Raw genomic sequence first — 57,671 nt, forward strand, 5'->3', positions numbered from 1 at the left:
GATAAAACCAAGAGGACGTGAGCTGCCGCTCGTGGTATGTGCGAATATGCTTGATAGCCGTTTGGATAATCTGAACCACCTCTTTGTCCAAGCGGTCACAGGCTTTTGCCATTTCATCCTCTGTGACAAGCGGATCCTCAATCAACACACCGTCAAATTGCTTTGTAAAAGACCGTACAGCTTCATCACCATTTGTTCTCACTTCTTGTATAATGCGCTGAACAGCCTGACGCTGCTCTTCTGTTCCTATATCTAAGGACCGTTTGAGTGAGAGAATATCTGTCTCACCTTCTTGTATGCAGGTGATGTTCATGATGTTTCCTCCCCTTCTCCAATGATTCTTGCAAGACGCTGCGCCATTTCATCAATCACCGTATCCTTCATCCTGTAGCTCACAGGATTGACAATAAAACGTGACGTGATATCACAAATATGTTCCGTTTCCACAAGTCCATTTTCTTTTAGTGTTTGACCTGTAGAGACAATGTCTACAATGCGATCGGCAAGCCCAATGAGCGGTGCTAATTCTATGGAACCATTCAGCTTAATGATCTCCACCTGCTCTCCTTGCTCTCTAAAATAGGACGATGCGACATTTGGGTACTTTGTTGCCACACGCGGTGCGACACCACCCCAGCTCGCTCCTGGCAATCCAGCAACAGCTAAATGACATTTACTGATGTTTAAATCGAGCACTTCGTACACATCACGAGCTTCTTCAAGCATGACATCCTTCCCTGCAATGCCAACATCCGCCACACCATGCTCTACGTAGGTGGTCACATCCATTGGCTTGGCTAAAATAAAGCGGAGGTTTTCTTCTGGTACATCAATGATTAATTTTCTTGAATCCTCGAATTCCTCTGGCAGCTGGTACCCCGCCTGTCTTAACAGCCCTACTGCTTCTTCAAATATCCGGCCCTTTGGCATCGCCATCGTCAACACCTTACCCATTTCGCTCTTCCTTTCTAGCACCGATAAAATAAGTCACCTGTTCAAATGCCTTGGTCATCGCGTCAATATTTTCAATCCCCGCTAAGTCTTGCAGGACAATCTTTTTCCCTTTTGACCGCTCCTTTTCTGCAAAAGCAAAGGCTTCCAGTCTTTGTTCTTTACTAAAAATCACAGCCTCCTGCGGCTCAATGATTTCTTTTGCATCGAGCGCTTCAAGAAGACGGTCTAGTCGAAGTCCGAACCCTGTAGCTGGTGCAGGTGCATCAAAGTGAGCAAGCAATTGATCATATCTCCCGCCGCTTCCGATGACCGACCCAACATGATCTGCAAATACTTCAAACAAAATACCCGTATAGTAGCTCATATGACTCACCATGCTTAAATCTAAACGGATATATTCTGTACAGCCGTAATCTTCAAGTGTCTCCCAAAGCGACTTTAACTGTGCGAGCACCTCTTTTCCTTCTTGTGAAACAACGATTTCCTCTGCCCGCTCTATAACCTCATGGCCGCCTCTTAACTCTAAAAGCTGTAACAGCCTCGTTTTATCGATGGAGGAGAGCGGTAATTGTTTCACATGCTGACGGTATCCCACATAATTCTTTTCATATAAGAAGCGCCGAAGGACATTTGCACGCTCTGTATTTCCAAGTACATCAACAAATAACGTCTCTGCTAAAGCGACATGCCCGATCGCAATTTTGAAGGACCTTAGCCCGGCATTTTTTAATGCAAATACGGCAAGCGCGATGACTTCAGCATCTGCGCTAATTGAACCATCACCAATCAATTCAATTCCGACCTGCTCAAATTCTGACGGCCTTCCGCCTTCTCTTTCCTGGGCTCGGAACACACTCGCTGCATACCCAACACGAAGCGGATACGCCTGCTGGTGAAGCTTAGAAGCCGCCACCCTTGCAATCGGACCTGTCATATCAGGTCTCAGCACTAGAGTTTGCCCGTTTTGATCAAGAAGCTTAAAAAGCTGTGTATCAGTAATCGCCGATTGCACACCGACCGTATCGTAAAATTCAAGTGTTGGTGTCTCCATCAAACGGAAACCCCAACCGTTCATGACCTCTGTTAAAGAATGTCTCACTTTCTTCTTCGTCTCATACAATCCAGGTAATGAATCCCGCATACCATATGGTTTCTCAAACATAAACATGTTCTTCCGCACCTCCAACACATTAAAACAAAAAATTCCGAATCCTTTAGTTCGCTAATATGATAATATGCTAACAAAATAAAGTGATTAAATCAATCATTTTTATTTCTCCCTATTTTCATCAACATATTCTGGAATTATTACATTCAAGTGACACCTGTGCCTTTTCTGTATGTTCGATGAAGGAACGTGCTATAATACTTAAAAATATTGAATAACACAGGAGATTAACAGTGAAGTTCATCCAGACATTCATCTTAACTTTGTTGTGCGCATGTCTTGTTTATTTCGGCTTTATATACGTTTCACAAATCGATCAAGTCAAGAAAACAGCTTCGCCGCAAAAAGCAGCAAAAGAAAACGATACGGCACTTGCAGCTGAAGAAACTCGTTCAACGAAAAAAGCAGAAACCACACATCATTCATTAAAAGGAAGCAAAAAAGCCATGGACGTCATTCTCTACAATCAAATGGATGCGCCAAAGCTTTATAACGGATGCGAAGTCACGAGCTTAGCGATGCTGCTTCATTACAGCGGCTATGAGCAAGTAACGAAAAACGCATTGGCAAATGAAATCAAACGTGTTCCGCTCAATTATGAAAATGGCTTAAAAGGAGACCCTCATGACGGGTTTGTAGGCGATATGGAGAATGGGCCGGGTCTTGGGGTTTACCACGAACCGATTTATCAGCTTGCGAAAAAATACGCGGGCGATCAAGTAGTCGACTTAACCGGAAAGCCTGTTAAAAAGGCCATCTATCAGTCACTTGAAAAGGGTTATCCTGTCTGGGTGATTACGACATCCACCTTTGACAAAACAGATAACATCGAAACATGGAATACACCAAATGGCAAAATAGATATAAGCTTTAATGTGCATAGCGTGGTTATCACAGGCTATGACAAGGAGCATGTCTACTTGAATAATCCATACGGAGAAAAGAATCAAAAAGTCGACCGTGATCAATTTGAAGATTCTTGGGAACAGATGGGCAGTCAGGCGATTATCATTAAAGCGTAAAAAAACAACCTCTATTCACGTAGAGGTTGTTTTTATTGCTTCATTTTCTAGTAATTCCTTCAGGCGGCCTTCAAGCTTTTCAGCCGTCATTGCACCTCCGCCCAAGCTGAAGTATTCATCCCCTCTTTTTAACAAAAGTGTAGGATAGCCGTTCACCTGAAGTTGATGAACCTTCGCAAAGTCGGCATACGCATCATTCATCGCTTCTTTTGTTTTCATGCGTTCAATGACTGCGTCAGGATCAAGATGATGCGCCAAAGCGATCTCCCGATACGTTTCTTCATCACTCAGGCTTTTTCCGTCTTGATAAAAAGCCTTTTGCATCGATGAAGCCAAGTACAATGCGCGCTCAGGTGCGATGGATCTTAATGCAGAAAAACCAATGGCCGCAGCCTCAGAGTCTAAAAGAAACGTTCCGTTTGCTAACAGCTCCTGATAACGTTCACCAAACTCGACACCCGTCAGCTGACTAATACGCTGATTTGCTTCTGGAATGTGTGGATAATCCTTTATTGGAAGACTTCTTTCTCCTACAAATAAACCACCCGACACAAGTGTTAATGATATCTCCGGATGATTTTCATGCAAAGTGCGGATACTGTTTGAAAATCCATAACACCAGCCACAATACGCATCCCAAACATAGATGAAAGACAATTCTTGCTCATTCATACGTTAGACTCCCCATTTATCATTTTTAGGCGGTCATGAAACTGCTTATTCAGCTTCAGATACAACGGTAAAACGTTCTCCAACATGGGCTGCCTGCTCCACTTCATCAACCAGCGCAATGGCGTAGTCAGCATAGCTCACATAGCTGTCACCTTTAGAATTGACAATCAGATGGTCTTTCCCTTTCACGTAAGAACCTGTACGTTTGCCAGCTGGATGAAAGAATGCAGCTGGGCTGAGGAAGGTCCATTTTAATCCCTCTGTTTGTTGAAGATCTTTTAGGTTTTCTCCTTGCTGTGTAGCCGTAGCAGCATATTCTTTAGGAAACTCTGGTGTGTCCACTAGTCTTGTTGTTTTCGCCTCATCTACAAATAGACTTCCTGCTCCGCCCACAACGATCAAACGAGTCTCAGGTGCCTTTTTTAAAATATCGATCAGCTTTTTCCCAGCTTCTACGTGAAGATGCTCTTTTCCAGCAGGTGCGCCAAATGCATTTACAATCACATCAAAGCCTTTGATGTCTTCTGCTTGCAAGTGAAACACATCCTTCTCAAGAACAGCTAGGGATGAATCTGTCACCTTTTGTGCATCACGGACGATTGCCGTTACTTCATGTCCTCTTGATTGAGCCTCTTTCACAATTTCTTGTCCTGCTTTACCTGTTGCGCCAATAATTCCAATTTTCATGTTAACTCCTCCTGCAATATGGTTTTATATTGATAAAGAAAGGTGTAACCAATACAGTTACAACAGAGGTAAAAAAAATTGAATTGATCATCCAATTTTTTTGATTAGCACATGCGTTAGTTCACTTAATTTGATCTCAGCAAGTACTTGCTCCATCGCACTTTGAGCGCGGCATAAAATTAATTCAAGCACCGCTTGAATATTTGCACCGATCGGACAGTCAGGATTTGGGCTTTCATGAATTTGAAACAATTCTCCCTCATCCACGACTTCAACCGCTTTATACACATCGAGCAGTGTGATGTCGTCTTCACTGCGGTTCAGCTGAGAACCACCTTTGCCAAGACTCGTTGAGATTAGGCCTGCTTTTTTTAATTTACTCATAATGCGGCGGATGACCACTGGGTTTGTATTCACACTTCCCGCGATATCCTCCGATGTCTGTAATGATCCTTTTTCAAGTGATAGCAAGGCCAGAATATGGACAGCGACAGTAAATCTGCTGCTGATTTTCATGTTTTCTCACCTCTGTTGTAATCATTATAGTTACACCATGTCACATTGTCAACAAAAAAGTCTGCCGAGCTACTCAGCAGACGTAGATTGACGTGCTTCCATTTCTTCTTTCGTATAAATCATGCGCATTGGATTTCCTCCAACAAATGAGCCTGCTGGCACATCCTTATGAACAAGTGTACCAGCCGATACGATCGCTCCATCCCCAATGGTCACACCAGGTAAAATAGTTGAATTAGCTCCAATTAAGACTTCATCACCAATATAGACTTCCCCAAGTCTGTACTCTTTAATCAAATACTCATGGGACAAAATGGTCGTGTTATAGCCGATCACACTATTTCGACCGACAGTGATTTTCTCAGGAAACATCAGGTCAACCATCACCATTAAGGCGAACGCCGTATCCTCGCCGACCTTCATACGAAGAAAGGTTCGGTATATCCAATTTTTCATTCCCATAAAAGGCGTGTACCTTGCCATTTGAATAAAAATGAAGTTTTTCACCACTTTGAAAAAGGGAACTGTCCGATAGACTTGCCGCAGCGAATTGACCCCTTTTACAGGATAACGATCTGTTTTTCTCAACTTAATCAGCTCCAACAATCGCCAGGAGATCACTCATTTTCTTCAGCATGAAATCAGGGCGATGCTTTAAAAGGGCCTCTTCTCCCTTAATCGACCAAGCAACACCTGCCGTTTTTGTCCCTGCCGCTTGACCAGACAAAATGTCGTGATAATTATCACCGACCATCACCGCTTCATGCGGATCACTGCCAAGCTTTGATAATGCCAGCTGAACAGGCTCCGGATGCGGCTTCTCATTTTGCACATCATCAAGCGTCACAATGACCTCAAAGAACGGCTCTAAACCGGTCAGCTTCAATCCCATTAAAACCGTATCCCGTATCTTCGTTGTGACAATACCGAGCTTAAATCCTCGATCCTGCAGAACTTTCAATGTGTCGATAACGGTCTCATATTCAGTCACAAGCAGATCATGCTGCTTATGATTAAACGTGCGGTACATCTGAATCATATCATTCGTCAAATCAGGGTCCATCGCAGAGAATGTATCAAACAAGGACGGACCAATGAAATGAAGAATATCCTCACGGCTGTACTGACCAGGGTAATAATGATCCAGCGTATGCTGAAATGAAGCAATAATTAATTCATTTGTATTGATTAATGTGCCATCTAAATCAAATAGCACTGTGTTGATCGTCGATTCGTTCATATGGCTTCCTTTCTAACAGCTGCAAGTTCCCGCTTCCGCCAAATATAGCTAATAGCAGCTGTCAATAAAATTGCAGAAAACAGGCGGATCACAAGAAGCGGCCATACTGGAATACCAAGTGGAATAAAAACCAGCGTATCTTCGACCACCGCATGGCAGGCAACAAGGAAAATAAAGGCGAGGGTTAAGTCCTTTTTACTCACACCGTCCTCTTCCACTGCCTTCATCATCACACCGGCTCCATAAGCGAGACCAATCGTTAATCCAGCCACCATCGTCATAGACGTATTTTCTTTCATTCCAAGCATTCTAGTAAAAGGTGACAGCCACTTAGACAGTGTATGGAGCCACCCTAAATCTCTCATGAATTGAATGATGATCATGAGCGGGATAACAATACATGCGAGCTGGAGCACACCGAGTACAGCTTTTTGTAAAGCAAGAAGGACGATCATGTACCAGCTAGAAGGCACATCAGCCGCCTGAGCTGCACTAAGCAGTCCATATTGCGCCGGCTCCTCGCCTCCCTGCCAAACGAGATGAATGACAATAGCAGAAATAACAGCAAGACTGATTCTGACCAACAAAATCACAGATACCCTCAGTCCAACCTTTGCTGCCACTGTTGATTCGATGATCAAGTTATGGCAAAAGGACAGCATCACTGCCAAAATAAACACTTCCTTCACAGGAAGCTCTAATGTCAAAATGGCAGCAATCCCCGCATACAAATTCAGCATATTTCCTAATACAAGCGGAATAGCCGCTTCCCCCGAAAGACCAAACAGCCCCATAAATGGCTGAATGAATCGGATGATCCAATCCATGACAGGCGTATGCTGCAAGATACTGACGAGAATGGTCACTGGAAAGATGACTTTACCAAGTGTCCAAGTTGTCGATAGCCCTGCTTTCAAGCCGTTTTTCCATGTCTCTCCCATCTTCTTCTGATCCCCCCTGCTTAATTCGATGAGTTGTTCTCTTTATACGGAATCGATGCGTATCCTTTCATTCTTCTAAAGAAAATCAGTAGAATAGCCACTGCGAATATCGCAATCGAAATCATCTGTGCGATTCGAAGATGCTCTGTCAGCATTAAGCTGTCTGTTCTCATCCCTTCAATGAAAAAACGGCCGATTGAATACCAAATTAAATAAGACAAGAAGATTTCGCCTCTGCGCAGCGAAGTTCTGCGTAATAAAATCAAGATGACAACACCAACAAGATTCCATAATGATTCGTATAAGAACGTCGGGTGATAATAGGTACCATCAATATACATTTGATTAATGATAAACTCAGGCAGATGCAAATTTTCTAAAAAGGTTCTTGAAACCGCCTCACCGTGCGCTTCTTGGTTAATAAAGTTCCCCCAGCGTCCAATTGCCTGCCCTAGTAAAATACTAGGTGCTGCGACGTCAGCTATTTTCCAAAAGGATACCTTTCTCACTTTTGTAAAAATGATGGCTGTCAGCACGGCACCGATCAGCCCGCCGTGAATCGCAATTCCACCATTCCAAATCTTAATGATTTCGTTTGGGTGCTGCTGATAGTAATCCCATTCGAAGGATACATAATAAATTCGGGCACAAATAATCGCTATTGGAATGGCAAATAAGATTAAGTCAATGAACGTATCTTTATTGATTCCTCTTTTTTCACATTCTCTCAGGGCGAGCCAAAGTCCAAGCAAGGCCCCGACCCCAATAATCACACCATACCAATGAACCGAAATAGGTCCGAGGTGAAAAGCAATCGGATCAATTGGCTGAATTGCTTCGTTCATATAGTCAACTCCTATTCATCTTGGCCATTGTCTTCAATGACATCGGCAAGTTTACTTGTAAATTGTTCTGCTGCATTATGTCCCATACGTTTCAGCCTGAAGTTCATCGCAGCCACCTCAATGATGACCGCTAAGTTTCGACCTGGCCGCACAGGGATCGTCAGCTTCGGCACATCAGTATCGATGATTCGCATTTTCTCTTCTTCAAGTCCTAAACGATCATACTGTTTGCCTTGTTCCCAAAGCTCAAGGTTCATTACAATCGTAATTCTCTTATAGCTTCTGACAGCGCCTGCTCCAAATAAGGTCATCACATTAATAATGCCTAACCCGCGGATTTCTAAAAGATGTTCAATCAGCTCTGGTGCACTTCCGACTAACGTATCCTGATCCTCTTGACGGATTTCAACGCAATCGTCTGCGACCAGCCGATGTCCCCTCTTCACTAATTCTAAGGCTGTTTCACTTTTTCCTACTCCGCTTTTCCCAATTAACAACACACCTACACCATATACATCTACGAGCACACCATGAATGGCAGTCGTTGGTGCAAGCTTACTTTCTAAAAAGTTGGTCAATCGACTCGAAAGTCTTGTCGTTTTTAGGCTAGATCGTAAAACGGGCACGCCATTTTCATTTGATGCTTCGATTAATTCCTTCGGGACATCACGATCGCGTGACAAAATAATGGCAGGGGTAATATCTGTACAAAGAGACATCATTCTCTGCTTTCGTTCGCGTTCTGGGAGCTGTTCAAAAAAAGAAAGCTCTGTTTTCCCTAAAAGTTGAACTCTTTCTTTTGGGTAATATGTAAAATAACCAGCCATTTCAATACCTGGTCTGGAAAGATCACTGATTGTAATGGGACGATTAATCCCTTCTTCCCCACTTACCAGTTCAAGATGAAATTGTTCCATTATGTCCTTCGTACGAACTTTCGGCACGTTTCTTCCTCCTTTTATCACAGGCGATTCAGAAATACAGCTCTATTTTATCACTTTCAATGATGAACCCAAAACAGTATTTTATCCTGTTCCTGTTTCACCACCCTAACTGGTATAGACAACTATACTTAAAAAGAGTAAACTTAAATGAAAGATAACGAATAAGGGGGCTCAAACATGAGCGGTTCTTTATTGCTCTCCAATATTCATATTGTGACAAAGACAAAGATCATTGAAAACGGTTTTGTCGGTTTACGCGATGGCAAGATTGACTATATTTCAACATCACCACCGACAGGAAATTATGAAAAAGTATATATTTCCCGGGAAAACTTTTATTTACTCCCTGGAATGATTGATATTCACATCCATGGCGGATATGGTGCAGACATGATGGATGCGACAGCAGAAGCAATGAATACACTCGCTGACAACCTTCCGTCCGAAGGAACGACAAGTTTTTTAGCGACAACCATCACACAAAACCATCATGAGATTGAGCGGGCACTTAAAAATGTCGCTCAGTGGAAACAAAGTAATGAAGAACAAGCAGGAAGTCAGGCACAATGTATAGGAATCCACCTAGAAGGTCCATTTATTTCTAAAGATAAGGCAGGGGCACAGCCTGTTCAATGGATTAAACAGCCGGACATCCCGCTTTTTAAAAAATGGCTGGATGCTTCTGATCAACTCATTCGAATTGTCACGTTTGCGCCTGAGGAAGACAGAGATTTTGCATTTCTTTCTCTATTACAGGAAAAGAACATCATCCCTTCTATTGGACATACGAATGCCCATCATGACATGATCAATTTAGCAGCTAAGCATGGTGCACGCCATGTAACGCACCTTTATAACGCAATAAGTTCGTTTCAGCACCGTGAACCGAACGCTGTAGGTGCTGCTCTTACGAACGAGAATCTTCATACTGAGCTGATCACAGATGGGATTCACTCTCATCCTCTTTCCATCAAGCTTGCGTATTTGGCAAAAGGAAGTGATCGTTTAATCATGATCACAGACTCGATGCGTGCAAAAGGGCTTGGGAATGGAACATACGAATTTGGCGGTCAGACGGTCACAGTCAGCGGCGAAAAAGCATTGCTGGACGATGGTACACTTGCGGGATCGATTTTGCGAATGAAAGACGGCGTCAAAAGGATAAAACAGCTCACAAATTGTGAGTGGACAGAGATTGCGAAGATGACCTCAACCAATGCAGCCGCTCAACTGGAACTTGATCAACAGCTCGGTTCCATCGAAGTTGGAAAACTAGCAGATTTGGTGATATGGGATGAATCTGGTGAACTGATGATGACGATCTGCCGTGGACAAATCGTCTTTGAAAAAAAGGAGGCCAACCACTAATGAACATCATCGAATTTGAAAGCAAAGATCAATTAGGAAAAGAAGCAGCTGCCGTTATTTCAAGGACAATAGCTGCTAAACCCGATGCCGTACTCGGCCTAGCAACGGGCGGTACACCTATTGAAACTTACAAAGAGTTAATTCAACTTCATCAAGCGAATCAACTGTCTTTCAAGCAAACAAAAACAATCAATTTAGATGAATATGCAGGACTCAATCCAGAACACGAAAATAGTTATATGACCTACATGAAACGTCATTTATTTGACCATATTGATCTCCCTCACGATCAATATTTTCTTCCAAATGGCAATGCAGCTCATTTAGAAAAGGAATGCTTAAGATATGACCAGCTCATTGAGGATGTAGGCGGCATCGATCTTCAGCTCCTTGGAATCGGTCAAAATGGGCATATCGGTTTTAACGAACCAGGTACCCCTTTCAACTCAAAGACTCATGTCGTGCAGTTAGATGAAAACACGAGACAGGCTAACGCAAGATACTTTTCTTCTATTGATGAGGTACCTACACATGCCATCACAATGGGAATCGCGAGCATTCTTTCAAGTAAAAAGATTCTCCTTCTTGCTTCGGGAAAATCAAAAGCGAAAGTGATACAATATTTAGAACAGGCAGAGATTCATCCGGACTTCCCAGCGTCTGCATTGAAACTTCATGAAGATGTAACGGTTTTGATTGATCGAGAAGCTGGATCACTACGCTAAAAACGAGAGGATTTTCACATGTTTATTGATAAGCAGTCACCTATTCCGATGTACCATCAGATTATGGAGCACTTGAAAAAGCAGATTGAGGATGGAACATTAGCACCTGATACACTCATTCCTTCTGAAAGAGAATATGCCGAACGCTTTGGTATTAGTCGAATGACTGTCAGACAAGCCTTATCGAATCTTGTGAACGAAGGATATTTGTATCGACAAAAAGGAAAAGGCACCTTTGTTAGCCGAAAAAAATTTGAACAGCCGCTTCAAGGCTTAACAAGCTTTTCAGAGGATATGCGCCAGCGAGGGCTCAAAGCATCAAGCCAGCTGATTGACTTTAAAAAAACCGCATGTCCAGAGCACTTGCTGCCAGTCTTACAGCTGTCTAATAGTGATGCTGTATTTGAACTAAAACGCATACGCCTTGCAAATGATGAACCGATGGCGATTGAAACGAGCTATATACCGGAAAGATTTGCAGGAGATTTAACAAAGGAACATTTAACTGGCTCTTTATATGAATATATAGAAACTCACACTGGCCATGTCATTGCTCATGCCAAACAGGAGCTTGAAGCCAATGTTGCCTCAAAGGAAGAAGCACACTTGCTCTCTATTCTAGCAGGAGACCCTGTGCTGTCCATAACAAGAACGACTTTTTTTCAACAAGACATTCCATTTGAGTATGTTGTTTCCGTTTATAGAGGGGATCGTTACAAGCTCATTCATACAATGGAAAGATAAACAGTGCCCCTGAAACGGAGCACTGTTTTTTTATTTCCTAAGAAATTTTGTTTCGTCATCATCTTTTGTATGAATTTTCCATATTGGTGAAATGGCTTTTCCTTGAAAACGATCTTTTGCTACAGTGTACCAATAATAATCTTCATTTGGCTTTAAGCCCTTCCACTCAAAGCTTGCTTTTTTGCCGCTTTTTACGCCGCGCGCTTCTCCTAGAAGAACATTCGTATACACATTGAGTTCAAAATAATTGGTTTTGACAGATTTCATTTTCGGTGTCAAATCTACATCGATTGAAAATTCATCCTGATCTCCATACGTTTTAGGATCATAAAAATGCTCTTGATTCAAGTAAGGAGAGTATGTCGTAAAATGAAGTTGATTTTTTTCTTGATCGGCTGTTATGACCCTCATAAACCCTTGACCACCTTCAGGTCCTGACTGATAATCGGCGAGTATTTGATATACTTTCCTGTCGACTTTTCCATCATGGTCATCATCAAGCTCATCTACTTTCCTGCTTGCTCCATGGTAATGGCCGCTAAATACGGCCACAATATTAGGATGGCGTTTCACCACTTGGTGGAAGATGAGGTCGCCAATCGGGCTCCGGTTGCCGCTCACTAACAAATACTCATGGAAATTTAAAATGACAATACGATCTGGATGCTCAGAAATTACACGGTTTAACCAATCAATTTCATCTTGCTTAATCCCCCAGCCCATGTACACCATCATATAATCATTGCCGCCGGCAGAGATGAGATCATAATGACCTTTATTGTTTCGATAGGATTCACCATAGTAAGGCTTATCCGCAAAGCGTTTTTCCCCGAAATATTTCCCATATTCCGCATATAAACCGTCCTTGTGCCTAACATCATGATTTCCTGCTAAAACCCCATAGGGAATGTGATTCTGATCCAATACACGCATAAATGTATCAGCACGGTGCCATTGCTTATCCTTTGAATCATCCACAATATCGCCTGTATGGAACACATATTGAATGTTTAATTTTTCCCTTTGATCTCTGATCCATTCGACCATTTGTTTAAAGATATGAGGATAGCTCTTTGCATAATATTGAGTGTCAGACATCCATACCATCTTATATGGCTTTTGCGATTTGCTGATTTCATCCTGTACTAGCAAATCAAACGTTTGATTCTTCATGTACTGTCTCACTGACAGCAGCCCTTTCAGGTAAAATTCCTTTTGATCCTTGGCAAAGTGATGAGTGATTTTATCCCACTTTTCCTGCTGGTGATTCCACGCGTACATTGTCACCTTTCTCCCTGACAATGAACTCCCTTTCCATACAGCTTCGACGACATCCTTTTCACGTACATCATGATGAACCTTAATTTGAAAACGATGATAAGGAAAACGCTGTAAATCCTTCGTTTCAACTGACTTCCCATCAACAAATGCAATACGGTTCCTTTCTTGATCAGAAAAAATCATTTCTCCTTTTTGGAGATAACTCTTAGGCGGTTCTGTCTCTGCTGCATACTTAAAAATCTTCATTGAAGGATGCAGCGATGTATATTGATAGGCACGATAAAAAGAGTAATCTAACTTATCATTCGTTGGATCCTTGGTTAGCACAGTTTGTTTTGATGATTTCATTTTTGTCTTATCTGCCACCCGCTCTGGTGTTTCAGGATGCTCATGTACCGTCTTGAACTCTTTTTTTAACGTCGACATGTTACCAGCTACGTCTTTTGCTTTGATCGTAAACGTGTGCTTCCCAGGCTTTAATTCACTAGAGGACGTCTGATATGGCAAAGAAACTGGTTTGCCATCTACATATGCCTTCAACTCCTCTATGTCACTCCAGCGATCCGTTACTTTTGCTTTTAATGTAAAGGCGCCTTTATATTGATCCTTTGCTTGTACGTTGGTCTTAATTCTCGGCCCAGTGTTATCAACTTTTACACGTACTGAAGCGTGCTCGTCTGAGGTTTTGGCCTCAATCAGGTGCGGCCCTTCTTTCAGCCTTTTTGTGTCCCACTTTATATAGGTTGAGACATACGCCTCTTTTGGAATCTCAAATTGAAACGTTCTCACCTTTTTTGCGTTCCCGCTGTCTCCCATTCTCCATTCTTTTAGCGGCTTCGCATTGATTGGCGGAATTTGTGTTCCATTTGATAAGATCATCCTGACGTTTTTCAATTCAAAATCATCATGATTCTCTCCAGGCAGCCGGTCCATCGGAGAAGACTTTGTGCCAGCGTGGAAAGAGATCGTTTGGAGACCTGCCTTTTTTATCTCTTCTTCGGGTATTGGCATTGTATAGGTACGGTACACTTTTGTCGAATCATCAAAAATAGAAAGTAAACGCCTACCTATAGACACACCATTTTTAAAATATAAATTTGTTCCTTTGACATCAAATGCGATATATGGATCTGCTTCAAGGGCAGAGGATACTTGCTGATTCCGTTTTCCATCTATCCGCAATTCGATGCTTTTTTTCTGATCAGACGTTGCCTTTAATGAAAATAAACCTGATACCGTATCTCCCTCTTCTACATTGAATCGTAGACCGTGGGCTTTGCTGACCTGCTCCACATCAATCGTTTTTTTCAACGTCTTGGCTTCATTTTCGCCGTCTGACGCTTCAAGCTGATATTCCAATTGTTCTTTCCCAATCAACTCAGGTGAATAAATAATATGATGAAATAACCGGTCATTATGGTCTTTTTGCAGCAGTATTTCCTTAAACGGATCTTTTCGATTCGTTCGATAGCGCAGCTTGACGGTTTTTACGGCCTGATCATCTTGGACATCTGCTTTAATCTCTACACTTTCAGTTGGTTTCACCGGTTTTCTTACCGTCATATCTTCAATCACAGGTTTATGGATATCTTGAGAAATTTCCTTTTTTTCAGATGGAATTTGTGCTTTTAGCACTTTACCTGGAGTGGGTTCTTCCTCAATTTTCGAAATCAGCTTCGTCTGCGTCGTACCATCCATTGGATACTTAAACAGCAAGGATTTATGCTCGCTAAACCATGATGGCTTCAAACGAAATGCAGCAGAAGAAATCTCTTCACCTATATTTGTTGTGATCGAAACAAGACGAGATTTAGAGTTGGACAGCCCTTTACTCTCGATAATGGATAGATGCTCGCCCTCTTTTAATTGGCTTTTGTACATGGCATTAAAGTCCGCTGTCGTTAAATGCTCCTGCCCTTTTTTTCTCAGCCAGAATACATAAGGTTTTCCAGGTGAAATGATGACTGGATTTGTGTGAAAGGAATATACATCATCCATTTCAATGCCCTGTGCAGGATTGCGGTAGCGGAGCTGATAATGTTTAAGAGAGATAGGCGCATGTGTCGTGTTATACACTTCGATAAACTCAAAAGCATCTTTGCCTTTTCGGTTTTTTGAATTGACGACAATTTCTGTGATGAATAAGTCCGGAATATGTGAAAGATCTTCTTCAAATCCATTTAAATGAACCGATTTCTCTGCCGTTTTGATGACTGATTTTTGCGTAAGGAACTCTGTATAGTAACGAACGGTTGGATTCCATAATTGATCTGGCGGAATTTTCGCTGTAAATTCTGGCTTCATCCCTGGCAGCCGTTCCATTGGAATCAAGCGGTACCCCAGTTCATCACTTTGTTTATAATACAAGTTCGCAGACAAAATCTGTTCTTGGTCACTAATGGACGCACGAAACTGTAGATCATGGCTTTTTCCTAGAACCGGGCGGACGTCCACATGAAATTGGTCAAAGATAAAAGGCGAAAAAGGCTTGTCCGGTACATTCACTTCTGTTTGAAGAAAAGGTCCTGCTGAAGCAGGCTGACTGAAACAAAAAAGAATGATAAAAACAAATAAAAGCATGATTTGTCTGCTCACGTTCACCATCTTGCACCGCCTCCCTTCGGATATTGTGTCTCCTGAAGGTCGTTTTTATGTCAGATGGAACGGAGAAACGATGAAAATTTGCACAAAAAAACCGTTAGCTTTTTTTCGCTAACGGCTCTACAATTCCTTTTTGTATCAACAGATGGAAAATGGATAAAATGACAGCCATCCAAATGGCCGTTCCGAATCCATCAATGTTAAAGCTATCTCCCATAAAGCTCGATGTCATCATGAGTGTAATCGCATTGATGACAAATAAGAACAATCCTAGTGAAAGAACGGTCACTGGAAGCGTTAAAATGATCAAAAACGGCTTCACTAAAATATTGAGCAAGGACAAAATGATACTTGCCACAATGGCTGCGCCAAAACCTTCAATATACACGCTCCCGAGCCCAGGCAGAATGCCCGAATCAAAATATCCAGCAATGACGATTAAAAGTAATGCATTTACTAATATACTGACGATCCATCTAAGCATTTATTTAGTGCCTTCTTCCGGAACAACAAAATACCAGATGAAGTAGATCAGGAAGATCGGCATAAATGCTGTCAAAAATCCGATGATGACGGTTAAAATGCGAAGCAGGGATGCATCCACACTTAAATATTCCGCAAGTCCACCAACAACACCCGCTATTTTTTTATCTGTTGCTGAACGATAAAGTTTCTTCATGTAGAATCACTCCTTGTCTGATTGGTGCTTTACTTGTATTGAGCCTGTTTTTGTTTCTGCAAAAATGGATATACTGTGCACCGCTTGTTGATTGGCTTTGATCATTTTCTCTTTTTGTAATGTTTCATTTTTTTCTTTAATCATCTCTGCATCAAGTAAATCATGAGAGATAGACCCAAGATTGCTTTTCAGCTCAGCGGTCACTGCACATGCACGCGGAACCTGAACGTCCACACTGCCTGTTGTCGTTTTCGCATAGATGGAACGGCACTTTTCATCTGACAGCTGAACAGCAATATTTCCATTAAAGCTTTGAGCATCAATTGATTCACTTTTCCCGCGCAGGTCTATGAGCCCATTGATGGTTTCTACTTCAATCATACCACACTCGTGATCTGCCAGTTTGATTTGTCCGTTTGCTGTTTCTATTCCGACTTTTTCTGCTTGTAACGAAGCAAAAGAGACAACACCATTTGTCGTTTTTGCGGCAAGTTCTTTTGTCTTTAGCTTTTCCCCGCGAATCGGTCCATTAAACAGCTTGACCTTGATCTTATCGTATTGGATACGCGGTACGTATAATGTAACATTGACTTTCATCGTCTTCTTTTCGGTTCGAATAAAAAATTTATCTCCTTCAAGCCCGCAGTCCAATTGATTGAGAAATTGCTGTCTTGCCTGCTCTCCATCCTCTGCACGGTAAATTTTCGCATGACACTCTGCTCGAATATCTCGATCGTCCCAAGGCATCACGTTGAGGCTGCCGTTCGCCAATTGAATATCTAAATGGGAAAGCGATGCGTCCTTGAACTGAAAAATATGCTCAACATCAACGGACTGTCCAAAGTTCAAATCAAGATCCACGTCTTTTACCTTTTTCACCGCAGAGTCTAACCAGCCAAACAGCTTTGCCCCAAGATTCTCGGTGCCGTTTCCTTTGCTCTCTGCTCCAGCTTTTTCTTCATGAAAGCTGTGATCAGCCGTAGACTTTTCTAATGAGACTGACTGACCTTCTTCTAGTTTTTCCAGCAGCGTAATTGCTTCTTTTGCTGATAATACTCCGTCTTCTACTAATTTTAAAATTCGTTCTTTTTCATTCATACAAAGCCCCCCTAAGATTTGATGGATTGAAGTACTTTAATCCCTTGAATGATATTCCAAATGACAGAGATCAAAAAGCCAATGACTACTAAAAAAGACAAGATGAACACCGTCATGACTGGAATGAGCGAGTCACCTGCCTGTGTCTTCAATAAAAATGGGATAGACCCAAAAATCAACAGAATGCACGCTGCGACCGGCAAAAGATGTGACCATAATGCCCGCAATGCGTGCCGCTTCGTTTCCTTTTGATCTACTACAAAAAACGCCACGATCGGTACGATAAACGGCATAAATAATACACTAAAATAACAAATAGAAGCAATAATCGACTGATCTCTATTCATATATATTCGCTCCTTCATAACGAAAATCCCTTTCTAACTCATACGTTTATTGCGTATAAAAAGTTTCAAAATCATTCGATTTACATATGACCTTAGACACAAATTATTTCTTTTTGCACCTAAGAGTAGATTCTTCACAGATTACCCTTTAAAATATGTTGAAAAGATGGTGATTATCATTATAGGGGGTAATTATTTTGACAGATCATCATAATTCAAAACATACGGCTCAAACGCTTTTAGACCTTATACAGAAACAGAAAAGCATGAACAGCGATATGATCAAGGAGCTTGAGACCATTCATCCGTCTCATCCAAAGTATGGTGATATCCGTTATTTAAAGGTACTGCTCGACAGCAGCAGCACCCATATTTTAAAGGATTTAACGCACCTCAGTAATTTAATGCCGAAGGAAGATGTGCAGTAAAAGAAAAACCCCTCTTATCGAGGGGTTTTCTTTATGAAGAAGTCACACTTTCCGTTTCTTTAACCAGTTGTTTCATGCGTTTACGGTCACGCTCTAAAATAGGCTTCAAGTATTGGCCTGTATAAGATGCTTCTTCTTTTGCAATGTGCTCAGGAGTGCCAGAGGCAATGATCGTTCCGCCGCCTGCACCACCTTCTGGTCCAAGATCAACGAGATAATCAGCAGCCTTGATAATATCAAGGTTGTGCTCAATGACCAACACCGTATCTCCGTTTTCAACCAAACGCTGAAGCACCTTTAATAAACGGGCAATATCATCCACATGCAGTCCTGTTGTCGGCTCGTCCAAAATATAAAGGGACCTTCCGTTTGAACGGCGGTGAAGCTCAGATGCCAATTTCACGCGCTGCGCCTCTCCTCCGGACAATGTCGTTGCAGGTTGTCCAAGTGTAATGTATCCAAGCCCCACATCATAAATCGTTTGAAGCTTCCGCTTAATTTTTGGGATATTCTCGAAAAATTGGAGTGCGTCCTCCACAGTCATTTCAAGCACATCAGCAATGTTTTTCCCTTTATATGTGACCTCGAGTGTTTCGCGGTTATAACGTTTCCCGTGACACACTTCACAAGGCACATACACATCTGGCAAAAAGTGCATTTCAATTTTAATGATGCCATCCCCGCGGCACGCCTCACAGCGGCCGCCTTTGACGTTAAAGCTGAATCTGCCTTTTTTATAGCCTCGTACCTTTGCTTCGTTGGTTTGTGCAAACACATCCCGCACATCATCAAAGACACCTGTATACGTGGCAGGGTTGGATCTTGGTGTACGGCCAATTGGAGATTGATCAATATCAATGACCTTATCCAAATGATCCATTCCTTTGATTTCTTTGTGCTGCCCTGGCTTCGCCTTCGCTCTGTGCAATTTTTGTGAAAGTGATTTTAATAGAATTTCATTCACAAGCGTACTTTTTCCTGAGCCGGATACTCCGGTCACAGCTGTAAAGACGCCCAGAGGAAACTTCGCATTCACGTTTTTCAAGTTGTTTTCTTTTGCACCTTTTATCTCAATATAGCGGCCATCAGGCTTTCTTCTCTCAATTGGCAACGGAATAAATTTCTCGCCAGATAAATATTGTCCTGTTAAGGATTTCGGGTCCTTCATGACTTCTTCTGGCGTTCCAGCTGAAATCACTTCTCCCCCATGAACTCCTGCTCCAGGTCCAATATCTATTAAATAATCAGCGGCTAGCATGGTATCTTCATCATGCTCGACGACAATTAGTGTGTTCCCGATGTCACGCATGTTTTTCAACGTCCCGATCAACCGGTCATTATCGCGCTGATGCAGACCAATAGATGGTTCATCTAATATATAAAGAACACCTGTCAACCTTGACCCGATTTGAGTCGCCAGGCGAATCCGCTGCGCCTCTCCGCCTGATAGTGTCCCGGCCGACCGGCTCAAATTCAGATAATCTAATCCCACATTATTTAAGAAAGACAAGCGCTCTTTGATTTCACGCAAAATGAGCTGGGCAATCTGCAAATCTTTCTCAGACAACTCGATTTTTTCATAGAAATCAAGGGCATCAGAGACAGACAAATCGGTGATTTCTCCGATATGCTTGCCATTGATGAGAACCGCCAGCGTTTCTTTTTTGAGACGATATCCTTTACATGTCGGACATGGCTGATTGGCCATATATTTTTCCATTTGTTCACGAATATAATCAGAGCTGGTTTCTTTATAACGCCGTTCAATATTACGAAGAACACCTTCAAACTCAATTTCATTTTCACGTACCTGACCAAAATCATTTTCATATTTAAAATAAATCCGTTCAGATCCGCTTCCATATAAAATTTTATCAAATAAATGCGATGGGATATCTTTCACTGGAATGTCCATGTCAATGCCGTAATGTGTACAAACAGCCTCAAGAAGCTGCGGATAGTATTGCGAGCTTTGCGGCTCCCATGGTGCAATGGCATGCTGCCGTAAAGTCAGATCCTTATTAGGAATGACAAGCTCAGGGTCCACTTCCAGTTTTGAACCGAGCCCATCACAGCTCGGGCAGGCACCAAAAGGACTATTAAATGAAAACATTCTCGGCTCAAGTTCACCAATAGAGAACCCGCAGTGCGGACAAGCATGATGTTCGCTGAATAACAGCTCTTCTTGTCCAATCACATCAATCATCACTCGGCCTTCGCCCAGCCGCAGCGCCGTTTCAAGGGAGTCAGACAGCCGAGCAGCAACGCCTTCCTTCACGACAATTCGATCAATGACTACTTCAATGGAATGCTTCTTGTTCTTTTCAAGCTCGATATCTTCTGAAAGATCCTCCATCTCTCCATCGACTCTCACTCGTACATAGCCCTGCTTCCGAATTTGATCAAGCACTTTCACATGTGTTCCTTTGCGGCCGGATACAACTGGTGCAAGCACTTGTAATTTCGTTCTTTCAGGATATTCTAAAATACGATCTGTCATCTGCTCAATCGTTTGTGACGTAATTTCAATTCCATGTATAGGACAAATAGGTTTTCCGACACGAGCATACAAGAGACGCAAGTAATCATAAATTTCAGTGACAGTACCAACTGTTGATCTAGGGTTTCGGCTCGTCGTTTTCTGGTCAATACTAATCGCCGGAGAAAGACCTTCAATGGCATCTACATCCGGTTTATCCATTTGCCCAAGAAATTGGCGTGCATACGCTGAAAGAGATTCAACGTATCTGCGCTGACCTTCTGCATAAATCGTATCAAAGGCAAGCGACGATTTTCCTGAACCAGATAATCCCGTAATGACCACTAGCTGGTCACGCGGGATATTGACATCAATATTTTTAAGGTTGTGGGCTCTAGCACCTTTCACCTCTATTCGTTCCATAGCCATCAGGCAATCATCCTTCCGCTTTTAGCTCTAGCAATAAATCTCTTAATTCTGCTGCTTTTTCAAAATCAAGCGCTTTTGCTGCATCTTTCATTTCCATCTCGACTTTTTCGATCACTTTTTCTCGTTCTTTTTTGCTCATTTTCGACAGCTTTGGTGCTGCTTTTGTTTCGTATTCTTCTGAATCCTCATGTATCTTTGTTGCCTTAATGACATCTCGAATTTTCTTATGGATCGTTTGCGGTGTAATCCCGAATTTCTCGTTATATGCTTCTTGCTGTTCTCGTCTTCGCTTCGTTTCTTGAATAGCAATGTCCATCGATTTCGTCATATTGTCTGCATACATAATGACCCGGCCTTCTGCATTTCTCGCTGCACGGCCAATCGTCTGGATAAGGGATCTTTCAGAGCGCAAAAAGCCTTCTTTATCCGCATCTAAAATGGCCACGAGCGACACCTCTGGAATATCCAGTCCTTCACGAAGAAGGTTGATTCCAACAAGCACATCATATTTACCGAGACGCAGATCACGGATAATCTCAATCCGCTCAAGGGTCTTAATCTCTGAATGCAGGTAATTCACCTTGATTCCGATTTCTTTTAAGTAATCTGTGAGATCCTCAGACATTTTCTTCGTCAGTGTGGTCACAAGCACACGCTCATTTTTCTCAACTCGTGCATGAATTTCTCCAATTAAGTCATCAATTTGTCCTTCAATCGGACGGACTTCAATGATTGGATCAAGTAATCCTGTTGGACGGATAATTTGTTCCACAACCTCTGGTGTTTTCTCAAGCTCGTATGGACCAGGCGTTGCTGATACATGCACAATATGATTGATATGCTTTTCAAACTCATCAAAGGTGAGCGGTCTGTTATCAAGTGCTGATGGCAGGCGGAATCCGTGATCAACCAACACTTGCTTTCTAGCTTGGTCCCCGTTGTACATGGCGCGGATTTGCGGAATCGTCACATGCGACTCATCGACAACAATCATAAAATCATCTGGGAAATAATCAAGCAGTGTGTACGGTGTTGAACCAGGAGGACGCAAGGTCAGATGTCTTGAATAGTTCTCGATTCCTGAACAAAAGCCCATCTCTCTCATCATCTCAAGGTCATATCTTGTCCGCTGCTCAAGGCGCTGCGCTTCAAGCAATTTTCCATTTTCACGAAGCTTTTCAAGCTGTTCTTCAAGCTCTTGTTCAATATTAATAATTGCCTTTTCCATTTTTTCTTCTCTTGTGACGAAGTGAGATGCTGGGAAAATCGCCACATGATCACGATCACCAAGTATTTCTCCAGTCAGCGCATCCACTTCACGAATACGTTCAATTTCATCACCGAAAAACTCCACTCTGATACAATGCTCATCTCGTGAAGCAGGAAAAATCTCAACAACGTCTCCTCTGACTCGGAAGGTTCCGCGCTGAAAATCTATATCATTACGAGAATACTGAATATCCACCAGCTTACGAAGAAGCTGATTGCGTTCAATCTCCATTTCAGTACGCAAAGACAGCACAAGCTCTCTGTATTCCTCTGGCGAACCTAAGCCATAAATACAGGACACACTGGCAATGATGATGACATCTCTTCTCTCAAATAACGAGGACGTAGCCGAGTGTCTCAGCTTATCAATCTCATCATTAATGCTGGCATCCTTTTCAATAAATGTATCGGTCTGAGGTACATATGCCTCTGGCTGATAATAATCATAGTAACTCACAAAATATTCAACAGCGTTATTCGGGAAAAATTCCTTGAATTCGCTGTATAACTGACCGGCAAGTGTCTTATTATGCGCAATGACAAGTGTCGGTTTGTTCACTTCTTTGATCAGGTTGGAGACAGTAAAGGTCTTTCCCGTACCTGTAGCACCTAACAGCGTTTGATGCTGTTTCCCCTGATGGATCCCCTCAACAAGCTTTTCAATCGCCTTTGGCTGATCTCCTTGGGGCTGATAGTTAGAAACTAATTCAAAGCGGTCACTCACATCAAAGCCTCCGTTTCGTTTACGAAATCTATCTAATGAATATATTATCATAAAAGAACACAAAAATACGAACTAAAGTTCGGCTCTTACTTGATTTTTATTTCCAATACAGTCATACCCTCTCTCCCATGGCAAATAACCCTCTTAATAAAACCTTCCTTTCAGTATGGAACATTTTGGAGTGAGATATTCGATGAGCAGAAAAAGAAAGCTGCGCTTACTAGAAATCGTAAGCACAGCTCTTGTTTAAAACATGTCAGTTTTCAGCCATCATGCTCTTGATGGCGGTGACATCATTGATTTTTTTCAGCTTTTTCTCTTTTTTCGATTTCTTTCTTAGCCATAAACAAAGCCCCAGCTACTAAAGAAATAATATCTAATCCCACAATAAAGTAGGTTTCTGTATAGCCCTTCATGTACGAAGCAAATAAAAGCGCTGCTGTTAACGCAATGCCCACGTAATGATTGTAAGTAACCTTTGAAAATAAAATAACGAGCAGGAAAGGAAAAACTAGTGCAAATATGGCTTTTGTAATCACAAAAACCCTCCCTCTTCATGGTCTACTTCCTTGATTATAGTAAAGATTGGCATATTGAACAATTCACAGTTTTCAATTTCGCCTTTTTTCTTCATGTTCGGAGACTTTTGTTTTAGAAATAGAAGGAAATTAGTGAGATTGTCCCCTTTGTAAAGATAGGTCTTTCCGTCTTTGACAATAACATCCAATCAATCCTATGATTAAAATGATAGTGCGCACTATCATTTTGAAAAATAGAGAGACATACAAACCATTGGCTATTTGGATAAGGGGGCATTCCCATGTATTCAGTTTTATTTCATGCGGCTGAAGAATCCGCATCACTCGCAGGGGCAAAAGGCCTGAATTTAATCAAATTAAACAATCACGGCCTGCCAGTCCCAGATGGATTTATTATCAAAACCAACAGCTTTGCAAGCTTTCTTTCATATCACAATCTGCAGCCAGCAGAACAAAACCTTTCTCAAAAAATCAAAGAAGCATCGTTTCCTTTACAAATGGAAGCAGAGCTACTTTCGTCCTTTCAATCCTTGCGGAAGACTTACCCCTCTGTTGCAGTCAGGTCCTCTTCTGTTGCTGAAGATCTCGAAGGTGCCTCATTTGCAGGACAGTACGAGACCTATTTAAATATCAAAACAAATGAAGAGTTTTTACAGGCAGTCAAAGAATGCTGGTCTTCTTATTTTGCCGCGAGAGTCACAGAATATAAGGAAGAGATGAATGAAAATGAGGAAGAGATGCCGCTCATGGCCGTTGTTGTTCAAGGGTTAATCCATTCTGACGTCTCCGGTGTCATCTTTAGTGAGAATCCAGTATCGGGGAAAACAAATGAAATGATGCTGACCGCAAGCTACGGCTTGGGAGAAGCAATTGTCTCCGGTCTTGTGACACCGGACACGTTTATTGTAGATAAAGAAAACTTTTTGATTGAAAAAACACTTGGGGCGAAAGAGCTGCAAATTGTTCCTTTCCAAGAGGGTGTCATCGAACAGCCAGTGGCGGAGAAATTGGCTGGCCAGTTTTGCCTGAACGATGATCAATTGAAAGAAATCACACAAATCACGAAACAAGTAGAAGAACTTTACGGACATGGAGTCGATATCGAATTTGGCATAGCAGATGGGTCGTTTTATTTACTTCAAGCAAGGCCGATTACTACAGCTCTTCCAAAAGCAGTAAATGAAACAGCAGGTGCTTCTTTTCAAATGAAGCCAGAAGAGCTGCAGGATTTCTGGATTTCAATGGATGATCATATGCCTGGTCCAACGAGCCCTCTTTTCTCAAGCCTAATCATACCAGCCTTAAAAAGCGGGATGAAGAAAAATGGAGAAAAGTATCAAGTACCTGATATGAACATCAAAGATATTAAACTTTACAGAGGCCACCTATACTCAGCACCGGATCTGCCAGAAGCGCAAGAAGGAGCTGCACCCGTTTTTGATGAAAGTATATTTGAGTTATTTCCTCATTTAAGTGAACGGATGTATGAGATTTTAGAGAAAAATTTCTTTCCATTTTACGAAAAACTCGATCGCCAAATGAAGGAACCTATGACCATTGAAAAGGCCATCATTGGTTTTGAAGAATTAAAGGATTTTTATATTCAAGCATATGATGATCATTTTGATATCGTCATACCACAAGTCATTCTATCAGCCATCATTGAAGACATGCTTGTCACGTATACTGGTGATCAAACCCAAGTCGTCTTGCTGCACGAAATGATGATAGGCGTGATGAACAAATCTCTTGAAACAGACAAGGTGCTATCTGATATCGCAAAGGATGTCCTTCAAGATCCAGAACTTCATCAAGCATTTATTCAACATGAAAAGAACTCGGAGCTGTTACATGCACTCAATCACTCGGAAAAAGGAAGGCATTTCATTTCGAAATTGGAGGATTTTCTCCAAGTTTACGGCTGGCGATCTGTTAAAAGTCATGACCTTACAGATGAGACTTGGGCAGAAAACCCGAAGTTTATATTAGATATCATCAGAAATAACATCCATTGCCATTGTGATTTTGATGAAGAATTTGCAAAAGCAGTGATCAAAAGACAAGAGACATATAAACATTTTATGAGTCAAGTGAAGGATGAATCGTTTAAAACAAAATTTGAGACGCTGTATCAATTTGCCCTTCAAGCAGCGAATATCCGAGATGACCACCACTTCTATATTGATGCCATGTTAGATGCAAAGGCCCGGGTATATCTATTAAAAATTGGTGAACTTCTTGCAAAAAAAGGAGCCATTCCTCATCAAGAAGATCTTTGGTATCTCTACGATGAAGAGGTACAAAAAGCGCTCACAACGTCTATCTCATTTGATTCGGTTATCCAGCAAAGAAAGATAGAAATGAAGGAAAATGAAGACATTCAACCACCGGCTTACATTGGCACACCAACTGAAGCGGAACTGCAGCAAGTAGAAAGAATGCTTGGTTCATTAAGAGAAAATGAAAACAACACACAGGATGTGATCCATGGAATTGGCGCATCCAGCGGTATTGTTTCTGGAAGAGTAAAAGTCATTACATGTGCTGACGAATTCTCACAATTTCAAAAGGATGATATTTTAGTTTGTAAAACGACCACACCTTTATGGACGAGCTTATTTAGAGATGCGAAAGCAGTCATCACCGATGCTGGAGGCATTTTATCTCATTCAGCTATTATCGCAAGAGAGTATATGATGCCCGCTGTCTTAGGTACTAGAATAGCAACTGAAACACTTCAATCCGGTGACCTTGTGACAGTAGATGGCAGCAATGGACGCATTCAGATATTAAAGCAGCATTCGCGTGCATAAACTTATCATTTTGGATGATATTGGCGGTCATAGGTTTTATCGGTATACTTACTTTGTTGCAAACACATTCATAACCTGAGGTGAGTATGCTTGTTAAAATCTACAAATCAACGAATCATTCGCGCAACAATGGATTTATTAACTGAAAAGGGCTATCAAAAAACAACAACCAAAGAAATAGCAACAAAAGCGAATGTGAGTGAAGCAACTATTTTTCGCAACTTTAAAAACAAACGCGGCGTCATTGCTGCCATTATGAAAATGAAATCAACACCGACAAAAACCCTAGAAGCAGAATTCAAAGGCGATTTATACACCGATTTGAAGTTTCTCGGTACCTATTTCCTTGAGGATTTGACTTCCAAAAAAGAATTTATTTATATCAGCATGCGAGAACCGGCTATGTTTAAGGATTTAACCAGTCATGAAAAGATTTACCCTCAAGAACTAAGAGAAATGCTCATACAATATTTCAAAAAGATGGGTGCCCAGCATCATGTATTAAAAGGAAATGAAGACATTTATGCAGACATTTTCATTAGTACGTATTTCGGATTTTTTATTCAGCAGCTAGAGCAAGATTTTCAACTCGTTCTCACACAAAAAGAAGATTTTATTGAAACATGCACACACATTTTCATGAGAGGAATTTCTCCCGCTTAAAGGGTGGAATTCTTCTTTTTTACAAAAGGTGGTATACACATTGAGATTAAAAAAAGAGAGTTTCGTCATCTATTCCTTGTTACTTGGAGCTATATTAGTTCCAGTCAATTCAACGATGATCGCTGTCGCTCTATCATCCATATCAACGTATTATGATCAATCCCTTGCAAACATCACTTGGGTTGTCACAATTTATCTTATTGTCATGGCAGTCACTCAGCCTATCGCTGGTAAGTTAGGAGATATATACGGACATCGGCGAATGTATTTAATTGGGGTCATGCTCTTTTTAATTGGCTCAATTGGATGTGCTTTAGCTCCTAATCTAGCTTTTCTCATCACTTTTCGTTCCATTCAAGCAGCTGGCGGTGCTATTTTAACACCGAATAGCATTGCATTGATTCGTGCAACAGTATCCCCCGAAAAACTGTCTAAAACAATGGGGTATTTTGGGTTTGGAGCCGGTATTGGTGCCGCACTTGGACCTTTTATTGGTTCGATTCTTATTCAGAGTTTTGATTGGCATTCTATATTCTTTGTCAATATCCCATTCTTGTTCCTTACACTTGTTACCGGCGTATTACTCATTCCAAAAACAAAGCATACACGCTTACAAGCAAATGTAGACATCACTGGTTCACTATACTTAACCATCGGGATTGCCACACTCATTCTATGCACTAAAAGCCAATTGCTAAATGAATACTTGATCTATGGAATTCTAGCGTTGATCGTCATTCCTTTATTCTTTAAACATGTACGAAAAGTAAAGAATCCGATCATCGATTTGTCGCTTTTTAAAAACAGTTCATTTACAAACGCAAACCTGTCGATCATGCTAAGTAATTTTGTGATGTATGCCATTCTTCTAATTATGCCGCTGTTTATGGAACAACAACTTGCACTTTCTCATACACAAAGCGGTATTATTCTATCAGTATTTTCTCTTTGCATGTCTATTAGCGGCTTGTTAGGGGCAAGACTCCATCCGAAAAAAGGCGCGAAAAAAATGATTGGCTTTTCATTTCTCTGTCTGACTTTATCAGGCATCATGTTAATCACACTCAGTCAGTTCCCTACCTTACCACTGCTTATCGTGACACTTGTTACAGGTGGAATTTCATCAGGTATTGGAATGACCAGTATGCAGATGGCTTCTTTAACGTCTGTTGATCAAAACTTATCTGGTTCAGCATCTGGTATTTTCTCTACCTTTCGATATTTTGGCAGTATCATTTCGTCTACATTGATTGGGATCATGAGTGGTTTTCAATCTTTATTTATTGTATTAATGGGTGCAGGCATTCTTGGTTTCCTTTTATCTCAACGTGTAAAAACCAAATCAACCTCCCCATCATCTGAACATTCCGCCTAATGACTCCCTTGCTCTATGTTTAGTTAGAGCGGGGAGTTTTCATCATTTGTATCACTGTAAACTATAGCGAGTGCATCCATCAAATCCTGAAAATCATCTTTTAAAGAAGAAAAAATGGCATATGTCCAGACAAAAAAGGAACTTCAGGTACAAATGGTCTTCCTCACTTACCTAAAAGCTTTTTTTCATTCTTTCAGCATAGATAACTTCAATTTTTTTTCACAATTTTTGTGGTATGATTTTGAAAATAGAGAACGCAAAGGAGCGGAAGAATGGAACGTATGAAATATATTTTGATCTGTTTATCAGCTCTACTTTTATTCCTGACAGGCTGTGGAAAAGAACAGCAATTTACGCCGCCAGGCAGCTCTCAATCCATCGCTGTCATCTCTCAATTAAAAAAAGCCTCCTTTTCAATAGTTGATATACAAAAAAATAAAATGCTCTCTTCTGTGGATTTAAAACACCCACTCACTGATCTTATTCAAATCAATAAAGACGTCATCATCGCTACAAGTAAAGAGGGAGAATCCCTTATCGAAATTAATCTAAAACACGGTACAGCAACTGATTATATGAATGTGGATAAAGGACTGACTTCCCTTACATATGATGCAGCTTCTCATACATTAATCGCTGCCAACTCACAGAAAAATGTCGTTTATTTTATTGATACGGAGCGCAAAAAAATAAAATCGACTGTGAAAACTGGAAAATTACCTTCTTCTATGACTCTTTCTTCATCAGGTATTTTATTTGTTTTAAATGCAGAAAGTCATACTGTCTCCGTCATAGATATTGAAAAGGAAAAAAATATACGTACGTTTTCTGTACTTGAACGGCCTTCTGGGATTCATTTTGATGGACGGTCCATTTGGATCGGCGGCCATGGTAAACAAGGCACCTTAAATAAGAGTATTTTTGCTTATGACCCTAAAACTGGAAAAAAACAGCGAGAAATAAAGCTAGGCGTTATGCCTGTTGCATTTTTTCCAGAGAAAAATTCTTCTACTTTATATGTACTATGTCATGGAGATCATACGCTATACAAAGTAGATACCAAAACAAATAAACAGCTTGCTTCTGTTGAAACTGGTCAAAATCCGAATTATATCACCGCTGATACGACATCAATTTATGTGAGTAACTTGGATGACAACTCAGTATCCATCATCGATAAACACTCACTTATCATGAAAAATCAACTGAATGTCCCATCAGGACCTTATGCTATCGTGTTGGAGGAAAAGAAATGAAGGAACAAATGCGTATTTTAATCGTAGATGATGAGTTTGATATGCTTGAGTTAATCGGGTCTTTTTTAAAGAGACATGGCTTTCACATTATCACTGCGAATAATGGAAAAGATGCCTTGCATCAGCTTGAAAAGGAATCTGTTGATCTTGTTGTATTAGATATCATGATGCCTGACATGGATGGATTTGAAGTTTGTCAGCGTATTCGACAAACATCTCAAATACCGATTTTATTTTTAACAGCGAGGAGTTATGAAGAGGACCGAATTAGAGGACTTGAAATTGGAGCGGATGACTACATCATGAAGCCTTTCAGTCTGCGTGAGCTTGCAGCAAGAATTGAAACAACCCTGAGGCGAATTAGAGGTCTTTCGCTAAAGCGCAGCCGAATACAGATTGGTGACATGGAGATTGAACAAGATGGCAGACAAGTTTACCTCCATCAACAGCCCGTTAATTTAACAAGAAGAGAATTTGATTTACTCATGTTTCTTTTGCTCAACCAAGGACAAGTGTTTTCAAGAGAACACCTTTATCAAAAATTGTGGGAATCACATTCAACGAGCGGCTCTTTAAGAACAGTCGATACACATATCAAAACGCTGCGACTGAAATTAAAGGAAGCAGAACGATATATTAAAACCGTTTGGGGTGTCGGCTATAAGTTTGAGGAGGAAGAATGAAGCCATTATCGATTAAAAAGAAAGTACTCTTCTTAATTCTTGCAGTGATCGGAATCGTTGCAGCCTCAGCGCTTGCCCTTACCTTTTACTTATACCAGCACTTATATATTGATAAACAAATTGATTCCTTAAGTTTGCAAGGTAAGAAGCTGGCAGAAATCTATCACACACATGGGAAAGACAAGTATTTTACCGATAGAATGAAATGGGCAAATGACTCAAGTCAGGCGAACGTCATTTTTACAGATGATCCAATGGAGCTTTCAAGTGGTCTTCCTTTTGATACGAACACAAATGATAATCTCATTACGTTCAAGGAACGCCAAAAGCTCCTTCAAGGTGAAACCGTCGTGTTAATTAGAGAACACCCACAGTTTCACCAAGATATTCTTGGCATTGCCATCCCTGTTTTCTCAAGCAATGATGATCTATCAGGAACTATTTTCCTCTCCGTGCCTTTATCAGATGTATATGAACCCTTTGTCCAAATTAGATTGACGCTTGGTATATCCATCTTATTGATTCTGCTCCTGATATTCTTGATCGGATATAAGAGCTCCAATCACATTGTGCAGACAATAAATAAAATGAAAGAAATTGCAATGGAAATGGAATCTGGTGATTTCTCAAAACGAATGGCCGTAACCAAAAAAGGAGATGAGTTAAACCAGCTTAGCCGCTCCTTTAATAAACTGTCTTCAACCCTCGAAAAAGTTGAACAGCACCGCAGGGAATTTCTTGCGAATGTCTCTCACGAACTTAGAACGCCTTTAAGTTATATGAAAGGCTATGCAGAAGGAATTGAAGAAGGGATCATTGATCAAAAAAAAGGCATGCAAATCATCCAAGATGAGGCCACACGTTTAAGCCGGCTTGTGCACGATCTTTTAGATCTTGCACAGTTAGAAGGTGACTCTTATCCACTTACAATGGAGCCAATCGTCTTTGCACAGCTCATCCACGATGTTCTTGATCAAATGGCATTCATCGCTGACAAAAAAAGCATTACTTTCAAACGAACGCTTGAAGAGGATTGTATTGTTTATGGTGATAGCGACCGTCTCCAACAAGTAATACGTAATTTACTGGACAATGCCATTCATTACACGCCATCTGAAAAATCAATATCGATTGAATTACAAGTTCACCAAGGTGTGGCTGAATTGAAAGTGACCGACGAAGGCAGCGGTATTCCAAAAGAAGATCTCCCACATGTTTCTGAGCGATTTTATCGTGTAAATAAAGCACGAACAAGAAAGGATGGCGGCTCTGGCCTTGGACTAGCCATTGTCTATCAAATCATTAAAAAACATCATGGAACATTCGACATTCAATCTGAACCTGACTTTGGTACGACAGCCATTATTCAACTTCCCAATGCTCCATTCAATGAGAGCTCACCTACTCTATAGCTACTCACATATTTTAAAATATCATTTGGAATTACTACTTTATCAATAAATTCTGCATCCATAGGATTTTCTACAACTAGAACAGCTCTTTTCATCAAGAGCTGTTTTTATTTCTAAAAAATAAAAAAATGGTCTTTTTTTATTAACATTTTATTCATATTTGCTTGTTACACTTTTTTCAAGTGAAGAAAAAGGAGTGACATGCTTTTGATCAGACGTTTTCAGAAATTTGATATTTATTTATTTTTCATATTGATCTTATCTGCCATCTTAAACATTTATAACATTTGGGAAGATGATACGGTGAATGCGTATTATACTGCGGCTGTCACAAGTATGATGCAAAGCTGGCATCATTTCTTCTTTGCTTCATTTGATCCAGCAGGGTATGTCACGGTGGATAAACCCCCGCTCACTTTCTGGCTGCAAACGATCAGTGCCAAAATTTTTGGTCTCCATGGATGGAGCGTCATCTTGCCTCAAGCTTTAGCGGGTATTGGATCTGTTTATCTGATCTATCGTCTTGTCAAACCAACTTTTGGTCAAGCAGCGGCAAGATTAGCGGCACTTATCATGGCGTGTACACCTATTGCGGTTGCTGTATCTCGCACAAATAATATTGACAGCTTACTTGTCTTTATACTTTTACTAGCAACAGGAATGATGTTCAAGGCTGTAAAACAGCAAAAGGTTCTTTGGGCGATTGCTTCGTTTGCGATGATTGGCGTCGGCTTTAATACAAAAATGCTACAAGCCTATATGATCGTGCCAGCACTCATTCTTTTTTACATCCTTGCTTACCGATCGACATGGAAGAAAAAATTACTCTCGCTGATCGTTTCAATGATTGTCCTTTTAGGTGTATCTGCTTCATGGTCAATAGCGATTGATCTCACTGCCAAAGAGAATCGTCCTTATATCGGATCAAGTGAATCGAATTCTGCATTAGAATTAGCCTTTGGTTACAACGGTCTCCAGCGGCTGACTGGTCAACAGTCTGGCGGGGGAGGCGGCACAAATCAGGGTAAGGGGCAGCCACCTTCACAGCAGGGTGATCAGCAAAATGACAATGATTCATCCACCATGCCTCAGCCGCCATCTCATGGAAATCAAAACAACTCAGACAATTCAAACCAATCACCCAGTCAGGAACAGCCTTCAATGCAAAGACCACCAAGCAGTGCAGACAGCACAACACCACCTGATATGCCTTCAGGCGGTAATGGTGATGGACCTCCAACTGGCGGGGGCGGAAAAATGGGAAATGGCTCCGGCATGTTTGGTACAGGAACCAAGGGACCGTTACGTCTGTTCCAATCTGAACTGTCCGATCAAATCAGCTGGCTGCTTCCATTTGCAATCTTCGGTGCGATTGGTATCTTCTTCTCGACTGCCTTTGAAAGAAGACGTCTCAATACAAAACAAAAAGAAACACTATTTTGGTTAGCATGGCTTATTCCTGTTGCTGCATTTTTCAGTGTAGCAGGATTTTTCCATCATTATTATTTGATCATGCTGGCACCGCCAATTGCTGTATTAGCAGGAGCCGGATGGGTTTCTATGACACAATTGTTCCAAACAGGAACTGGGTTTAAAAAATGGCTGCTTCCAATTGCGATATTCGTCACAACAGCATTTGAAATCTTTATCCTATCTACTTTTACAAGCACGATCGGTCTTGGACTAAGCATTGCAGTCGGTATCATTGGTGTTGGAACAATCCTTTCTCTGCTTTTGATAACAGGAAAAGAAAAACTAAAACAATTCGTGTCTCTTATCGCCATCCTTGGCATGCTGATTGCACCACTATACTGGGCAAGCACACCTCTTCTTTATGGGGGAAACAGTATGCTTCCAGAGGCTGGCCCTCAGCTTGCAACTTCAAGTGGCAGCATGAGTTCACAAGTCAATGAAAAGTTGATCAGCTATCTTGAGAAAAATAATACGGGAGAAGAATTCCTATTCGGAACAACAGATGCAACCACTGCTTCACCTTACATTATTAAAACAGGAAAAGCTGTTATGGCATTAGGTGGATTTAGTGGATCTGATAACATTCTCACGCTTAGTGAATTCAAACAGCTCCTCAAAGACGGCAAAATCAAATACTTCTATCTTTCTGGTATGAGAGGCGGCAGCTCTGACATTCTCACTTGGATTCGAAAAAATGGCAAAGAAGTACCTGCTTCTAAATGGCAGAACAGCTCTACATCCAAAACGAACCAGCAAACAGACAGCCAACAATCAGAACAAAATGATCAGTCAAATAGAAGAATGGGCGGAATGGAGAGCGGCACTCTTTATGAACTATCCGTTGATTAATTCATCTATTAAAAGGGAGGAAGAATGACTGATGGAAAAGAACATACGATATTCTATTGTAGTCCCAGTCTATAATGAAGAACTTGTGATTCATGAATCCTATCAGCGACTGAAAACAGTCATGGCTTCGACGGGAGAAGCATACGAGCTTCTCTTCGTCAATGACGGTAGTATGGATCGAACAGCTGAACTAATTAAAGGGTATTCCCAAAACGATCCGAATGTAAGACTCATTGATTTCTCACGTAACTTCGGACACCAAATTGCCATTACAGCTGGGATGGATTATGCAAAGGGGGAAGCGGTCATCGTGATAGATGCAGACCTACAAGATCCACCTGAATTGATATTAGAGATGATCGCAAAATGGAAAGAAGGCTATGAAGTCGTATACGCCGTGCGCACCAAACGAAAAGGCGAGACTTTTTTCAAAAAGCAAACCGCTTCCCTTTTCTATCGCGTTTTACGTCAAATCACCGAAGTAGATATCCCAATCGACACCGGTGACTTCAGGTTAATGGATCGTAGAGTGTGCCATGAAATGAGAAAAATACGAGAAAAAAATCCATTTGTTCGCGGCCTAGTCAGCTGGGTAGGTTTCAAACAAATTGCAGTAGAGTACGTTCGAGATGAACGTCTAGCAGGAGAAACAAAATACCCGCTCAAAAAGATGCTCAAGCTCTCGATGGATGGAATCACTTCCTTTTCCTATAAACCTTTGAAGCTAGCGAGTATAGCAGGAATTGCCCTTTCCGCTATCGGATTCATTTCAATGTTTCTTGTACTTTACTTAAAGCTTTTTACAAACAGCACCATTACAGGATGGAGTTCGTTAATTGTCATACAGCTGTTCTTTAGTGGTATCATCCTCTTTATGCTAGGAATGATCGGGGAATACATCGGCCGAATCTACGACGAGGCAAAAGATCGACCACTTTACATCGTAAGAGAGAGTTACGGGCTTCAGTCAAAGCCACATCCTGTTCAACCCCCTGTTCATTTCAAGCAATACAAACAGCATTAAAAAAGCGTGTGAGACCTCTTTAAAGGTCCCGCACGCTTTTTGTATTAAGCGGCTGTTTCAAACCGCTTTCTGTTGATGAAGAAAGAAAGAGTAATAATCAGATAAATGCCCATCGTGACCATCGTTTGGACAATTGGAGTTGTTGACACAACGCCGATGAAAATGGCAATGATCGCAATCACAGAAAACCATGTTGTGAAAGGATACAGCTTCACGCGATATCCTCCTGGTTCTGCTACACTTCGAGATTTTAAATGCCCGACAGCAATAATAAACCAGATGAATAAGACCGTATAGCTTAAAGATCCCATTAAATAATTAAAGGTTTGACTTCCTACAAAAAGAGAAATCAATACAGCAGCATACAATGTAGATGTACACACTAGGATCGCTCTAACAGGCACCTGCTGTTTTGATAGCTTTGAGAAGCCCTTCCATACACGCCCATCCATCGCTTGCGTATAAAGTACCCTTGAGGATGCGTACAGCCCAGAGTTCATAGAAGACAAGATTGCTAGTAAAATGATACCGTTCATGATGTCACTTGCATATGGCACGCCAATCGTTGCAAACACGGTGACGAATGGACTCACTTGCTCATTGTTTACTTGATTCCAAGGAATCAAGCTGACGATGATAAAGAACGGCAGTACATAGAAGCCGATGATTCGTACAAATGTACTTTGAATGGCCTTTGGGATGACTTTTTCAGGGTTTTTTGTTTCTGCTAATGTGACCCCGATCATTTCAGTCCCGCCATATGAATACACCACCACAAGCATGGCCGCAATTAAGCCGCCTGTTCCATTCGGGAAAAATCCTCCGTGGTCTGTTAAGTTGGATAATCCCGGTGCTACATGCTGACCAAATGAGACAAACAACATGGTTAACCCAATGATAATAAATAAAAGAATGACAGCAATTTTAATAGAAGCTAACCAGTACTCCGTCTCAGCAAACATTTTAACAGAACAAACATTGATCAATGTCACAACAAGTGAAATGATTAACACAAGTATCCAAATCGGCACTTGTGGGAACCAGTACTGAATAAAGATCGCAGATACGATTGCTTCTGCTGCAATGTTCAGCACCCACATTTTCCAGTATATCCAGTCTAAGAAATAAGCCGGATATTTGCCTAACACCGGTTCAATTAAATCACGGAATGTTCTTGCGCCAGGTCGTGCAACCGTCATTTCGGCAAGTCCTTGCATAATAAATAATAAAATAAGACCACCAATCATATATGCCAAAATGACAGCAGGACCTGCGATATCAATAGCAGAGCTGCTTCCTTTAAACAGACCAGCACCAATTGCTCCGCCAAGTGCGAGCATCATAATATGCCTTGACGTCATTGTTCGTTTTAACTGCACATGTTCCTTTTCCATTTTCTATAGCTCCTTTAAATTTGAATCTTCAGACAAATATAGGATAAAAGCATATAAAAAGGCCAGTCATCTCCTTGAAGAGACGACTGACCTTGCAACCGCGTTACCACTCTAATTGATTCAGCCATAGCTGAATCCAACTTAAAACCCGTTAACGGAGGTCACACGTAAAGACTTACTATTCATTCAGTCTTACCGCTCTTTGAGCGAGTTCAATGATTCGTTTTACTGCGTTGCACCAACCCGCAGCTCTCTTAAAAAAACGGATGTTCATCTACTATTCTCAAGTCAAAGCGTTTATAGTCAATTTGTATATTTATCAAAGATTTTATTTTTTAAATATACTGACTAACCACGCAATTGTCAACATCCTTTTTCAGACATTCTCTTTTAACGAATCCAAACAGCTACTTCATCCATCGGACGGCGCGTTTTGCCGCGCTTCGGCTCGGTGACACGATAACCAAAGGCTGCCATGACAGAAATATCATACTGACCATCCTCAAGCAGCCCTTCTTCATCTAGAATGCGATGAATCTCATCGTAGCTGAATCCCTCGACCGGGCATGAATCAATGCCAATTTGTGCAGCGGCTGTCATCATGTTTCCAAGGGCAATATACGTTTGTTTTGAAGCCCAATCAAAGAGCGTACGTTCATTTTCTAACAGATGAAGATCATTCTCTTGGAATTCTTGGTAGCGTCCCTTCACCATCTCGAACGTTTCGTCTGACATTCCTTTGATTTGCTTGTTGATGTATTCTGCATATGCTGAATCATAACGGGCGTCTGTTCTTGCCAAGATGATCACAAAATGGCTGGCAGTAGGAAGCTGCTTTTGCGCTCCCCATGTATACTCTTTTAATTTTTCTCTAAATGCTTCATTTTGAACAACGAGGAACTTCCAAGGCTCAAACCCTACAGAGCTTGGGGAAAGTCTTCCTGTTTCTAAAATAAATGCAAAATCATCCTCTGATATTTTTTTCGTTGGGTCGAACTCTTTTGTCGCATGGCGGAACTCATACGCCTCAATGATTTCTTTTTTTAATTGCTCTTTGTCTCGCATTGTATTCATCCTTTCTATTAACCAATTAGGGCGTTAGTTTCATCAATCCAATTTCTTTCCATTCCCATATAGAAATTGTTATGATAAAAAAACAACAGCCCGAATGTGTGATGTGATATCTCTATGGTATAAGAAAAGCTTCGAGTGATTCAAGTACGCACATTTTTGTTCGTTAGTTACCATCTTGTTCGTGTATCACCAAATTTGTCTTAGAAAGGAGTGTTAAGATGAGTGCACCATCCAATCCAGTCAGTATTGTCAATCATGGCTGTCCCGTTTCAGTGACGACAAGTGTCATCGGAGGGAAATGGAAAGGAGTGATCCTTTATCATTTGACTTGCGGACCAAAACGCTACAATGAATTGCGCCGGCTGCTGCCAAGAATTTCTCAGCGTGTCCTCACACTGCAATTGCGTGAGCTTGAACAAGACGGCGTTGTCCATAGAGAAGTCTATGAGGAGGTCCCCCCTCGTGTCGAATATTCCCTCACTTCTCTCGGAAATACATTAAAGCCTATCATCTTCGCCATGCGTGAATGGGGCGAATCCTACGGGAAAGAAGCGCGCCCAAAAGAAAAAAGCTGCCATCTCTAGCAGCTTTTTTTTAAGATGAAATTGCCGTTGGTTCTTGCTGTGGATCATCCTTCACAAACAGGATGCCAAGCTGATGATGCTCCCCTTCGTAAGAAGCACGTTTCTCAAATCTTGTCTGACCATTTAAGCCAATGATCTCGAGTTTTGTTAGAGCACGATTGGTTTGAAGGGCTTCATAAAATTCCGAAACGGTTTTGACTTCAATTCCATTCACTTTTGTGATGACTTCTCCGATCTCAAGCTTTAAATCAGCCGCTGGTGTATTTGGAATAATCCCCAGCACCATCAGCCCTTGATTACGCTTAGAGAAGTAGAACGGGGCAGCATTGTCATTGACCCTCTGCTTCCATGAGAGAAAGGCTCTTCCTATCACCGCAATCAATACAGCTCCCCAAGCAATCGGTTCAAACCAAATACTTGCAGCACCTAATAAGGCGACAGCGAGTCCGAGCATGAGAATACGCCGCGCTGTAATTTGAATACTAACAATTGGCAGTGAGCCTTGAATTCTCTGACCGAATCCGATGATATATGGAATCAAAATAAATGAAAAGCTTTGATCATGCACTTGAAGCACCGGCCACCATGGCAGAGAAGAAGTGAATTCACCTGCCGGCATCAGCAAAACAAGCGGTAAAAGCCACAGACGGTTTGCCCGCTGCTGACCAATTAAAAGTCCTCTCGCACTCATCACCATAGCAGGCGATGTACGTAAATGCGCCGTTCGATAGGCTAGAATTCCCTCGGTCATTAATAGAAGTCCTAGCAGAATGACAACGGCTGATGCATTCATCATTGAGAGCTGCGGCAGCCAAGAATGACTCACTTGGAAATGAATTAGTCCAAGTGCCGCAATAAAACTGAAACCGAGTGTGTATGCAGACGAAAGCGCACTCGCCTTAAAGAATAAAGAGAAAACGATGGTCATCGCTGCAATCAGCACGATGAATCCAGGGGGGAGGGCAATCCCTAAGCCTACTGAAATAACGGATAGGCAAATCCCTAGAATCCATCCCTTTGAATATGTAAATTTAAGTTCATCGTATACATCTTCTATTCTTGTTTGAAACGCTTTTCTCTCCCGCTTTACGCGGATGTAGCCATGCAATAGGCTGATTAATATCATGAAATAAAAAAGAGGATGGATTAAAAACAGACCGACCGCTTTTAATCCGGCTCCCATCCACTCCGAGCTCATTATCGTTCACCGCCCAAGTCAAGCATTTTCTCTTATTCTATCAAATAAATCGATGCTTGACATCAGGTTTATTTCTCCTGATTCATCCAAAGTGTGACATTCGACAGTGAAAAATCTTTTAAGTAGTGATTGACATCTACATCTAGTATGCCGCCGAGCAGCTGCATCGACCTCTTGATGTCGGTTAAGTTTATACCAAGTCTCTTATGATTATCCATTAAATAATTGAAGTATATCTCAGCACAGTCTTCATCGATTTCGTCGACTGATTCTACCGTTGTGTAATTGACCAAGTACCTGCTTAACAGCATGAGCAGACTTAATGCCTTTGTAGCGGAAAACGTCACATCTTTCGTACGACTCTTAAGTTCCTCTACCAACTCGTAATATTTTTTCTCTCTCACAATACTTGCCCTTTTCAATTGTGTACCCCCATTTACTAGTTCTTTTAAGAAAAGCGCAAACCTCGGTACAGCTTAATGCTCAAGCTGAATATCCGCAAAAAATAAAATATTTAAAATGAGTGCTACTTTTTATTGTAAGAATTATTTATGTAACATACAACTTTCAAAAGTTTCATTTTCATGACATGTTTAAATCAACAGAAAGTCTCTTATATACATATGTTATCGGGTAAAATTGAAGGAATGTTATGTTTTTTGTAAAATAAATGAATATATTTCTCGATATAATTTATTTTTAATCATAAATTATTACATGTTCATGACACTTATGAACCAAAAAAAAGAGGCTATTATTCGCCTCTTTATTTTTTAAGATATAGTGCTTTTAGTGCAGTCTGTAATTGAAGGTCATTTTTTTCGTAAGATTTCACTTCATCCACCATTTTGTTCATCATTTCCGCTGTTTTCAAATCAATGACACCTGATTTATCGAGATTGTATGTGCTTTGGAAGGCAAGTACGGCCTTTTTCGTTTCTTCATCAAAGTATCCATCTACTCTGCCAGGGTCAAATGACAATCCCTTTAACAGCGTCTGCGCTTGTCTCACTTCTTCATTGTTCATATCAAGCTGAAGGGGTTCTTTCAGCTGAAGCGGACCTGCGGTAAAGTAATCCGGCTGATGAATCGCAATTGTCGGTACGACGCCTTTTTTGTGAATCCAATTGCCTTTTGGCGTGAGCCATTTATACAGCGTTAATTTAATATTACTTCCATCTCCCATTGGAACCGCCTGCTGCACAGTTCCTTTTCCAAAGGAGACATCACCGACGACTTCATACTTTCCAGCTTCTTTCATGGCTCCAGCAAGTATTTCCGAAGCGGAAGCACTGCCTTTATCAATTAAGACGTTGACTGGGTAAGGCTTTTGTTCTTTCAGTTTTGAAAAATATCGTTTCCGGTCGCCATTTCGTTCTGCGATTTGAATATAAGGCTGATCCTTCGTAATAAAATGTTTCAAAATATCTTCCACACTTTGCAGATAGCCGCCAGGGTTTCCTCTCACATCCAGTACAAGACCTTCTATGCCCTTTTTCTCAAGCTGTTTCAGGCTTGACGTGAAATCCTTCGCCGTATCTTCAGAGAAGCTGGAGATCGCAATATAGCCTGTTTTATGACCATTGACCTCTTTTACAGAGGAAGTCACTGTTTCAAGCGGGATTTCTTCTCGTTTGATATGGAACGTCAGCTCTTTTTCAATCCCGTTTCGTTTGATTGTTAAGGCGACAGACGTTCCTTTTTTTCCTCTTATTTTCAGTACAGCATCGTTTAAGCTTTTTTCTTTCATCGGCTCACCGTCAATGCTGATGACCTCATCCTTTGGCTTTAGACCTGCTTTTGCCGCAGGGGATTTTTTAAAGGCGGAGACGATAATGATCTTTCCTTCATCCATCCCCACTTCTGCCCCAATTCCCTCAAAGGAAGAATCAAGCGAATCAGAAAATTGCTTTGCGGTCTGATTGTCCATGTATACTGAATACGGATCGTTTAACGTCGAAAGCATTCCTTGGATCGCGCCTTCAAGCAGCTTTTGCCGATCCACTTCCTCTACATATTCATTTGAAATAAGGTCATAGGCTTTCTCGATCTTTTCCATCCCATTCTCTTTCGCCTTATCACTTGATTGAGCTTGTCCAGCCATTGCAGCGGCTGCTTGCGGTGACTCCGCATGAGTTCCCTCTTTATGCGTCATCACACCTGCACTTATTAAGAGAACGACACTTGCCATAATAGATGCGATTTGTTTTTTCATATTTGGCCTCCTTCTTCAACTCTTCCTGATGACCTGAGTTATTATATGCCAGAAGAAGGGATTTCATGTAATGACATTCTCCCGTGAAGGCTTGACGAATCATTTTATTAGGTGTAATTTTTATTTTGTTATGATTGAGAAGGAGTCTTCGCTATGTATATTATCTTGACGATGCTTTTATTAGGAATTTTATTAGGTTTTGTAGGAGCAGGCGGGGCGGGATTTGTCATCGCATTGCTTACATTAATTTTTGATATCCCTATCCATACCGCACTCGGGACATCATTAGCCGCTATGGCATTTACGACACTATCAGGTGCATACAGCCACTACCGAGAAGGGAACATTCAGCTGAAATCTGGTTTGATTGTCGGGGCTCTTGCTTGTATCGCTTCTTTTGCTGGGGCTAAGGTTGCTCCTTTTATTCCAGAAGAGAGTCTGCACTATTTAACAGCAGGGATGCTTTTTTTATCCGCTGTTTTTATGATGATCAAACTATTTGTTCTTAATGAAGAGGCTGAACAGCAGCCGCTTTCTTCACGTCAGCTGATGACAAGAGGCATTATTTTAGGCCTTGTGTCTGGGATGCTGTCAGGCATGTTTGGTATCGGGTCTGCACCATTCATTCAAGTAGGACTTTTGATTTTACTGAAGCTGTCGATTAGGCAAGCCGTTGGCACGACCATGCTTGTCATTATTCCGATTTCCATCGGCGGTGGAATTGGATATATTTCAGAGGGCTATGTTGATTTTATCTTGCTGATCCAAATATTAATTGGAACCGTATTAGGCGCATTTATCGGCGCGAAATTCACACGCCTTGCACCGAAGCTCTTATTGAAATCAGCTGTTTTATTAACACCTATTATTGCCGGATTACTGCTGCTGTTTTAATGCTATCTAGACCAAAAAAGCCGATAACATCATGTTATCGGCTTTTTGATTAGCGGATATATTGCGCTGGATTGACTGCATTTGATTTTGCGCCATTCCATAATCCTTTATGAATTTCAAAATGAAGATGCTGACCATGCGATTGGCCGGTATTTCCCATATAGCCAAGGAATTGTCCTTGTTCGACTCTCTGTCCTGTTGACACACTTCTTGTAGACAGATGGGCATATACAGTTTGATACGTCTGTCCATTGATATTGTGCGTAATGAACACAACATTTCCATAGCTCGATGAGTAGCTTGAGTTTGTGACGGTTCCAGATGCTGCTGCATAGACAGGAACTGTGCCCTTTGCTGCAATATCTAATCCGAAGTGGTTTCCGCCAGAACGTCCGCCAAAGCCAGATGAGAAACGCCCTGCAGCTGGTTTAATAAAGCCTGAGCTGCTTGCTGGTGTATCAGATACTTGATCTGAGCCGCCGCTGTGAGGTGCAGGTGCATTTTTTTCAGCTGCTTGTTTAGCTTTCTTCGCTTCTTCCTTTTGTCGATGTGCTTCCTCAGACTTCACAGCCGCTTTTTGATTCGCTAGGATTTCTTGTTCATTCTCAAGCTTGCCTAGTTCATCATGTGCATGATTCTTTTTATCTGTCACATCACCTAAAATGTGTTCTTTTTCTTTGTGCTTCTTAGATAAATCTTTTTTCAGTGCTTCTAGCTCTTTCAGAGATGTTTCAAGTCCGCTTAGCTGATTATTTAGCTCTGCTTCTTTTTGCTCCACCAGCTTTAAATCATTTTCATGTTCTGTAATCATGTCTTTGTCTGCTTCGACAATCGTTGTGACAGCCCCAACACGACCGACAAAATCACTAAAGCTGCGAGCACCTAGCAGCACATCTAAATAGTTGATCGTACCGCCGCTTTTTTGCATTGAACGAATTCGGTCTTTGAAAATGGCTTTTCTTTTTTCAATTCGCTCATTGATGACCTGAATGTCTTTTTTTAGCTTCTTGATCTCTTGCTTCGTTTTTTTAACTTCTTTCTCTTTTTCAGCGACTTTTTCAGTTGCAGTACTTACCTTTTGGTCAATTTGTTCAATTTCTTTCTTGAGCTTTGATTCTTTCTTTTCAAGTTTTGCCAGCTCTGACTTCTTCTTCTTCAAGCTTGATTCAGTCTTCGATGATTTCTCTTCGATTTGTTGACGTTTTTGATCTAGGTCTTCGTATGCGAATGCACGATTCTCGTTCCCTGGAATGTATAGCCACGTCGTTCCAATAAACGCTGCCATTCCAGCCATCATCAGCTTTCTTTTCAAAACGATATTCCCCTCCCATGACAACTGTCGACATGAAGAGCCGACCGGATGAATCAGATCAACCGGTCACATCTTCTATAGAATCCTCGAATGCTGCCATCAAAATATATTTATACTTTTAAGAATTTACGGATAGACGTTAAGCTTCCCCATACACCAATGATTGCACCGATCACTAGCAGGATCAGTGATACTTGATAGACAAACGGGTTGTATGGAAGCATTGAAATAAATGAGCCTTGTACTCTCGGTGCGACCCAGCCTACTGCATATTGATACGTGCCAAGCAATAGGGCAATTGGTATAATGGAACCAAATACACCAAGCAATAATCCTTCAATGAAGAATGGCCAGCGGATAAACCAGTTCGTTGCACCTACCAGCTTCATAATCTCAATTTCTTTACGTCTAGCAAAAATCGTAATTTTGATCGTATTGGAGATTAAGAACATAGCTGTAAATAATAGCCCAATAATGAGCACAATACCGACATTACGTGCTACTCCGACTACATTAAAGAGTCGGCTGACCTCTTCTTTTCCATAGGTTACTTTATATGTACCCTTTAGTTTTTCTAATTTCTTCGCTACTTTTGGTGTATCGTGAGGATCTGTTGTTTTCACAATAAACGCATCGTTTAATGGATTTTCTTGATCAACAAGCCCCATGGATTGTCCATTTTCTCCAAAGCTTTTAATCAGTGCTTTCAGTTCGTCATCCTTAGATGAGTACTTCACATCACTGATTTCAGGAATCTTTTCAATTTCTGCTTTTAATTCATCCTGCTGCTTTTGATTCGCCGTTAATTCGATTAATACTTTTACTTCTACTTCTTTTTCAGCGTTCGATGCCATGTTATTCAAGTTGAGCATAATCACAAGGAAAACCCCAACTAAAATCAATGTGACAGTAACCGCACTAATTGATGCAAATGTCATCCACGTGTTTCTTCCAAGTGAACGGAAGCTCTCACGTAAATGCCGCGAGAGAGTTTTAATCATAAATTCCGTACTCCCCTCTTGCTTCGTCACGCACAATCATTCCATCTTCGATTGCGATGACGCGTTTCTTCATGGTGTTTACAATTTCTTTGTTGTGTGTCGCCATAACCACTGTTGTCCCGCGGTTATTAATCTCTTCGAGCGTCTTCATGATTTCCCAAGAAGTGTCTGGATCAAGGTTTCCTGTCGGCTCATCTGCAATGACGACCTCAGGGCTATTGACAATCGAGCGGGCAATAGACACACGCTGCTGTTCACCGCCGGACAGCTGGTCAGGAAATTGACGCGCTCTGTGCTTTAGCTGAACCAGATCGAGAACATCAAGCACTTTTTTCTTAATGATATGAGGCTGTTCACCAATTACTTCAAGCGCAAATGCTACGTTCTCAAACACAGTAAGAGTTGGAAGCAGCTTGAAATCTTGGAATACTACGCCAATTTCTCTTCTTACGTAAGGAATTTCTTTTTCCTTCATTGAGCCTAAATCTTTGTTATGAATTAAGATTTGCCCTTTGGTTGGCTTCTCTTCACGATACATCATTTTGATGAAAGTGGATTTACCAGCACCACTGGGACCAACAACATACACAAACTCTCCTGGATGGATAGAGACATTGATTCCATTGATCGCCTTTACGCCATTAGGATAGATCTTGTAGACTTCCTTCATTTGAATCATGTAATCACCTAATCTTTTCTTATTCGCTGACTAACAGCTTATCATGATGTTTTGACACTTCTCGTCAAAAAACGTTATGTATGGTCACGCACATACCCTTCGATACTTACTAACAATTTATGTCCTTTTCATCCAAAAAGATGAAAAAATTGAATCGTCTAAATTTCAACAACTCCAATTATACGTCATGAATCGACGCAATGGTATTACATTTATATTTCAAAACTTATAAATAAAAGGTAAATAGAACAATCAAAACCGAAAAACGTGCCTTTATACCCTTATTTTTTAAATAAAATTTAATATAATGCGTTTTCATACTATCCAAAAGTCTTTTTCTACATATAAAAAAACAAAAAAACCTTGTCGATTAGACAAAGGTTTTATTTTTTCTCTGCAAGCCATTTTGCTACTTCTTTTGCTTGTTTCTCATCTACCATTCCGCTTGGCATAGAGCCTTTACCGTTTTGCGCAATATCTGCGATTTGGCTTTCATTATATTTCTTCCCTACTTCCTTCAGGCTTGGACCGCCTCCGCCAGATAGGTCTTTCCCATGACAGCCAATACAGTTTTGCTGATAGATCTCCTCACCACTGCTCACAGATGAAGCACTTTTGCTGCCTTCTTTGTCGCTGCTGCTTGAATTTCCTCCACAAGCCGCGAGAACAAGAAGCATCGCTGCAAATAGCATCGTTAATCCGCTTTTTTTCATCTATTTCCCTCCCTTACAATCATTTGGTCAACGCTATTATATCCTTGTTTATGCCCTTTTAAAACCCTCACCAAGCACCTCTTTTGCATCCATCACGATGACAAATGCTGATGCATCGATTGCTTTCACCACTTGTTTCAACTTTGTGAATTGTGACTGCCCAACGACACACATCAAAATTGGGCGGTCATGATCGGTATATCCTCCGACTGCTGAGATCTTCGTCACACCACGGTCAATTTGATCAAAAACCGCCTGTCTGACTTCATCTTCATGCCCTGTAATGATCATTGCCATTTTTGAATGACTGAAGCCAGCCTGTACCACATCAATCGTTTTACTAGAAATAAACACACCAATGACCGCGTACAGCCCCTCTTCAATTCCAAAGACCGTCATCGCAGCCAGAACAATCAAGCCATCCATCATTGCTAAACAGGTGCCTAGCGTGAGTCCTGTGTACTTATTGATGATTTTGGCAGCGAGTGCCGTTCCACCCGTTGATCCATTACCAAGGAACACGAGCCCTATTCCGATCCCAATGACCACTCCGCCAAAAATAGCCGCTAGCAGTGCTTCATGTGTGACAGGTGCAATATGTCTTGTGACAAACACCATGAAAGGTAAAAAAATCGAGCCAACGAGTGTTTTCACTCCAAATGTACCGCCTAATAAATAAAAGCCAGCGATAAACAATGGAATATTGAGCCCCCATTGCACATAAGCCGCTTCAAAGCCGAATGACTGCATGATGGTACTAATGCCGCTCACACCGCCTGCTGCGATCTGATTCGGCAATAATAACGTATTAAATCCAATCGCCACGATGGCTGATCCGATTAAAATGAACAAATAGTTTTTCACTTCGATCCAAAATTGTGAATGTCCCTGCTTCATGTCTTTCTTCCTCCGTTACTTCTGAATGCACACCTATTTTAAGCCCTCTTAAAACGATTGTAAATAACAGCCAAATGCAGTGCTAATGGATTAATACTTTATCACACAGACGGATCAGCGCACTTGCCGGTTGGCATAGAAGTAAATGATGGTATATTTAATATGTACATGAGAAAGAAGGGGCATGCGATGAAGAAAATACTGAAGATAACAGGTATGACATTACTTGCACTGATCATCTTAGCTTTTGGTGCTTTCTATACATGGAGCCGCTTTACATATGGACCATCAGAAGCATTAAAAAAACAAGTGAACATGGAGCAAGTGGAACATAAAAACAATGTTTATACATTTGAAGCATCAAAAAGTGATACTGGCATCATTCTCTATCCTGGGGCAAAGGTGGAACCACTTGCGTATGCCTATATCGGGGATACGCTGATGAAAAAAGGCTACTCTGTTTTTATCCCTGACATGCCATTTTCCTTTGCGATTTTCAATCCAAACAAAGCGCAGGACATCATCAAAGGTCACCAAACGATCAAACACTGGTATATTGGCGGGCATTCACTTGGCGGGGCAGCTGCCTCAATGTTTGCAGAAAAAAATCAGAGCAAGCTCGATGGACTCTTTTTCCTAGCATCTTATCCAGCATCAGATGACCTGAAACAATCTTCATTGAAAGTCCTTTCTATTTCAGGTGAAAAGGATGGGCTGGCAACACAAGAGAAAATCAAGAAATCGAAAGCAAATCTGCCGTCTCAAACCGTTTATCATGAAATAAAAGGCGGGAATCATGCGCAGTTTGGCATGTATGGCAAACAAAAAGGGGATCAGCCAGCGGACATTCCAGCCCTGTCGCAGCAAAATGATCTCATCCAGACAATGCTTGATTGGCTGAAGCCAGCAAAAAAGCTCCCGTAATGGGAGCTTTTCATTATTATTTTTTTGTCACTTCTAAAAATTCTTCAGCATCTGCTACAGCCAAACGAATGGCTTCTTCCCAAAATGCTTTTTGGGTAAGGTCAACGCCTAGATGCTTTTTAGCTAAATCTTCTACTGTCATTGAAGCAGTATCTTTTAATAAAGCAATGTATTTCTCTTCAAACGATGTACCAGCCTGCAATGCTTTTGCGTAAATTCCTAATGAGAACATATATCCAAAGGTGTATGGGAAATTATAAAATGGAACATTCGTGATATGGAAATGCAGCTTAGACGCCCAGAAATGCGGATGGTATTCATCTAATGAGTCACCGAACGCTTCCTTCTGCGCTTCAACCATCAATTCATTCAACCGATCAGCCGGCACTTCTCCTTGTTTACGCTCTTCATAAAAGCGCTGTTCAAATAAGAAACGAGATTGAATGTTCATGAAGAATGCTACACTGCGCTGCAGCTTATCCTCTAACAGGCTGAGACGCTCCTCTTCATTTGCCGCTTCTTTTAATGAAGCATCAGCAACAATCATTTCTGCGAATGTCGACGCTGTTTCAGCTACATTCATTGCGTATTTGCGATTCAGAATGCGAACATCCTGCATCACTTCCTGATGGAACGAATGACCAAGCTCATGTGCTAGTGTCGCCACATTGGATGGACTTCCTGAGAAGGTCATAAAAATACGTGATTCTCCGCTGTCAGGGAAATTTGTACAAAAGCCGCCTACCCGTTTGTTTGGACGGTCCTCAGCTTCTACCCAGCGTTCATTAAAGGCTTTTTCTGTAAAAGCAGCGAGCTCTTCTCCAAATCCAGCGAAATGTTTCACAATAAAAGCAGCTGCTTCTTGATAAGGATAGATTTTGGTCTCACTGCCGATAGGAGCCCCAACATCGAACCAGCTCAGCTTATCCACTCCAAGCATATCAGCTTTACGGTGTAAATAATCAATGAATGGCTGCTTATGTTCATCAATCACAGACCACATCGTATCAAGGGTTTCTTGTTTCATACGGCAAATTTCAAGCGGCTCTTTTAAAATGTGATCCCAGCCTCTTGCTTCATACACTTGCAAACGAAAACCAGCAAGGTGATTGAGCGTACTAGCAAATAAATGTTCATCCTGCGTCCATGCATGCTCTAGGTTGTGGTAAACGGCCTTTCTGACTTCACGATCTGAATCATCCATAGCATTTTCTGCTTGGCCTACAGAGATCATCTGCGTTTCTCCATGCTGTTCAAACGGAATGGTAATTTTATTCACTAAGCTGGAATAAAGCTCATCCCACGCATGGTACCCATCTACAGCCAGCTTTTGAATCAGCGTTTCTTGTTCAACAGGTAATTGATCCTTCACACGGTCTCTTCGCTCATTTAATATGTAGCGGACATCTGAAAAGGCTGCTGAATTCATCAATTCTTCCCACTTGTTTGCAGGGATAGCAGCAAGCGCTTGATCAAACAGTGCAAGGATGGTTCCTAAATCAGCTTCCAGCTTGGCAATCGTACCTCGAAGGCTGCCTGCTTTCATATCCTTCGTATTTTGAGCTTGGAGGCAGGATACAAATGAACCTGCTTGAGATAGTTTTTTATATGTAGTTTCATACGTGTCAAGGACAGACGTTAATTTGCTTTCAATGTGTGTATCTTCTTTTGAAAAGGCACCCACCTTTTGTCGTAATTCATCTAGTAGCTGCTGAATGTTTTGCAGGTATGTCTTAAATTCTGGTGAAGAACTGCCTCCTTTAAAAAAGGCATCTAAATCCCACGTTTCTTGCAATGGTGTTAATCCCAAAATATTTCCCCCTTTATTTGCTAATTTCATCATACAAAGGATATAGAATCAGTATGTCGTATGTATTCCTTTATATTCATTATATTTTCTCACAATTAAAAAAACCCGGCAAGAAGCCGAGTTTTTATGATAATTTCGAACGTAGGTACGCATCTATAAATGAATCTAAATCTCCATCCATCACCGCTTGAACATTTCCCATCTCCGTATTGGTTCGATGGTCTTTCACAAGAGAATAAGGGTGGAATACATAAGAGCGGATCTGGCTTCCCCAGCCAATTTCTTTCTGCTCTCCTCTGATTTCATCCAATTCTGCCTGCTGTTCTTCCATCCGTTTTTGATAAAGTTTCGATTTCAGCATTTTCATCGCACGTTCTCTGTTTTTAATTTGTGATCTTTCTGTTTGGCACGTCACGACGACATTCGTTGGAATATGTGTGATACGAACGGCAGAGTCCGTCGTATTGACGTGCTGCCCGCCAGCTCCGCTTGCACGATACGTATCTACCTTGATATCCTCTGTCCGAATATCAATATCAATTTCTTCATTGAATTCCGGCATGACATCACAGGAAACGAAGGATGTATGTCTGCGGCCAGAAGAATCAAAAGGAGAAATACGAACCAAACGATGGACACCTTTTTCAGCTTTTAAGTAACCGTACGCGTTATGCCCTTTGATGAGCAAAGTCACAGACTTAATCCCTGCCTCATCACCTGGAAGGTAATCAAGCGTTTCGACCTTAAAGCCTCTGCGCTCTGCCCAGCGAGTGTACATTCGCAGAAGCATAGAACCCCAGTCCTGTGATTCAGTACCGCCTGCACCTGGGTGAAGCTCAAGAATGGCATTGTTTTTATCATAAGGTTCGCTTAAAAGAAGCTGCAGCTCAAATTCGTTAAACTGCTTCGTTAAGTTCTTCAGCTCTTTTTCAAGCTCTGCATGAAGCTCCTCGTCATAATCTTCCTTTAATAAGTCATGCGTCATTTGCAGCTCTTCATGCGATTCACTTAGCTCATGATAGGAATTCACAGAATCCTTCAGTGCATTGGCTTCATTGATAACGCCTTGAGCCTTTTGCTGATCATTCCAAAAATCAGCCTCTGACATCGTCGCTTCAAGCTCTGCGATTTTGGCCTCTTTTGTTTCTAAGTCAAAGAGACCCCCTAAAATCAGCTAGCCTGCTAGCCATATTTTCAAGCTCTTGTCTAATTTCTACTAATTCCATATCCTTCACCTCATAGATGTATGGGGGCTGACATGAATAGAAAGAGGTTTTCACCTCTTTCCATTACTTATTCTGTCTTCCCATGACAATTTTTATATTTCTTGCCGCTTCCGCAGTGACATGGGGAGTTTCGTCCAATGTCTACGACTTTACGTACCGGCTTCTTCTTCACTGTCTTCTCCTCATCGCCCTCTTGCGGCTGATGAGCCGTTGTTTGACCTTGAACCACTTCTTCACGTTCTAGGTTGTTTTGGATTTCTGATTTCAAGACATACTTGGCCACATCATCTTCAATTGAAGCCACCATATGCTCAAACATCGTAAATCCTTCCATTTGGTATTCACGAAGCGGATTCGTTTGTGCATACGCACGTAAATGAATACCTTGACGCAGCTGATCCATTGCATCGATATGGTCCATCCACTTTGAATCCACCGCACGAAGAACGATGACTTTTTCAAATTCACGCATTTGTTCTTCGCCAAATGTTTCTTCTTTTGCATCGTATTTTTCTTTAATCCGATCCATGATGAAGCTTGTGATTTCATCTGCTTCTTTACCGAAGATATCTTTGACCGTAATGGCACCTTCGTCTAAATAGTTCGTGTTGATTAATTCAACAAGACCATCTAGTTTCCATTCTTCAGGCAGCTCTTCTTTTGGCGTATAAGATCCCACAGCACGCTCAATTGAAGATTGGATCATATTGATGACAATTGATTTTAAGTTGTCAGAATCGATGACTTCAAAACGCTGTTTGTAGATTACTTCACGCTGTTGACGAAGCACATCGTCGTATTGCAGAAGCTGCTTACGGGAATCAAAGTTGTTCCCCTCTACACGTTTTTGAGATGATTCAACGGCTTTAGACACCATTTTACTTTGGATTGGTGTAGAGTCATCCATGCCAAAGCGGTCAAGCATCGCCATCGTCCGCTCTGCACCAAATCGGCGCATCAATTCATCTTCCATGGAAAGATAGAATTGGGTAATCCCTGGGTCTCCTTGACGTCCAGAACGTCCGCGAAGCTGGTTATCAATACGGCGGGATTCATGACGCTCTGTCCCGATAACAGCCAGACCTCCAAGTTCTTTTACACCTTCGCCAAGCTTGATGTCTGTACCACGTCCTGCCATGTTTGTTGCAATGGTCACAGCACCTTTTTGACCAGCCTCTTCAATAATTTGTGCTTCACGCTCATGGTTTTTTGCGTTTAACACTTGATGAGGAATGCCTTTATTTTTAAGCAGCTTAGAAATAAGCTCAGATGTCTCAACTGCTACTGTTCCGACAAGAACTGGCTGCCCTGTCATATAGCGCTGCGCAACATCCTCAGCCACTGCTTTAAATTTACCATCCATTGTGCGGTAAATTAAATCAGGTCTGTCATCACGAACCACTGGTTGGTTGGTCGGGATTGACACAACCTGCATGTTGTAAATGTTACGGAATTCTTCTTCTTCCGTTTTTGCTGTACCAGTCATACCAGATAATTTTTCATACATACGGAAGTAGTTCTGGAACGTAATTGTTGCTAGTGTCATGCTTTCGTTCTGTACTTCAAGACCTTCTTTTGCCTCGATGGCTTGATGCAGACCTTCACTATAACGGCGTCCTTTCATTAAACGTCCTGTGAAGGAGTCAACGATGACTACTTGGCCTTCTTCTACCACATAATCCACGTCTTTTTGCATCGCAACATGTGCCTTCAGCGCCTGAGCGATGTGATGGTTCAGCGCGACATGTTTGACATCAAACAGGTTCTCAATGCCGAATGCTTTTTCCGCCTTCGTCATTCCGCTTTCAGTCAGCTGCACACTTTTTGTTTTAATATCATACGTGAAATCATCTTCGATTTTTAATGTGCGGACAAATGCATTGGCTTGTACATAAAGCTTTGTTGATTTCGCAGCTTGTCCTGAAATAATAAGAGGTGTTCTCGCTTCATCAATTAAAATGGAGTCAACCTCATCGATCACGGCATAATGAAGCGGTCTCTGAACCATTTGCTCTTTGTACAGCACCATGTTATCTCGTAAATAGTCAAAGCCGAGTTCATTGTTTGTTGAATACGTGATATCAGCGGCGTACGCTTCTCTTTTTTCATCTTTGTCTAAGCTGTTTAAGTTTAAGCCGACTGTTAAACCAAGAAACTCAAAAATTTTGCCCATTTCCTGCGCATCACGGCTTGCCAAATATTCGTTGACTGTCACGATGTGGACGCCTTTTCCAGAAAGAGCATTTAAATAAACAGGCATTGTTGATGTCAATGTTTTACCTTCACCTGTTTTCATTTCAGCGATGTTACCTTCGTGAAGCGCGATGCCCCCCATGAGCTGTACCTTAAATGGGAACATTCCTGTTACGCGGCGGGATGCCTCGCGAACCGTTGCAAATGCTTCAACCAGCAGGTCATCCACAGATTGTCCTTTTTCAAGTTTTTCTTTAAATTCAATCGTTTTATTTCGTAAAGCCTCGTCAGATAATTTTTCAAAATTTTGAGCGAGAGCTTCGATTTCATTTGCCTTTTTTTCATATCGGCTGATCGTACGTTTCGTAGGATCAAACACTTTGTTTAAGATTCCAAGCATATAATAACGCTCCTCTATTTCATGCAATTTTTCGGCATGTCCAAAAGTTTGACAGGTCCATATTTACCTGCATTTATCATACCATACCTTCTTTCATTTCCAAAGAATTTGCCATAATTTCGCACAAAAAACCCGCCCCTTATGAAGGGAACGGGTTTACTTTATTTAGGTTGTTTTTAAATCAGCATCAACTGATATTTAAGCGTTTGGCTCAATGAGTCCATATTTACCGTCATTTCGGCGATAAACCACATTGGTCAAATTTGTCTCAGCATTTGTGAAAACGAAGAAACTATGACCTAACATGTTCATTTGGAGAATGGCCTCTTCACTATCCATCGGCTTTAAGTTGAAACGTTTTTGTCTGACGATTTCTGTTTCATCAATCTCTTCGTCATCTTGAACTGCTACTTCAGCCGTACCATTTCCTCCAGCAAATAAGTGCTTTTTGGCACCTTGCTCGCGGAATTTACGGTTTACTTTTGTTTTGTGCTTTCTAATTTGACGTTCTAATTTACTGGCTGCTAGGTCTACTGCATTGTACATATCCTCATTATGCACCTCAGCTCGAAGTGCTAGATCAGTCATTGGAATGGTAACCTCAACTTTAGATTCTTGATCGTTGTAAAACTTCAAGTTCACGTTGACTGAAGCATCTACATCTGTCTCAAAATAACGCTCCAGCTTTCCAATTTTTTTCTCGACATGATCTCTTAGTGCAGGTGTTACGTCGATGTTTTCTCCTCTGACATTGTAATTCATGTAAAGAACGCCTCCTTTAAAATTAAGGATATGTAAACCTATTTCTACTTTTCCCTCCTTTTCTCCTGCTCAAACGTAAAAAAAATGTGAATATTTATTGAAATTTGTCGAATTTTGCGGTGCTTCAACTGTTGCTTGATAGGTGATGAATATATATTCGGCTGATTCTTGAAAAAGACCAGCGCACATTAAATGGTAAAAGATGAAATCGATGTTTTCAACGATTGAGATAAGGATTTTAAATCCTCCGCAGCGGCTTTCATCTCTTCATTGGCCGCTAATGATTCTTCAACAGCAGCAGACATGTACTCTGTTTCTTCTGAGTTTCGTTTCGCACCTTCTTCAATGACACCAACCGTTTGAGAAATTTCCTCTGTACTAGCAGAAATTTGTTCTGCAGTGGCTGACAGCTCTTCTGCTTTCATTGAAATATCACGAATAGATTCCAAGATTTCATGAAAGCTCTGTTCAGATAATTGTGATACTTTTACACCCTCTGCTACATCACGCTCGACCTTCGTCATCGATTGTGATGACTTTTCTGTATCTTTGTTCACGTTCTCGAGTAATTGGCTAATTTGATCTGTCAGCTGACTAGATTCTTCTGCCAGCTTCCTCACTTCATCGGCTACAACTGCAAAACCTCTTCCATGTTCTCCTGCCCTTGCTGCTTCTATGGCTGCGTTTAAAGCAAGTAAATTCGTCTGGTCAGCAATGGCATGGATATGACCTAACAGATCTTGAATGCCTGTAAACTGCGCTTGTACATTGGCCATTGTGGAATGGTGTTCATTCACAGACTCTTTAATAGAACTCATTTGTTTCACAAATTGTTGAATAAGGGCGGCACCCTCTTCAGCCTTTTCAGTCACTGAAATTGAGTGACCCGAAACATCGGACGTGTGTACAGCTGCATTTTGCATGCCAGTCGACACTTCCTGAATAGCGGATGCCACTTTTCCGACCGCATCTGATTGTTCACGTGAAGCTTCACTGACCTGTTCAATCGAGCTAGATGTCTGCTCACTAGCCGATATCGTTTGACTGATGGTTTCCTCAAATTGAGCAGCAGAATCAGCAAGCTGTCTTGATCCGCTTTGCACCTGCAAAATAAGCTGACGCAAATGAGCCGTCATTTGGTTAAAGGCTGTGCCGAGTTGACCAATCTCATTTTTAGAGGTCACTTCAATCTCTTCAAGGGTTAGATCACCATCTGCCATCCTTTTTGCGGCATTTGTGACAGAAACAATTGGTTTTGTCATGCGATGAACAAATCTGATCCCAATCACCAAAAGGCCAACAATAATCGCTGCACTGACCAAAATGAGTGTAAGCAATAATTGATTACTATCTTGATTGAGCTGATTGATTTTTTGATCACGTTGTTTTAGCTGATTTTGAGCGAACTCTTTTGTAAAGGTATGTATTTCTTGTTCGATAGGTTGTAATTCTTGACTGAGGCGGGTGTTGAATTCTTTTTGATTTTGCATATTTAATGAATTAAATAATCGATTTGTTGAGGTGTAGTAGAGATAATTTTTTTCTGAGATTTGATCTAATAGATTTTTTGCTTGTTTGACCGTACTCATTTTCGAAGCTTCTGCTGTTTTCTTATGAATATCTTCATATGTTTGCTCAATTTTCTGCAAATTTTCAGCATCTTGCACGACGACATATGTTTTAATCTGTGCTTCCTGCTTTTGAAGAAGCGCTTCTAATTCCAGCGAGGTCTGATAAAGCTTCACTTCCTTGCTTAATAGCGCTTTATAGGATTGATCTGTTTTGTAATAGAGAAAGCTTGAGAACCCTAACATACTGACAAACAAGACACATATGACAATAAGCCCAAATAAAAATTGATTTTTTAGTCTCATAATTTCCTCCGAATGGTCTGAATTGGACAAAAATTAATGAATGACATACGGCCTCATACAGGCATGTATTTCATCCATCCACTTTCTATATTCAGGTATAAAGTATGTTTTCAGGAATGATTGGAAGTGATTTGAAGGGAATGTATAGAAAGCTAGTATATCAAAACTTAAAAATATTTGATCAAACGAACGAATCGTTTTGGCAAAGTGTTCATTTTCAATAATTGAAAGCAGAAGAGGATGTGTTGTGTCTAAATGAAAGAAGGCATGGATCAGATCATTAAAGATCCGATCCCCTTCTGTTTTGTCAAAATCCTTCTCAATTTCATCTAAATAGTTTAGACTCTCTTCTATCGTGTATAGAAGTTCATAATATGTGGTTAATAAAATATAGTCATTTGAACGATACGCCACAGGTCTCACCTATTTATTTCCGTTTATCGTAGTATACGCCGTCACTTGTTATGGGCTGGTATGGATTTTGATAATTCAGCTGTTTTGTTTTCTTTTTTTGAATGGCTTGAATATCTGCTTTTATCCCATTTTGGATAACCGTTAATTGCTTCGCCATCTGTTGATCTGTTTGGATGATTTCTCGGATTTTCTCTTTTTCTTGATCCGTCAATTCATGCTGTATATCTCTCATTAATTCGTCTCTCTCAATTAAAAAGGCATCAAAGTCTTCAACCAGTGTCTCACTTTGCGGATTTTCCGCTATTTCGGCTGCCATTTTTAATGTTTGATCATGCAACTGATCCACAATACTCATAGAGAACCCCCGATAGAGTGGTGACGCCCTTTTCGATCGGTTTGAATGACTTCCTTCCACGCATCACGGAAATCAGTTACGTACTCTTCTACTTCATTCAATATCTCTTCGTCATTTTGAAGATTGGCTTCTATCAGTCTGCGATAAATGTAATCATACATACTTGCCATACTCTTTGATACGTCATAGGAACGATTTAAGGTGACATTTAATTCTTGAATGATGTTTTGAGCCTTTTTTAGGTTCAAGTTTCTCGTTTCTGCATCCTCTTTTTGAATGGCATGCTTCGCTATTCTGATGAACTTTAAGCAGCCTTCATAAAGCATAAGCGTCAACTCGGCAGGTGTTGCGGTCTCAATAGAATTTTTCTGATAGGCGGCATAAGGGTTCTGTATTGCCATATGTTATAAACCTCCAATTATTGTCCAAGCAGTTGAGAAAGGTAGCCAGATTGGTTGTTTAGCTTTTGAATTGCACTATCCATGGCGTTAAACTTTTTGTAGT

At 41.1% G+C, this 57,671-nt stretch carries 54 protein-coding genes and 1 other annotated feature (2 of these 55 cut by a window edge); of the genes, 16 read left to right on the top strand and 38 right to left on the bottom strand.

The features are described from left to right. The 3 genes in view from hisD to BAE31_RS08130 are tightly spaced (each overlapping or abutting the next) and all read right to left on the bottom strand, a layout consistent with a single transcriptional unit that may run on beyond the window. On the bottom strand, nt 1–313 hold the beginning of the coding sequence (hisD, locus tag BAE31_RS08120; protein ID WP_076840114.1) for a histidinol dehydrogenase. The gene continues 974 nt to the left of window position 1, outside the view; only the first 313 of its 1,287 coding nucleotides appear in the window; its start codon is at nt 311–313; its stop codon lies off the left edge, out of view. Beyond that, a complete protein-coding gene (gene hisG, locus BAE31_RS08125) occupies nt 310–954 on the bottom strand; it encodes an ATP phosphoribosyltransferase (protein ID WP_076840116.1) in 645 nt (214 codons plus the stop codon). Before hisG ends, hisD begins: the two co-directional genes overlap by 4 nt. Continuing rightward, complete coding sequence (locus tag BAE31_RS08130; RefSeq protein WP_076840118.1) at nt 947–2,122, bottom strand: ATP phosphoribosyltransferase regulatory subunit; 1,176 nt, start codon at nt 2,120–2,122, stop codon at nt 947–949. The genes hisG and BAE31_RS08130 overlap by 8 nt, the downstream gene beginning before the upstream one ends. A gap of 233 nt (nt 2,123–2,355) precedes the next feature. On the opposite strand from BAE31_RS08130, the gene BAE31_RS08135 reads away from it, so the two are divergent. Beyond that, nucleotides 2,356–3,144, top strand: coding sequence for a C39 family peptidase (locus BAE31_RS08135; protein WP_076840120.1), 789 nt, complete (start codon nt 2,356–2,358; stop codon nt 3,142–3,144). A gap of 15 nt (nt 3,145–3,159) precedes the next feature. Here the strand turns inward: BAE31_RS08135 and BAE31_RS08140 are convergent, their stop codons facing one another. The 8 genes from BAE31_RS08140 to hprK form a co-directional block, all read right to left on the bottom strand. Beyond that, on the bottom strand, nt 3,160–3,816 hold the full coding sequence (locus tag BAE31_RS08140) for a DsbA family protein (RefSeq protein WP_076840121.1): 657 nt from the start codon (nt 3,814–3,816) through the stop codon (nt 3,160–3,162). 45 nt (nt 3,817–3,861) lie between these two features. After that, nucleotides 3,862–4,503, bottom strand: coding sequence for an NAD(P)-dependent oxidoreductase (locus BAE31_RS08145; protein ID WP_076840123.1), 642 nt, complete (start codon nt 4,501–4,503; stop codon nt 3,862–3,864). Between the two features lie 87 nt (nt 4,504–4,590). After that, nucleotides 4,591–5,019, bottom strand: coding sequence for an Rrf2 family transcriptional regulator (locus BAE31_RS08150; protein ID WP_024423567.1), 429 nt, complete (start codon nt 5,017–5,019; stop codon nt 4,591–4,593). Between the two features lie 69 nt (nt 5,020–5,088). After that, nucleotides 5,089–5,607 (bottom strand): acyltransferase, encoded by a 519-nt coding sequence (locus BAE31_RS08155; RefSeq protein WP_024423568.1) that lies wholly within the window; start codon nt 5,605–5,607, stop codon nt 5,089–5,091. 1 nt (nt 5,608) lies between these two features. Further along, the gene (ppaX, locus tag BAE31_RS08160; protein ID WP_041107938.1) at nt 5,609–6,259 is read right to left on the bottom strand and encodes a pyrophosphatase PpaX; all 651 of its coding nucleotides are present in this window, start codon (nt 6,257–6,259) and stop codon (nt 5,609–5,611) included. Next, nucleotides 6,256–7,200, bottom strand: coding sequence for a nucleoside recognition domain-containing protein (locus tag BAE31_RS08165; protein ID WP_041107940.1), 945 nt, complete (start codon nt 7,198–7,200; stop codon nt 6,256–6,258). Before BAE31_RS08165 ends, ppaX begins: the two co-directional genes overlap by 4 nt. A gap of 20 nt (nt 7,201–7,220) precedes the next feature. Further along, nucleotides 7,221–8,045 (bottom strand): prolipoprotein diacylglyceryl transferase, encoded by an 825-nt coding sequence (gene lgt, locus BAE31_RS08170; protein ID WP_041107942.1) that lies wholly within the window; start codon nt 8,043–8,045, stop codon nt 7,221–7,223. Nucleotides 8,046–8,056: 11 nt separating this feature from the next. Further along, nucleotides 8,057–8,989: an HPr(Ser) kinase/phosphatase gene (hprK, locus tag BAE31_RS08175; RefSeq protein ID WP_024423572.1), complete on the bottom strand. Its 933-nt coding sequence runs from the start codon at nt 8,987–8,989 to the stop codon at nt 8,057–8,059. A gap of 177 nt (nt 8,990–9,166) precedes the next feature. On the opposite strand from hprK, the gene nagA reads away from it, so the two are divergent. Genes nagA through BAE31_RS08190 form a run of 3 tightly spaced genes read left to right on the top strand, consistent with a single transcriptional unit; the run spans nt 9,167 to nt 11,826 of the window. Next, the gene (nagA, locus tag BAE31_RS08180; RefSeq protein WP_076840125.1) at nt 9,167–10,357 is read left to right on the top strand and encodes an N-acetylglucosamine-6-phosphate deacetylase; all 1,191 of its coding nucleotides are present in this window, start codon (nt 9,167–9,169) and stop codon (nt 10,355–10,357) included. Next, complete coding sequence (nagB, locus tag BAE31_RS08185) at nt 10,357–11,082, top strand: glucosamine-6-phosphate deaminase (RefSeq protein WP_076840126.1); 726 nt, start codon at nt 10,357–10,359, stop codon at nt 11,080–11,082. The genes nagA and nagB overlap by 1 nt, the downstream gene beginning before the upstream one ends. Before the next feature lie 18 nt (nt 11,083–11,100). After that, nucleotides 11,101–11,826, top strand: a complete 726-nt coding sequence (locus BAE31_RS08190) for a GntR family transcriptional regulator (RefSeq protein ID WP_075621704.1) — start codon at nt 11,101–11,103, stop codon at nt 11,824–11,826. A 30-nt stretch (nt 11,827–11,856) separates the two neighbouring features. Here BAE31_RS08190 and BAE31_RS08195 read toward each other — a convergent pair whose 3' ends face one another. From BAE31_RS08195 to BAE31_RS08215, 5 genes are all read right to left on the bottom strand, one after another. Then, the gene (locus tag BAE31_RS08195; RefSeq protein WP_076840128.1) at nt 11,857–15,711 is read right to left on the bottom strand and encodes a lamin tail domain-containing metallophosphoesterase family protein; all 3,855 of its coding nucleotides are present in this window, start codon (nt 15,709–15,711) and stop codon (nt 11,857–11,859) included. A 94-nt stretch (nt 15,712–15,805) separates the two neighbouring features. After that, a complete protein-coding gene (locus BAE31_RS08200; RefSeq protein WP_024423577.1) occupies nt 15,806–16,192 on the bottom strand; it encodes a phage holin family protein in 387 nt (128 codons plus the stop codon). After that, nucleotides 16,193–16,387 carry a PspC domain-containing protein gene (locus tag BAE31_RS08205; protein ID WP_024423578.1) on the bottom strand — a complete coding sequence of 65 codons (195 nt, stop codon included), beginning with the start codon at nt 16,385–16,387 and terminating at the stop codon, nt 16,193–16,195. A 6-nt stretch (nt 16,388–16,393) separates the two neighbouring features. Beyond that, nucleotides 16,394–17,485 carry a DUF4097 family beta strand repeat-containing protein gene (locus BAE31_RS08210; RefSeq protein ID WP_041107952.1) on the bottom strand — a complete coding sequence of 364 codons (1,092 nt, stop codon included), beginning with the start codon at nt 17,483–17,485 and terminating at the stop codon, nt 16,394–16,396. An 11-nt stretch (nt 17,486–17,496) separates the two neighbouring features. Further along, a complete protein-coding gene (locus BAE31_RS08215; RefSeq protein ID WP_076840130.1) occupies nt 17,497–17,832 on the bottom strand; it encodes a hypothetical protein in 336 nt (111 codons plus the stop codon). Between the two features lie 197 nt (nt 17,833–18,029). Here BAE31_RS08215 and BAE31_RS08220 point away from each other — a divergent pair, with 197 nt between their 5' ends. Then, on the top strand, nt 18,030–18,260 hold the full coding sequence (locus BAE31_RS08220) for a hypothetical protein (RefSeq protein WP_024427654.1): 231 nt from the start codon (nt 18,030–18,032) through the stop codon (nt 18,258–18,260). A gap of 31 nt (nt 18,261–18,291) precedes the next feature. On the opposite strand, the gene uvrA is transcribed toward BAE31_RS08220, so the two are convergent. The 3 genes from uvrA to BAE31_RS08235 form a co-directional block, all read right to left on the bottom strand. After that, nucleotides 18,292–21,168 carry an excinuclease ABC subunit UvrA gene (gene uvrA / locus BAE31_RS08225; protein WP_034623782.1) on the bottom strand — a complete coding sequence of 959 codons (2,877 nt, stop codon included), beginning with the start codon at nt 21,166–21,168 and terminating at the stop codon, nt 18,292–18,294. Nucleotides 21,169–21,175: 7 nt separating this feature from the next. Then, the gene (gene uvrB, locus BAE31_RS08230) at nt 21,176–23,161 is read right to left on the bottom strand and encodes an excinuclease ABC subunit UvrB (protein WP_024423583.1); all 1,986 of its coding nucleotides are present in this window, start codon (nt 23,159–23,161) and stop codon (nt 21,176–21,178) included. Nucleotides 23,162–23,454: 293 nt separating this feature from the next. Further along, the gene (locus BAE31_RS08235; protein WP_034281059.1) at nt 23,455–23,700 is read right to left on the bottom strand and encodes a CsbA family protein; all 246 of its coding nucleotides are present in this window, start codon (nt 23,698–23,700) and stop codon (nt 23,455–23,457) included. A 281-nt stretch (nt 23,701–23,981) separates the two neighbouring features. Between BAE31_RS08235 and BAE31_RS08245 the strand changes: the two genes are divergently transcribed. The 8 genes from BAE31_RS08245 (at nt 23,982) to BAE31_RS08280 (ending at nt 35,248) form a co-directional block, all read left to right on the top strand. Continuing rightward, nucleotides 23,982–26,513, top strand: a complete 2,532-nt coding sequence (locus BAE31_RS08245) for a PEP/pyruvate-binding domain-containing protein (protein WP_076840132.1) — start codon at nt 23,982–23,984, stop codon at nt 26,511–26,513. Nucleotides 26,514–26,603: 90 nt separating this feature from the next. Next, the gene (locus BAE31_RS08250; RefSeq protein WP_046313085.1) at nt 26,604–27,176 is read left to right on the top strand and encodes a TetR/AcrR family transcriptional regulator; all 573 of its coding nucleotides are present in this window, start codon (nt 26,604–26,606) and stop codon (nt 27,174–27,176) included. A 40-nt stretch (nt 27,177–27,216) separates the two neighbouring features. Then, nucleotides 27,217–28,551 (top strand): MFS transporter, encoded by a 1,335-nt coding sequence (locus BAE31_RS08255; protein ID WP_076840134.1) that lies wholly within the window; start codon nt 27,217–27,219, stop codon nt 28,549–28,551. Between the two features lie 272 nt (nt 28,552–28,823). Further along, nucleotides 28,824–29,807, top strand: coding sequence for a YncE family protein (locus BAE31_RS08260; protein WP_041107964.1), 984 nt, complete (start codon nt 28,824–28,826; stop codon nt 29,805–29,807). Beyond that, on the top strand, nt 29,804–30,490 hold the full coding sequence (locus BAE31_RS08265; protein ID WP_076840136.1) for a response regulator transcription factor: 687 nt from the start codon (nt 29,804–29,806) through the stop codon (nt 30,488–30,490). The genes BAE31_RS08260 and BAE31_RS08265 overlap by 4 nt, the downstream gene beginning before the upstream one ends. Beyond that, complete coding sequence (locus tag BAE31_RS08270; RefSeq protein ID WP_076840137.1) at nt 30,487–31,902, top strand: HAMP domain-containing sensor histidine kinase; 1,416 nt, start codon at nt 30,487–30,489, stop codon at nt 31,900–31,902. Before BAE31_RS08265 ends, BAE31_RS08270 begins: the two co-directional genes overlap by 4 nt. 207 nt (nt 31,903–32,109) lie before the next feature. Further along, the gene (locus tag BAE31_RS08275; RefSeq protein ID WP_076840139.1) at nt 32,110–34,224 is read left to right on the top strand and encodes an ArnT family glycosyltransferase; all 2,115 of its coding nucleotides are present in this window, start codon (nt 32,110–32,112) and stop codon (nt 34,222–34,224) included. Between the two features lie 31 nt (nt 34,225–34,255). After that, nucleotides 34,256–35,248 (top strand): glycosyltransferase family 2 protein, encoded by a 993-nt coding sequence (locus BAE31_RS08280; protein WP_076840141.1) that lies wholly within the window; start codon nt 34,256–34,258, stop codon nt 35,246–35,248. A 44-nt stretch (nt 35,249–35,292) separates the two neighbouring features. Here BAE31_RS08280 and BAE31_RS08285 read toward each other — a convergent pair whose 3' ends face one another. Then, nucleotides 35,293–36,642 carry an amino acid permease gene (locus tag BAE31_RS08285; protein WP_076840142.1) on the bottom strand — a complete coding sequence of 450 codons (1,350 nt, stop codon included), beginning with the start codon at nt 36,640–36,642 and terminating at the stop codon, nt 35,293–35,295. A gap of 75 nt (nt 36,643–36,717) precedes the next feature. Further along, nucleotides 36,718–36,943 (bottom strand) — a binding site (T-box leader). A gap of 89 nt (nt 36,944–37,032) precedes the next feature. Further along, the gene (locus BAE31_RS08290; RefSeq protein ID WP_041107976.1) at nt 37,033–37,707 is read right to left on the bottom strand and encodes an NAD(P)H-dependent oxidoreductase; all 675 of its coding nucleotides are present in this window, start codon (nt 37,705–37,707) and stop codon (nt 37,033–37,035) included. Between the two features lie 227 nt (nt 37,708–37,934). Between BAE31_RS08290 and BAE31_RS08295 the strand changes: the two genes are divergently transcribed. Then, a complete protein-coding gene (locus BAE31_RS08295) occupies nt 37,935–38,300 on the top strand; it encodes a winged helix-turn-helix transcriptional regulator (protein WP_024423595.1) in 366 nt (121 codons plus the stop codon). Between the two features lie 10 nt (nt 38,301–38,310). On the opposite strand, the gene BAE31_RS08300 is transcribed toward BAE31_RS08295, so the two are convergent. The 3 genes from BAE31_RS08300 to ctpB form a co-directional block, all read right to left on the bottom strand. Further along, nucleotides 38,311–39,498: a PDZ domain-containing protein gene (locus BAE31_RS08300; protein ID WP_041107980.1), complete on the bottom strand. Its 1,188-nt coding sequence runs from the start codon at nt 39,496–39,498 to the stop codon at nt 38,311–38,313. A 68-nt stretch (nt 39,499–39,566) separates the two neighbouring features. Then, complete coding sequence (locus tag BAE31_RS08305; RefSeq protein WP_007500014.1) at nt 39,567–39,920, bottom strand: swarming motility protein SwrAA; 354 nt, start codon at nt 39,918–39,920, stop codon at nt 39,567–39,569. A 344-nt stretch (nt 39,921–40,264) separates the two neighbouring features. Beyond that, nucleotides 40,265–41,713, bottom strand: coding sequence for a carboxy-terminal processing protease CtpB (ctpB, locus tag BAE31_RS08310; RefSeq protein WP_076840144.1), 1,449 nt, complete (start codon nt 41,711–41,713; stop codon nt 40,265–40,267). Between the two features lie 153 nt (nt 41,714–41,866). Between ctpB and BAE31_RS08315 the strand changes: the two genes are divergently transcribed. Further along, nucleotides 41,867–42,607, top strand: a complete 741-nt coding sequence (locus BAE31_RS08315; protein ID WP_024423598.1) for a sulfite exporter TauE/SafE family protein — start codon at nt 41,867–41,869, stop codon at nt 42,605–42,607. Nucleotides 42,608–42,656: 49 nt separating this feature from the next. Here the strand turns inward: BAE31_RS08315 and BAE31_RS08320 are convergent, their stop codons facing one another. The 5 genes from BAE31_RS08320 to BAE31_RS08340 all read right to left on the bottom strand — a co-directional run bounded on the left by BAE31_RS08320 (nt 42,657) and on the right by BAE31_RS08340 (nt 47,209). Beyond that, on the bottom strand, nt 42,657–43,919 hold the full coding sequence (locus BAE31_RS08320) for a murein hydrolase activator EnvC family protein (protein ID WP_076840145.1): 1,263 nt from the start codon (nt 43,917–43,919) through the stop codon (nt 42,657–42,659). Between the two features lie 110 nt (nt 43,920–44,029). Beyond that, a complete protein-coding gene (gene ftsX, locus BAE31_RS08325) occupies nt 44,030–44,920 on the bottom strand; it encodes a permease-like cell division protein FtsX (RefSeq protein ID WP_024423600.1) in 891 nt (296 codons plus the stop codon). Next, a complete protein-coding gene (ftsE, locus tag BAE31_RS08330; RefSeq protein WP_041107991.1) occupies nt 44,913–45,599 on the bottom strand; it encodes a cell division ATP-binding protein FtsE in 687 nt (228 codons plus the stop codon). The genes ftsX and ftsE overlap by 8 nt, the downstream gene beginning before the upstream one ends. A gap of 383 nt (nt 45,600–45,982) precedes the next feature. Further along, nucleotides 45,983–46,312, bottom strand: coding sequence for a cytochrome c551 (gene cccB / locus BAE31_RS08335; RefSeq protein WP_024423602.1), 330 nt, complete (start codon nt 46,310–46,312; stop codon nt 45,983–45,985). A 48-nt stretch (nt 46,313–46,360) separates the two neighbouring features. After that, on the bottom strand, nt 46,361–47,209 hold the full coding sequence (locus tag BAE31_RS08340) for a YitT family protein (RefSeq protein ID WP_024426245.1): 849 nt from the start codon (nt 47,207–47,209) through the stop codon (nt 46,361–46,363). A gap of 189 nt (nt 47,210–47,398) precedes the next feature. Here BAE31_RS08340 and BAE31_RS08345 point away from each other — a divergent pair, with 189 nt between their 5' ends. Beyond that, nucleotides 47,399–48,133 (top strand): alpha/beta family hydrolase, encoded by a 735-nt coding sequence (locus tag BAE31_RS08345; protein ID WP_076840147.1) that lies wholly within the window; start codon nt 47,399–47,401, stop codon nt 48,131–48,133. A 16-nt stretch (nt 48,134–48,149) separates the two neighbouring features. Here BAE31_RS08345 and BAE31_RS08350 read toward each other — a convergent pair whose 3' ends face one another. The 9 genes from BAE31_RS08350 to BAE31_RS08390 form a co-directional block, all read right to left on the bottom strand. Then, a complete protein-coding gene (locus tag BAE31_RS08350) occupies nt 48,150–49,943 on the bottom strand; it encodes a M3 family oligoendopeptidase (protein ID WP_041107995.1) in 1,794 nt (597 codons plus the stop codon). A 124-nt stretch (nt 49,944–50,067) separates the two neighbouring features. After that, a protein-coding gene (gene prfB, locus BAE31_RS08355) for a peptide chain release factor 2 (RefSeq protein ID WP_139336376.1) occupies nt 50,068–51,169 on the bottom strand; the annotation gives its coding sequence in 2 pieces (ribosomal slippage) (nt 50,068–51,096 and nt 51,098–51,169; 1,101 coding nt in all). 67 nt (nt 51,170–51,236) lie between these two features. Continuing rightward, nucleotides 51,237–53,762 (bottom strand): preprotein translocase subunit SecA, encoded by a 2,526-nt coding sequence (gene secA, locus BAE31_RS08360; RefSeq protein WP_076840150.1) that lies wholly within the window; start codon nt 53,760–53,762, stop codon nt 51,237–51,239. Between the two features lie 198 nt (nt 53,763–53,960). Next, nucleotides 53,961–54,524, bottom strand: a complete 564-nt coding sequence (hpf, locus tag BAE31_RS08365) for a ribosome hibernation-promoting factor, HPF/YfiA family (RefSeq protein WP_024423608.1) — start codon at nt 54,522–54,524, stop codon at nt 53,961–53,963. A gap of 188 nt (nt 54,525–54,712) precedes the next feature. Further along, entirely contained in the window at nt 54,713–56,398 is a 1,686-nt protein-coding gene (locus tag BAE31_RS08370) for a methyl-accepting chemotaxis protein (protein WP_076840152.1), read from the bottom strand. A gap of 33 nt (nt 56,399–56,431) precedes the next feature. After that, nucleotides 56,432–56,812, bottom strand: coding sequence for a DUF8042 domain-containing protein (locus BAE31_RS08375; protein ID WP_024426250.1), 381 nt, complete (start codon nt 56,810–56,812; stop codon nt 56,432–56,434). 13 nt (nt 56,813–56,825) lie between these two features. Next, nucleotides 56,826–57,167 (bottom strand): flagella biosynthesis regulatory protein FliT, encoded by a 342-nt coding sequence (gene fliT / locus BAE31_RS08380; RefSeq protein WP_041115575.1) that lies wholly within the window; start codon nt 57,165–57,167, stop codon nt 56,826–56,828. Beyond that, complete coding sequence (fliS, locus tag BAE31_RS08385) at nt 57,164–57,568, bottom strand: flagellar export chaperone FliS (RefSeq protein ID WP_024423612.1); 405 nt, start codon at nt 57,566–57,568, stop codon at nt 57,164–57,166. The genes fliT and fliS overlap by 4 nt, the downstream gene beginning before the upstream one ends. Before the next feature lie 17 nt (nt 57,569–57,585). Further along, nucleotides 57,586–57,671 carry the 3' end of a flagellar hook-associated protein 2 gene (locus BAE31_RS08390; protein ID WP_076840154.1) on the bottom strand. 1,444 nt of this gene lie beyond the right edge of the window, so the window shows 86 of its 1,530 coding nt (coding positions 1,445–1,530); its start codon lies beyond the right edge, outside the window; its stop codon occupies nt 57,586–57,588.

This window comes from Bacillus sp. I-2 (assembly GCF_001974945.1).
Classification (GTDB): domain Bacteria; phylum Bacillota; class Bacilli; order Bacillales; family Bacillaceae; genus Bacillus; species Bacillus safensis.

Bases quoted from the DNA above. Each gene is read 5' to 3' on its own strand.
- BAE31_RS08295 (WP_024423595.1), top strand. From the start codon at position 37,935: ATGAGTGCACCATCCAATCCAGTCAGTATTGTCAATCATGGCTGTCCC.
- ftsE (WP_041107991.1), bottom strand. From the start codon at position 45,599: ATGATTCAAATGAAGGAAGTCTACAAGATCTATCCTAATGGCGTAAAG.
- BAE31_RS08260 (WP_041107964.1), top strand. From the start codon at position 28,824: ATGGAACGTATGAAATATATTTTGATCTGTTTATCAGCTCTACTTTTA.
- hpf (WP_024423608.1), bottom strand. From the start codon at position 54,524: ATGAATTACAATGTCAGAGGAGAAAACATCGACGTAACACCTGCACTA.
- BAE31_RS08265 (WP_076840136.1), top strand. From the start codon at position 29,804: ATGAAGGAACAAATGCGTATTTTAATCGTAGATGATGAGTTTGATATG.
- BAE31_RS08345 (WP_076840147.1), top strand. From the start codon at position 47,399: ATGAAGAAAATACTGAAGATAACAGGTATGACATTACTTGCACTGATC.
- BAE31_RS08340 (WP_024426245.1), bottom strand. From the start codon at position 47,209: ATGAAGCAGGGACATTCACAATTTTGGATCGAAGTGAAAAACTATTTG.
- BAE31_RS08140 (WP_076840121.1), bottom strand. From the start codon at position 3,816: ATGAATGAGCAAGAATTGTCTTTCATCTATGTTTGGGATGCGTATTGT.
- secA (WP_076840150.1), bottom strand. From the start codon at position 53,762: ATGCTTGGAATCTTAAACAAAGTGTTTGATCCTACGAAACGTACGATC.
- BAE31_RS08190 (WP_075621704.1), top strand. From the start codon at position 11,101: ATGTTTATTGATAAGCAGTCACCTATTCCGATGTACCATCAGATTATG.
- fliS (WP_024423612.1), bottom strand. From the start codon at position 57,568: ATGGCAATACAGAACCCTTATGCCGCCTATCAGAAAAATTCTATTGAG.
- BAE31_RS08370 (WP_076840152.1), bottom strand. From the start codon at position 56,398: ATGAGACTAAAAAATCAATTTTTATTTGGGCTTATTGTCATATGTGTC.
- cccB (WP_024423602.1), bottom strand. From the start codon at position 46,312: ATGAAAAAAAGCGGATTAACGATGCTATTTGCAGCGATGCTTCTTGTT.
- BAE31_RS08145 (WP_076840123.1), bottom strand. From the start codon at position 4,503: ATGAAAATTGGAATTATTGGCGCAACAGGTAAAGCAGGACAAGAAATT.
- hisG (WP_076840116.1), bottom strand. From the start codon at position 954: ATGGGTAAGGTGTTGACGATGGCGATGCCAAAGGGCCGGATATTTGAA.
- BAE31_RS08315 (WP_024423598.1), top strand. From the start codon at position 41,867: ATGTATATTATCTTGACGATGCTTTTATTAGGAATTTTATTAGGTTTT.
- BAE31_RS08200 (WP_024423577.1), bottom strand. From the start codon at position 16,192: ATGCTTAGATGGATCGTCAGTATATTAGTAAATGCATTACTTTTAATC.
- ctpB (WP_076840144.1), bottom strand. From the start codon at position 41,713: ATGAAAAAACAAATCGCATCTATTATGGCAAGTGTCGTTCTCTTAATA.
- nagB (WP_076840126.1), top strand. From the start codon at position 10,357: ATGAACATCATCGAATTTGAAAGCAAAGATCAATTAGGAAAAGAAGCA.
- fliT (WP_041115575.1), bottom strand. From the start codon at position 57,167: ATGAGTATTGTGGATCAGTTGCATGATCAAACATTAAAAATGGCAGCC.
- BAE31_RS08150 (WP_024423567.1), bottom strand. From the start codon at position 5,019: ATGAAAATCAGCAGCAGATTTACTGTCGCTGTCCATATTCTGGCCTTG.
- BAE31_RS08195 (WP_076840128.1), bottom strand. From the start codon at position 15,711: ATGGTGAACGTGAGCAGACAAATCATGCTTTTATTTGTTTTTATCATT.
- ppaX (WP_041107938.1), bottom strand. From the start codon at position 6,259: ATGAACGAATCGACGATCAACACAGTGCTATTTGATTTAGATGGCACA.
- BAE31_RS08280 (WP_076840141.1), top strand. From the start codon at position 34,256: ATGGAAAAGAACATACGATATTCTATTGTAGTCCCAGTCTATAATGAA.
- BAE31_RS08290 (WP_041107976.1), bottom strand. From the start codon at position 37,707: ATGCGAGACAAAGAGCAATTAAAAAAAGAAATCATTGAGGCGTATGAG.
- BAE31_RS08245 (WP_076840132.1), top strand. From the start codon at position 23,982: ATGTATTCAGTTTTATTTCATGCGGCTGAAGAATCCGCATCACTCGCA.
- BAE31_RS08205 (WP_024423578.1), bottom strand. From the start codon at position 16,387: ATGAAGAAACTTTATCGTTCAGCAACAGATAAAAAAATAGCGGGTGTT.
- BAE31_RS08270 (WP_076840137.1), top strand. From the start codon at position 30,487: ATGAAGCCATTATCGATTAAAAAGAAAGTACTCTTCTTAATTCTTGCA.
- BAE31_RS08285 (WP_076840142.1), bottom strand. From the start codon at position 36,642: ATGGAAAAGGAACATGTGCAGTTAAAACGAACAATGACGTCAAGGCAT.
- lgt (WP_041107942.1), bottom strand. From the start codon at position 8,045: ATGAACGAAGCAATTCAGCCAATTGATCCGATTGCTTTTCACCTCGGA.
- ftsX (WP_024423600.1), bottom strand. From the start codon at position 44,920: ATGATTAAAACTCTCTCGCGGCATTTACGTGAGAGCTTCCGTTCACTT.
- uvrA (WP_034623782.1), bottom strand. From the start codon at position 21,168: ATGGCTATGGAACGAATAGAGGTGAAAGGTGCTAGAGCCCACAACCTT.
- BAE31_RS08300 (WP_041107980.1), bottom strand. From the start codon at position 39,498: ATGAGCTCGGAGTGGATGGGAGCCGGATTAAAAGCGGTCGGTCTGTTT.
- nagA (WP_076840125.1), top strand. From the start codon at position 9,167: ATGAGCGGTTCTTTATTGCTCTCCAATATTCATATTGTGACAAAGACA.
- BAE31_RS08130 (WP_076840118.1), bottom strand. From the start codon at position 2,122: ATGTTTATGTTTGAGAAACCATATGGTATGCGGGATTCATTACCTGGA.
- BAE31_RS08165 (WP_041107940.1), bottom strand. From the start codon at position 7,200: ATGGGAGAGACATGGAAAAACGGCTTGAAAGCAGGGCTATCGACAACT.
- BAE31_RS08210 (WP_041107952.1), bottom strand. From the start codon at position 17,485: ATGAATGAAAAAGAACGAATTTTAAAATTAGTAGAAGACGGAGTATTA.
- BAE31_RS08215 (WP_076840130.1), bottom strand. From the start codon at position 17,832: ATGAATAGAGATCAGTCGATTATTGCTTCTATTTGTTATTTTAGTGTA.